The sequence below is a fragment of the Arcobacter lacus genome (assembly GCF_003063295.1).
GTDB lineage: Bacteria > Campylobacterota > Campylobacteria > Campylobacterales > Arcobacteraceae > Aliarcobacter > Aliarcobacter lacus.
On record NZ_MUXF01000001.1, the window covers coordinates 170,686 to 228,356 of the forward strand.

The 57,671-nt window shown below is 26.7% G+C and carries 58 protein-coding genes and 4 tRNA genes (2 of these 62 only partly in view); 36 read left to right on the plus strand and 26 right to left on the minus strand.

The window, feature by feature from the left end; translation table 11 throughout:
- Both hemH and B0175_RS00950 read right to left on the minus strand, forming a co-directional pair.
- On the minus strand, nucleotides 1-296 hold the start of the coding sequence (gene hemH / locus B0175_RS00945) for a ferrochelatase (RefSeq protein ID WP_108526871.1). Its footprint begins 637 nt before the window's first position; only the first 296 of its 933 coding nucleotides appear in the window; it begins with the start codon at nucleotides 294-296; the stop codon falls past the left edge of the window.
- Nucleotides 283-885, minus strand: a complete 603-nt coding sequence (locus B0175_RS00950) for an ATP-binding cassette domain-containing protein (protein WP_108526872.1) — start codon at nucleotides 883-885, stop codon at nucleotides 283-285. The genes hemH and B0175_RS00950 overlap by 14 nt, the downstream gene beginning before the upstream one ends.
- A gap of 190 nt (nucleotides 886-1,075) precedes the next feature.
- Here B0175_RS00950 and B0175_RS00955 point away from each other — a divergent pair, with 190 nt between their 5' ends.
- Nucleotides 1,076-1,372: a c-type cytochrome gene (locus tag B0175_RS00955; protein WP_108526873.1), complete on the plus strand. Its 297-nt coding sequence runs from the start codon at nucleotides 1,076-1,078 to the stop codon at nucleotides 1,370-1,372.
- Between the two features lie 27 nt (nucleotides 1,373-1,399).
- On the opposite strand, the gene ccoS is transcribed toward B0175_RS00955, so the two are convergent.
- Together ccoS and B0175_RS00965 are read right to left on the minus strand one after the other, a co-directional pair.
- Nucleotides 1,400-1,627 carry a cbb3-type cytochrome oxidase assembly protein CcoS gene (ccoS, locus tag B0175_RS00960; RefSeq protein ID WP_108526874.1) on the minus strand — a complete coding sequence of 76 codons (228 nt, stop codon included), beginning with the start codon at nucleotides 1,625-1,627 and terminating at the stop codon, nucleotides 1,400-1,402.
- 16 nt (nucleotides 1,628-1,643) lie between these two features.
- Complete coding sequence (locus B0175_RS00965; protein ID WP_108526875.1) at nucleotides 1,644-4,082, minus strand: heavy metal translocating P-type ATPase; 2,439 nt, start codon at nucleotides 4,080-4,082, stop codon at nucleotides 1,644-1,646.
- A gap of 95 nt (nucleotides 4,083-4,177) precedes the next feature.
- On the opposite strand from B0175_RS00965, the gene B0175_RS00970 reads away from it, so the two are divergent.
- Nucleotides 4,178-5,803, plus strand: coding sequence for an EAL domain-containing response regulator (locus B0175_RS00970; protein ID WP_108526876.1), 1,626 nt, complete (start codon nucleotides 4,178-4,180; stop codon nucleotides 5,801-5,803).
- On the opposite strand, the gene gmk is transcribed toward B0175_RS00970, so the two are convergent.
- Genes gmk through rpsB form a run of 5 tightly spaced genes read right to left on the minus strand, consistent with a single transcriptional unit; the run spans nucleotide 5,804 to nucleotide 9,801 of the window.
- A complete protein-coding gene (gmk, locus tag B0175_RS00975; RefSeq protein ID WP_108526877.1) occupies nucleotides 5,804-6,421 on the minus strand; it encodes a guanylate kinase in 618 nt (205 codons plus the stop codon). It abuts the gene before it with no gap.
- Nucleotides 6,418-7,236: a hypothetical protein gene (locus tag B0175_RS00980; RefSeq protein WP_108526878.1), complete on the minus strand. Its 819-nt coding sequence runs from the start codon at nucleotides 7,234-7,236 to the stop codon at nucleotides 6,418-6,420. Before B0175_RS00980 ends, gmk begins: the two co-directional genes overlap by 4 nt.
- Nucleotides 7,233-7,913, minus strand: a complete 681-nt coding sequence (locus tag B0175_RS00985; RefSeq protein WP_108526879.1) for an ABC transporter ATP-binding protein — start codon at nucleotides 7,911-7,913, stop codon at nucleotides 7,233-7,235. The genes B0175_RS00980 and B0175_RS00985 overlap by 4 nt, the downstream gene beginning before the upstream one ends.
- A 47-nt stretch (nucleotides 7,914-7,960) precedes the next feature.
- Nucleotides 7,961-9,004: a translation elongation factor Ts gene (tsf, locus tag B0175_RS00990; protein WP_108526880.1), complete on the minus strand. Its 1,044-nt coding sequence runs from the start codon at nucleotides 9,002-9,004 to the stop codon at nucleotides 7,961-7,963.
- Nucleotides 9,004-9,801 carry a 30S ribosomal protein S2 gene (gene rpsB / locus B0175_RS00995; RefSeq protein ID WP_004510605.1) on the minus strand — a complete coding sequence of 266 codons (798 nt, stop codon included), beginning with the start codon at nucleotides 9,799-9,801 and terminating at the stop codon, nucleotides 9,004-9,006. The genes tsf and rpsB overlap by 1 nt, the downstream gene beginning before the upstream one ends.
- A gap of 243 nt (nucleotides 9,802-10,044) precedes the next feature.
- On the opposite strand from rpsB, the gene B0175_RS01000 reads away from it, so the two are divergent.
- Together B0175_RS01000 and B0175_RS01005 are read left to right on the plus strand one after the other, a co-directional pair.
- Nucleotides 10,045-10,542, plus strand: coding sequence for a putative metalloprotease CJM1_0395 family protein (locus tag B0175_RS01000; protein ID WP_108526881.1), 498 nt, complete (start codon nucleotides 10,045-10,047; stop codon nucleotides 10,540-10,542).
- Complete coding sequence (locus B0175_RS01005) at nucleotides 10,526-10,765, plus strand: hypothetical protein (protein WP_108526882.1); 240 nt, start codon at nucleotides 10,526-10,528, stop codon at nucleotides 10,763-10,765. The genes B0175_RS01000 and B0175_RS01005 overlap by 17 nt, the downstream gene beginning before the upstream one ends.
- A 2-nt stretch (nucleotides 10,766-10,767) precedes the next feature.
- Here the strand turns inward: B0175_RS01005 and B0175_RS01010 are convergent, their stop codons facing one another.
- Nucleotides 10,768-11,268 carry a DUF523 domain-containing protein gene (locus B0175_RS01010; protein ID WP_108526883.1) on the minus strand — a complete coding sequence of 167 codons (501 nt, stop codon included), beginning with the start codon at nucleotides 11,266-11,268 and terminating at the stop codon, nucleotides 10,768-10,770.
- Nucleotides 11,265-12,050: a tRNA 2-thiocytidine biosynthesis TtcA family protein gene (locus tag B0175_RS01015; protein WP_108526884.1), complete on the minus strand. Its 786-nt coding sequence runs from the start codon at nucleotides 12,048-12,050 to the stop codon at nucleotides 11,265-11,267. The genes B0175_RS01010 and B0175_RS01015 overlap by 4 nt, the downstream gene beginning before the upstream one ends.
- Nucleotides 12,051-12,155: 105 nt before the next feature.
- Between B0175_RS01015 and B0175_RS01020 the strand changes: the two genes are divergently transcribed.
- Nucleotides 12,156-12,353 carry a hypothetical protein gene (locus tag B0175_RS01020; RefSeq protein WP_108526885.1) on the plus strand — a complete coding sequence of 66 codons (198 nt, stop codon included), beginning with the start codon at nucleotides 12,156-12,158 and terminating at the stop codon, nucleotides 12,351-12,353.
- A 16-nt stretch (nucleotides 12,354-12,369) separates the two neighbouring features.
- On the plus strand, nucleotides 12,370-13,269 hold the full coding sequence (locus B0175_RS01025) for a DMT family transporter (protein ID WP_108526886.1): 900 nt from the start codon (nucleotides 12,370-12,372) through the stop codon (nucleotides 13,267-13,269).
- Nucleotides 13,270-13,281: 12 nt separating this feature from the next.
- Here B0175_RS01025 and B0175_RS01030 read toward each other — a convergent pair whose 3' ends face one another.
- Genes B0175_RS01030 through B0175_RS01045 form a run of 4 tightly spaced genes read right to left on the minus strand, consistent with a single transcriptional unit; the run spans nucleotide 13,282 to nucleotide 16,580 of the window.
- On the minus strand, nucleotides 13,282-14,481 hold the full coding sequence (locus B0175_RS01030; protein ID WP_004510597.1) for a DNA recombination protein RmuC: 1,200 nt from the start codon (nucleotides 14,479-14,481) through the stop codon (nucleotides 13,282-13,284).
- Complete coding sequence (locus tag B0175_RS01035) at nucleotides 14,478-15,698, minus strand: M48 family metallopeptidase (protein WP_108526887.1); 1,221 nt, start codon at nucleotides 15,696-15,698, stop codon at nucleotides 14,478-14,480. Before B0175_RS01035 ends, B0175_RS01030 begins: the two co-directional genes overlap by 4 nt.
- Nucleotides 15,699-15,737: 39 nt before the next feature.
- On the minus strand, nucleotides 15,738-16,208 hold the full coding sequence (locus B0175_RS01040) for a phospholipase D-like domain-containing protein (protein WP_108526888.1): 471 nt from the start codon (nucleotides 16,206-16,208) through the stop codon (nucleotides 15,738-15,740).
- Between the two features lie 9 nt (nucleotides 16,209-16,217).
- Entirely contained in the window at nucleotides 16,218-16,580 is a 363-nt protein-coding gene (locus B0175_RS01045; RefSeq protein ID WP_108527062.1) for a YbgC/FadM family acyl-CoA thioesterase, read from the minus strand.
- Between the two features lie 94 nt (nucleotides 16,581-16,674).
- On the opposite strand from B0175_RS01045, the gene B0175_RS01050 reads away from it, so the two are divergent.
- Nucleotides 16,675-17,076 (plus strand): hypothetical protein, encoded by a 402-nt coding sequence (locus B0175_RS01050; protein WP_108526889.1) that lies wholly within the window; start codon nucleotides 16,675-16,677, stop codon nucleotides 17,074-17,076.
- Between the two features lie 60 nt (nucleotides 17,077-17,136).
- On the opposite strand, the gene B0175_RS01055 is transcribed toward B0175_RS01050, so the two are convergent.
- From B0175_RS01055 to B0175_RS01070, 4 genes are all read right to left on the minus strand, one after another.
- A complete protein-coding gene (locus tag B0175_RS01055) occupies nucleotides 17,137-19,680 on the minus strand; it encodes a methyl-accepting chemotaxis protein (protein ID WP_108526890.1) in 2,544 nt (847 codons plus the stop codon).
- Between the two features lie 280 nt (nucleotides 19,681-19,960).
- The gene (locus B0175_RS01060; protein ID WP_108526891.1) at nucleotides 19,961-21,445 is read right to left on the minus strand and encodes an inorganic phosphate transporter; all 1,485 of its coding nucleotides are present in this window, start codon (nucleotides 21,443-21,445) and stop codon (nucleotides 19,961-19,963) included.
- Between the two features lie 68 nt (nucleotides 21,446-21,513).
- Nucleotides 21,514-22,533: an aldo/keto reductase gene (locus tag B0175_RS01065; RefSeq protein WP_108526892.1), complete on the minus strand. Its 1,020-nt coding sequence runs from the start codon at nucleotides 22,531-22,533 to the stop codon at nucleotides 21,514-21,516.
- Between the two features lie 40 nt (nucleotides 22,534-22,573).
- Entirely contained in the window at nucleotides 22,574-23,545 is a 972-nt protein-coding gene (locus B0175_RS01070) for an SLAC1 anion channel family protein (protein ID WP_108526893.1), read from the minus strand.
- A 46-nt stretch (nucleotides 23,546-23,591) separates the two neighbouring features.
- On the opposite strand from B0175_RS01070, the gene B0175_RS01075 reads away from it, so the two are divergent.
- Nucleotides 23,592-23,801 carry a hypothetical protein gene (locus B0175_RS01075; RefSeq protein WP_020847465.1) on the plus strand — a complete coding sequence of 70 codons (210 nt, stop codon included), beginning with the start codon at nucleotides 23,592-23,594 and terminating at the stop codon, nucleotides 23,799-23,801.
- 75 nt (nucleotides 23,802-23,876) lie between these two features.
- On the opposite strand, the gene B0175_RS01080 is transcribed toward B0175_RS01075, so the two are convergent.
- From B0175_RS01080 to ileS, 4 genes are all read right to left on the minus strand, one after another.
- Nucleotides 23,877-25,166, minus strand: a complete 1,290-nt coding sequence (locus B0175_RS01080; protein WP_108526894.1) for a UDP-N-acetylmuramoyl-L-alanyl-D-glutamate--2,6-diaminopimelate ligase — start codon at nucleotides 25,164-25,166, stop codon at nucleotides 23,877-23,879.
- Nucleotides 25,144-25,740, minus strand: coding sequence for a hypothetical protein (locus tag B0175_RS01085; RefSeq protein ID WP_108526895.1), 597 nt, complete (start codon nucleotides 25,738-25,740; stop codon nucleotides 25,144-25,146). Before B0175_RS01085 ends, B0175_RS01080 begins: the two co-directional genes overlap by 23 nt.
- Nucleotides 25,741-25,742: 2 nt before the next feature.
- Nucleotides 25,743-26,021, minus strand: coding sequence for a NifU family protein (locus tag B0175_RS01090; RefSeq protein WP_108526896.1), 279 nt, complete (start codon nucleotides 26,019-26,021; stop codon nucleotides 25,743-25,745).
- 123 nt (nucleotides 26,022-26,144) lie between these two features.
- Entirely contained in the window at nucleotides 26,145-28,874 is a 2,730-nt protein-coding gene (gene ileS, locus B0175_RS01095; RefSeq protein ID WP_108526897.1) for an isoleucine--tRNA ligase, read from the minus strand.
- Nucleotides 28,875-29,139: 265 nt separating this feature from the next.
- On the opposite strand from ileS, the gene B0175_RS01100 reads away from it, so the two are divergent.
- From B0175_RS01100 to B0175_RS01220, 26 genes are all read left to right on the plus strand, one after another.
- Nucleotides 29,140-30,498, plus strand: a complete 1,359-nt coding sequence (locus B0175_RS01100) for an FAD-dependent oxidoreductase (protein WP_108526898.1) — start codon at nucleotides 29,140-29,142, stop codon at nucleotides 30,496-30,498.
- Nucleotides 30,499-30,592: 94 nt separating this feature from the next.
- Nucleotides 30,593-31,099, plus strand: coding sequence for a CinA family protein (locus B0175_RS01105; RefSeq protein ID WP_108526899.1), 507 nt, complete (start codon nucleotides 30,593-30,595; stop codon nucleotides 31,097-31,099).
- Between the two features lie 64 nt (nucleotides 31,100-31,163).
- Nucleotides 31,164-31,239: transfer RNA gene (locus tag B0175_RS01110), tRNA-Lys, on the plus strand.
- Between the two features lie 22 nt (nucleotides 31,240-31,261).
- Nucleotides 31,262-31,336: transfer RNA gene (locus B0175_RS01115), tRNA-Glu, on the plus strand.
- Nucleotides 31,337-31,355: 19 nt separating this feature from the next.
- Nucleotides 31,356-31,431 (plus strand) — tRNA-Val (locus B0175_RS01120).
- Nucleotides 31,432-31,451: 20 nt separating this feature from the next.
- Nucleotides 31,452-31,528 (plus strand) — tRNA-Asp (locus tag B0175_RS01125).
- 75 nt (nucleotides 31,529-31,603) lie between these two features.
- A complete protein-coding gene (locus tag B0175_RS01130; protein WP_108526900.1) occupies nucleotides 31,604-33,187 on the plus strand; it encodes a sensor histidine kinase in 1,584 nt (527 codons plus the stop codon).
- On the plus strand, nucleotides 33,168-33,830 hold the full coding sequence (locus B0175_RS01135; protein WP_108526901.1) for a response regulator transcription factor: 663 nt from the start codon (nucleotides 33,168-33,170) through the stop codon (nucleotides 33,828-33,830). The genes B0175_RS01130 and B0175_RS01135 overlap by 20 nt, the downstream gene beginning before the upstream one ends.
- Nucleotides 33,831-33,905: 75 nt before the next feature.
- Nucleotides 33,906-34,160, plus strand: a complete 255-nt coding sequence (locus B0175_RS01140) for a DUF4212 domain-containing protein (RefSeq protein ID WP_108526902.1) — start codon at nucleotides 33,906-33,908, stop codon at nucleotides 34,158-34,160.
- Nucleotides 34,161-34,165: 5 nt separating this feature from the next.
- Complete coding sequence (locus B0175_RS01145; protein WP_108526903.1) at nucleotides 34,166-35,935, plus strand: VC_2705 family sodium/solute symporter; 1,770 nt, start codon at nucleotides 34,166-34,168, stop codon at nucleotides 35,933-35,935.
- Nucleotides 35,936-35,950: 15 nt separating this feature from the next.
- Nucleotides 35,951-37,771, plus strand: a complete 1,821-nt coding sequence (locus B0175_RS01150) for a DUF294 nucleotidyltransferase-like domain-containing protein (protein ID WP_108526904.1) — start codon at nucleotides 35,951-35,953, stop codon at nucleotides 37,769-37,771.
- Nucleotides 37,771-38,382 carry a 3'-5' exonuclease gene (locus tag B0175_RS01155; protein ID WP_108526905.1) on the plus strand — a complete coding sequence of 204 codons (612 nt, stop codon included), beginning with the start codon at nucleotides 37,771-37,773 and terminating at the stop codon, nucleotides 38,380-38,382. Before B0175_RS01150 ends, B0175_RS01155 begins: the two co-directional genes overlap by 1 nt.
- Nucleotides 38,383-38,521: 139 nt before the next feature.
- The gene (locus tag B0175_RS01160) at nucleotides 38,522-38,839 is read left to right on the plus strand and encodes a DUF485 domain-containing protein (RefSeq protein WP_228156046.1); all 318 of its coding nucleotides are present in this window, start codon (nucleotides 38,522-38,524) and stop codon (nucleotides 38,837-38,839) included.
- A complete protein-coding gene (locus B0175_RS01165; RefSeq protein WP_108526907.1) occupies nucleotides 38,839-40,476 on the plus strand; it encodes a cation acetate symporter in 1,638 nt (545 codons plus the stop codon). Before B0175_RS01160 ends, B0175_RS01165 begins: the two co-directional genes overlap by 1 nt.
- Nucleotides 40,477-40,703: 227 nt before the next feature.
- Entirely contained in the window at nucleotides 40,704-41,018 is a 315-nt protein-coding gene (locus tag B0175_RS01170) for a DUF485 domain-containing protein (RefSeq protein WP_108526908.1), read from the plus strand.
- On the plus strand, nucleotides 41,018-42,685 hold the full coding sequence (locus B0175_RS01175) for a cation acetate symporter (protein WP_108526909.1): 1,668 nt from the start codon (nucleotides 41,018-41,020) through the stop codon (nucleotides 42,683-42,685). Before B0175_RS01170 ends, B0175_RS01175 begins: the two co-directional genes overlap by 1 nt.
- Nucleotides 42,686-42,734: 49 nt before the next feature.
- Complete coding sequence (locus tag B0175_RS01180) at nucleotides 42,735-44,576, plus strand: putative nucleotidyltransferase substrate binding domain-containing protein (protein WP_108526910.1); 1,842 nt, start codon at nucleotides 42,735-42,737, stop codon at nucleotides 44,574-44,576.
- A complete protein-coding gene (locus tag B0175_RS01185; protein WP_108526911.1) occupies nucleotides 44,569-45,180 on the plus strand; it encodes a 3'-5' exonuclease in 612 nt (203 codons plus the stop codon). Before B0175_RS01180 ends, B0175_RS01185 begins: the two co-directional genes overlap by 8 nt.
- A gap of 17 nt (nucleotides 45,181-45,197) precedes the next feature.
- Nucleotides 45,198-46,388 carry an acetate/propionate family kinase gene (locus B0175_RS01190; RefSeq protein ID WP_108526912.1) on the plus strand — a complete coding sequence of 397 codons (1,191 nt, stop codon included), beginning with the start codon at nucleotides 45,198-45,200 and terminating at the stop codon, nucleotides 46,386-46,388.
- Between the two features lie 59 nt (nucleotides 46,389-46,447).
- The gene (locus B0175_RS01195) at nucleotides 46,448-47,386 is read left to right on the plus strand and encodes a cation diffusion facilitator family transporter (protein WP_108526913.1); all 939 of its coding nucleotides are present in this window, start codon (nucleotides 46,448-46,450) and stop codon (nucleotides 47,384-47,386) included.
- Between the two features lie 102 nt (nucleotides 47,387-47,488).
- The gene (locus tag B0175_RS01200; protein WP_108526914.1) at nucleotides 47,489-48,679 is read left to right on the plus strand and encodes an acetate kinase; all 1,191 of its coding nucleotides are present in this window, start codon (nucleotides 47,489-47,491) and stop codon (nucleotides 48,677-48,679) included.
- Nucleotides 48,680-48,920: 241 nt separating this feature from the next.
- Nucleotides 48,921-49,916: a phosphate acetyltransferase gene (gene pta, locus B0175_RS01205; protein WP_108526915.1), complete on the plus strand. Its 996-nt coding sequence runs from the start codon at nucleotides 48,921-48,923 to the stop codon at nucleotides 49,914-49,916.
- A 26-nt stretch (nucleotides 49,917-49,942) separates the two neighbouring features.
- Nucleotides 49,943-51,157 carry an acetate/propionate family kinase gene (locus B0175_RS01210; RefSeq protein ID WP_108526916.1) on the plus strand — a complete coding sequence of 405 codons (1,215 nt, stop codon included), beginning with the start codon at nucleotides 49,943-49,945 and terminating at the stop codon, nucleotides 51,155-51,157.
- A 221-nt stretch (nucleotides 51,158-51,378) separates the two neighbouring features.
- On the plus strand, nucleotides 51,379-52,662 hold the full coding sequence (locus B0175_RS01215; RefSeq protein WP_108526917.1) for a hypothetical protein: 1,284 nt from the start codon (nucleotides 51,379-51,381) through the stop codon (nucleotides 52,660-52,662).
- Nucleotides 52,663-52,665: 3 nt separating this feature from the next.
- Nucleotides 52,666-52,836, plus strand: a complete 171-nt coding sequence (locus B0175_RS11220) for a hypothetical protein (protein WP_210004207.1) — start codon at nucleotides 52,666-52,668, stop codon at nucleotides 52,834-52,836.
- A 180-nt stretch (nucleotides 52,837-53,016) separates the two neighbouring features.
- Complete coding sequence (locus B0175_RS01220) at nucleotides 53,017-53,688, plus strand: lysozyme inhibitor LprI family protein (RefSeq protein ID WP_108526918.1); 672 nt, start codon at nucleotides 53,017-53,019, stop codon at nucleotides 53,686-53,688.
- Between the two features lie 44 nt (nucleotides 53,689-53,732).
- Here the strand turns inward: B0175_RS01220 and sppA are convergent, their stop codons facing one another.
- From sppA to aroQ, 3 genes are read right to left on the minus strand one after another with little or no spacing between them, the layout of a single operon-like run.
- Nucleotides 53,733-54,617, minus strand: coding sequence for a signal peptide peptidase SppA (gene sppA, locus B0175_RS01225; protein ID WP_004510561.1), 885 nt, complete (start codon nucleotides 54,615-54,617; stop codon nucleotides 53,733-53,735).
- Nucleotides 54,610-55,833 (minus strand): aminofutalosine deaminase family hydrolase, encoded by a 1,224-nt coding sequence (gene mqnF / locus B0175_RS01230; RefSeq protein WP_108526919.1) that lies wholly within the window; start codon nucleotides 55,831-55,833, stop codon nucleotides 54,610-54,612. The genes sppA and mqnF overlap by 8 nt, the downstream gene beginning before the upstream one ends.
- 4 nt (nucleotides 55,834-55,837) lie before the next feature.
- The gene (gene aroQ / locus B0175_RS01235; RefSeq protein WP_004510559.1) at nucleotides 55,838-56,332 is read right to left on the minus strand and encodes a type II 3-dehydroquinate dehydratase; all 495 of its coding nucleotides are present in this window, start codon (nucleotides 56,330-56,332) and stop codon (nucleotides 55,838-55,840) included.
- A gap of 77 nt (nucleotides 56,333-56,409) precedes the next feature.
- Here aroQ and B0175_RS01240 point away from each other — a divergent pair, with 77 nt between their 5' ends.
- Together B0175_RS01240 and folK are read left to right on the plus strand one after the other, a co-directional pair.
- Entirely contained in the window at nucleotides 56,410-57,435 is a 1,026-nt protein-coding gene (locus B0175_RS01240; RefSeq protein WP_108526920.1) for a M24 family metallopeptidase, read from the plus strand.
- A 31-nt stretch (nucleotides 57,436-57,466) separates the two neighbouring features.
- On the plus strand, nucleotides 57,467-57,671 hold the 5' portion of the coding sequence (gene folK, locus B0175_RS01245) for a 2-amino-4-hydroxy-6-hydroxymethyldihydropteridine diphosphokinase (protein WP_004510556.1). It continues 281 nt past the right edge of the window; 205 of the gene's 486 nt are visible here — the first part of the coding sequence; its start codon is at nucleotides 57,467-57,469; its stop codon lies off the right edge, out of view.

Sequence of the window (57,671 nt, forward strand, 5' to 3'; positions counted from 1 at the left end):
GTATATCTCATAACTTGATAAGTTTTATAATTTTCTATTTTATCATTACATTTATTTATTAGTTGTTCTGTTAAAGGATTTATTGGTGAAAAGTTTCCAATTTTTTCATAGTTCTTCCACGCATTATCCAATCTTGAATTAGTAATAAATGTAGCTACCATTTTTCGAATAAAAGCATTTTTGATTGTCAGAATATTTTCATCATTAAACATATTTGTCAAAAACATCTTTAATTCACCTTTATTTCTTGCTCCACCCATATTTAATAGCACTAAAGCTTTTTTATTTTCTTGCATCAGTTTCCAACCTTATAATTTTATCACTACACCATTTTGCCATATCTAAATCATGAGTTATTAACAAAATAGCACAATTTTCTAAAAGAGTAATCAATAATTTCATAACATCATAAGCTATAATATTGTCTAAAGCAGATGTTGGTTCATCTATCAAAAGTAAATCTGGTTTCATTAATATTGCTCTTAAAATAGAACATCTTTGAAGTTGTCCTCCACTTAACTGATATGGATATTTTTCTAAAATTTCATTTGTTAAGTTAAGTTTTTTTAATAAGCTTTGAAGTTCTGTTGTAAAATCTCTTTTCACAACATCTTTAATTTGTTCAATAATTTTATATGTTGGATGAAAAGAGTTAAATGGATCTTGAAATATCATAGAAATTGTTGATTTTTCTATTATTCCATTTATCGGTTTTAAACTTCCAATTATTAACTCAAAAAGTGTAGTTTTTCCACTTCCACTTTTTCCGAATATAGTTACAAGTTCACCTTTTTTTAGCTCTAATAAAAAATTTTTATAAATAGGATTTTCTTTTTTGTAATAAAAAGTTAAATCTTTTATATTTAAAACTAAATCTCTATGCAAATTTTACCTCTAATATTAAAAATATTACTATATAAAAAATATGCTTTATTTTCTGTTTTATGGAACTTTTTTTAACTTCACAAATTTTGCACAATTTTAAGTGAAAATTTCACAATTAAGAAAAAATTATTAAGCTTAAAAATATAAAAAAAAAGCTAGAATTTTTCTCTTAATTTTAAAGGAGAAAAAAATGAAAAAAATTGTTCTTACAACTTTAGCAGTTGCTGCTTTTGCTTTTGCAGATGCTCCAGCTTCTTATGCAACATGTAAAGCATGTCACGGTGTAAAAGGGGAAATCAACGTAACTACTCAAAGTAAAAATCACGTTCCAGCTAACTTGACAAAAGCTGAAATTGAAAAAGCTTTACATGGTTATAAAGATGGATCTTATGCTGGTGCGGGACCTATGAAAGCTTTAATGAAAGGTCAAGTTGCTAAATTATCTGATGCAGATATCAAAGCTTTAGCTGACTATATGGGTAAATAATTTTATCCTTTAAAAGAGTAGAAAATTCTACTCTTTTTTTTGTTTCTCTTCTTTTGCTTCTTTTTCCTCTTTTATTTTTTGTTCTTTTCTAATAGCATCATTTAAATCATCAACGCTATCATATAAAGGATTATTCAACATTCTATTAGCATCATCAAATTGACCAGTTTTTGCAGCCCAAACAAATAATAAAAGAAGTCCAGCAGATATTATTATCCCAACTATTAACATAAATAAAAGTGTGTCATTTATCATAAAATATTATTTTCCTTTATTTCATTTTGATTCTAAGAGAGTTTAATACTACTATTAAAGAACTTAAACTCATTGAAAGTGCAGCAATAAGTGGTATTACAAAACCCGCCATTGCTAAAGGTACAGTCGTTGCATTATAAAGTAATGAAAAGCCTAAATTTTGTTTGATATGTTTATATGTTTTATTTGAAATAACAAAAGCATCTTTTAAAGATTTTAAAGTTGAATTTAGTAAAACTACATCAGAAACTGCTAAAGATATATCAGCAGAATTTCCCATAGCAATAGCTACATCACTACTACTTAAAGCTACACTATCATTTACACCATCACCAACCATAACAACAACTTTATTTTGTTTTTTTAACTCTTTTATAAAATCTGCTTTTGAAACTGGAGTTTGGTGAGAAAAATATTTTGTTATATTTAACTCTTTTGCAATTCTTGAAGCAACTTGTTCATTATCACCTGTTAGCATTATTACTTCAATATTTTTATTTTGTAGATAATTTATTAACTCTTTTGAACCTTCTCTTAGTTCATCTTCGAGTTCAAATGTAGCAATTACTCTTTTATTGATAGCAAACAAATATACAGTTCTTGAAGAATCAAATTTATAATAAATCCCAAATTCTCTAAGAAGTTCTACATTTCCACCAAGAATTTCAAACTCTTTATTTTCAACATTTTTATATGTTGCACTCATTCCTTTTGCTTCAATATTTTTTACATTTTCAAGTTTTTTTAACTCTAAATTATAGTTTTTTTCTAAATATCTTTTAATAGAAAGACTTACTGGATGAGTTGAACTATCTATTAGTGAATACAAAAGATTTAATTTATGAATATTATCATCTAAGATTCTTGCTTTTACGACATTTAATTCACCTTTTGTTAAAGTTCCCGTTTTATCAAAAACTACACTAGAAGCAACAGCTAAAGTTTCTATAAACTTTGCTTCTTTGAAAAGTAACCCTTTTTTAGCAAGTTCTGAAATACCAACTAAACTTGCCATTGGAGTTGCAAGAGCCAATGCACAAGGACAAGCAATAACAATAACCGAAACAGCAACTATAAATGATCTTTCAAATTGATTTGTTCCTTCATAAATAAAACCTAAGTCTAAACCAAAAAAATACCAAACTAAAAAAGTAGCAAATGCAAGAGACAAAATAGTAGCACTAAATCCTCTTGAAATTTTATTTGCTTTAATCTGAATAGAAGGTTTTGAATTTAAAGAGTCTTCAAGTAAAGAAACTATAGAAGAAAAAGTTGAATTTTTAAAGTTTTTTGTTACTTCAAAATGTATCAAAGAATCTAAATTTATAGTTCCACTAAAAACTGCATCTCCAACTTTTTTATATACAGGAATTGATTCTCCTGTAATTGTTGATTCATCAAAAGAACCATTTCCAGAGATTATTTTTCCATCAACAGGAACTTTATCTCCTGCTTTTATTTCTACAATATCACCAATATTTACACTATTTAAAGCTACAACTTTTTTTTCATTTCCATTTATAATAACTGCTTCTAAAGGCAAAGTTGATTTTATTTTATCTAAAGTATCAACAGCTGATTTTTTACCAATAACTTCTAAATATTTTCCAACTAAAACAAAAGTAATAATCATCGCAACAGAATCAAAATAACTATCTCCTTTTGCTCCAAGCAAAATAGTCAAAGAGTAAATATAACTCAATGTTGCTCCAGTAGAAACAGCTAAATCCATAGTTACCATTTTATTTTTTAGTCCGTAATATGCACCTTTATAAAAAACCCATCCACTATAAAATAAAACAGGTGTTGAAAGAATAAACTCTCCCAAATGAATCATTTGCATAACTTCAGGAGTAATCCCTGTAAAAAATCCTGTGTATTTTGCAACGCTTAACATCATAATATTCATAGTACAAACAACCGCAACCATAATACGTACAAAATAGTCTTGTTTTGCTTTTGAAGCTGCAATATCAGCAACACTTGAATCATACGCATAAGCGTTATATCCAATAGATCTAATTTTTAAAATAATTTGTGATAACTTTAAAATATCATCATCCCAAGTGATTCTTGCTTTGTTTGTTGTAAAATTGATATTTGCTTCAACTATACCTTTTGTATCATAAAGAATTTTTTCATTTAGCCAAACACAAGCTGCACAATGAATTCCTTCGATGATTAAATCAATTTGATTAAAGCCTTCTTTTGTTTTAGTCACATAATTATCATAAAAATTTAAAGAATCAAATTTAGTAATACTTTCATTAAAAACTTCGATTGGTGGAGCTATTGTTTTATTTCCTAGTTTGTCATAAAAAGAGTCTAAACCATCACTTTTTAATAAATGATAAACTCCTTGGCATCCTTTACAACAAAAATTTAAATCATTATCTTTTATCATTATATTTTCATCAAATTCTAAATGACAATGATTACATCTAATTTTTGACAAGATAGCTCCTAAAATTGTGATTATTCTGATAGATTTTTACTTAAATATCAAGTTATTTTTTGTATTATATCTTAATAAATTTGCAGGGATACTTAATGATAAATAATATTTCTATATTGAAAAATATGTCTATTTTATATGTTGAAGATGAAAAGGATTTGAGAGAAGTTACTCATGAGATTCTAAAATCTTTCACAAAAAACCAGTATATTGCCGAAAATGGGCAAGAAGGTTTGGAGTTATTTAAAAAATATGAAAAGAATATTGACTTAATAGTTACAGATATAAATATGCCTATTTTAAATGGTTTAGAAATGGCAAAAGAGATAAAAAATATAAATCCTAATATCCCTATCATAATCACAACTGCATTTTCAAATAAAGAATATCTACTTGAAAGTATAGATATTGGAATTGATAAATATGTTTTAAAACCTATAGATATTGCAAAACTTCTACAAGCGATGTCTCAATCAATAATCTATTATGAATTAAAAGAGTTATTTATAGATAAACTAACAAATCTTCCAAATAGAAATAAACTAAAAAAAGATTTAAATGAAACAGATGATGTTTTAATGGCATTCTTTGATATTGATGGATTTTTAACATTAAACGATTTATTTGGTGAAGATATTGGAGATGGAATTTTAGTTGAATTATCTTATAAATTAAGAGATCATTTTCCAGCAAATGAATACTCTGTTTATAAATTAGATGTTGATAAATTTGTTGTTGTTGCAGTAAATAGTGGGAAAAGCGTAGAAGAATTTTATGAGAATACAAAATATTTTATTAATAATATTGAAAATCAACCATTTTTAGTAAATGAAAATGAAATTGACATAAATCTTACAGTTGGAGTTTCTCATGCCAACGGATCTTTAGCTTATAAATATGCACAAAGAACTATAACTTATGCAAGAACAAAACTAAGAAAGATTATGATTTATGATGATTCATTTAATATTCATCAATCATTTGAAAACAATATAAAATGGTTAAAACAATTAAAACTGGGGTTTAAAGAAAATAGATTCCAAGCCTATTTTCAACCAATAGTAGATACTCAAACTAAAGAAGTTTATAAATACGAAGCATTAATTAGATACATAGATGAAAATGGGAACGAAGTTGGTCCTTATAATTTTCTTGACATTGCAAAAAAAACTAGACAATATCCAAATATTATAAAGGTTATTTTAAAAGATTCTTTAAAGTTAATTATTGAAAAAAACAAAAGAGTATCTCTTAATATCTCTTATGCTGATATCTCAAATAGAAAAACCACTAATTATATATATGAGTATTTAAATAACCAAAAAGAAGAGCATACAAAACTTTTAAGTTTTGAGATTTTAGAATCAGAAGAAATTGTTGATTTCGAAGAAGTTTCAAAATTTATTTCTGAAGTTAAGAAATTCCAATGTACTGTTGGAATTGATGATTTTGGTTCTGGATATTCAAATTTCCATTTGTTATCAAAATTAAAAATAAGTTTTATAAAGATTGATGGTTCATTAATTCAAAATATTCATAACTCTAAAGACTTGGAAATTATTGTTAAAACTATTTCAAATATTGCAAAAGAATTCAATGTTAAAACAGTAGCTGAATTTGTAGCGAATGAAGAGATTTATAATAAAGTAAAAGAGTTAAATATAGATTATTCTCAAGGTTTTTACTTTGATAAACCTATAAGCTATGATAGTATTAAATAGTTAATCTAACCAATTTAATACTATTTTTTCTTTATCGAAAAGTTTAGCTTTTGTTCTTGCAATGTTTGCAATAGAAACTAACTCACTTGCAGCATTATCTAAGTTATTGTTTATTATAAAATAGTCGTATTCATCAAAAAATTCAATCTCTTTTTTTGCATTTTTTAATCTTTTTTCAATAACTTCTAAACTATCACTATTTCTATTATTTAGTCTTTCTTCTAAAATCTTTAAAGATGGAGTTGTAATAAATACTGATGTCACACAATCATTCATTTTCTTTCTTACCAAATGGTGTCCTTGAACATCTATATCAAATATTACTAATTTCCCTTCATTTAAAGCTTTAATTATTGGTTTTAAAGATGTTCCATAATAGTTATCATGAACTTTTGCATATTCTAAGAAATTACCTTTTTTTATATCTTCTTCAAACTCTTCTTTTGAAACAAAAAAATAATCAACACCATTTACTTCACCAATTCTTGGCTCTCTTGTTGTTGTAGAGATTGAAAAATAATAATCAGAAATATTTTTATAAACTTCTTTTAGTAAAGTTGATTTTCCACAACCACTTGGTCCTGAAATGATTAAAATTGCGCCTTTTTTATCATTCATTTATTTTCCCTTAAACTTACTCTTAAATCTATAGTTTGTCCACTAGCAATTTTATCGATAACCGTTTGATCAAATTTTTCTAATAAAGGTCTTAATTCATCAATTCCATATTTACTCAATATTAAATTGTAAGTTTTCATTGGTTCATTATTTAAATCAAATTCATACTCTTTAACTTCTTCTAACGCATCATCTATTATTGAAGATATGTCTTTCCAATCATGTTTTTCTAAAGTTATATCATTATAAATTTCATCTTCATGTAAAATATCATTTATTTTACTTAATTCGCCAGAATCTAAAACTCCACCCATATTTAATTTAGATAGACTTACAATACTTTCATCATCCTCTTCAAAAGAATCATTACTTGAAATGTCTTTTTTAACAGAAATGTTTTCGTCTAAATCTTCTTCTAAGTAATTAATCACTGGTAATATATCAATATCATCTTCAGGAGCATATTCAAAAACTTCCTCTTTATATGGTTGTTTTTGTGTTAAATCTTCTTTTACATATTCAATTTGTTCATTGAGTAAAGTTTCTAATTTTGTAGGTAAAAATGGTCTAGGAATAATAAAATCTCTTAATCTTTCCATTGGTAATTCTTCAGAAGAGATAGCACCAATTCTTTTTGAAAAATCTTTTATTTTATTAAATTTAGAATCAACAAAATTTTGATCAATTACAATTAAATCATAATTTTTATTTACTTTATTGTTTTTTTGAATTGTTAAATCAATTTTCATTTTTTTGCAAACTAAAGTAAATATATGTTCTATAATTGGTGTTTCACAAACTAATAGTAAGTTCATCTAATATCCTTTAGTTCTAAATTATCCAATTTATAAACCTTATCACATCTCAAAGCTAATTCATTTTCATGAGTAACCAAAATCAATCCTGCATTATTCTTTTTTATATAATTAAATAAAGTGTTCATAACAATATTTGCTGTCTCTTTATCTAAATTTCCAGTTGGCTCATCTGCAAAGATTATTTTTGGTTTTTTTGTTAAAACTCTTGCTATTGATAATCTTTGTTGTTGACCACCACTTAGTTCTCCAACACCTTGGTTTATAACATGCTCAATATTTAACTCTTTTAAAAGATTTTTATCTATTTTTTCACCACTTAAAAATTCAGCAATTTCAAGATTTTCATTTGCACTAAAACCTCGAAATAAATAATGAGCTTGAAAAATTATTCCAAAATCATCTCTTCTTATTTTTAATAAATCATTTTGTGATAAAGAATATATATCTTTTCTTTGAAAAACAACATTACCATTTGTTGGCTTTAAAAGGGAAGATAATATATTTAAAAGTGTAGATTTTCCACTTCCACTAGTTCCAATTATTGCAATTGATTCTTGTTTTTGAAGTGATAAGTTGATATTTTTAAAAAGTTCATAATCAAACTTATGAGATAAATTTTTAGCTTCTAATAAAAGGCTTCCAATGAGTCCATTTTTATTTTCTAATTCGCTCATTGCAATTCCTTTTATTTTTATATAGCAGTTTTTTAGCTAACTATAAATTATTTACCCATTTGTTTTGCAACTTCTGCTGCAAAATCTTCTTCTTTTTTCTCAATACCTTCACCAAGTTCAAATCTAATGTACTCAGTAATTACAATTGATGAATCAACTTCAGCAATAGCTTGCTCAACAGTTTTTTTATCATCCATAACGTAAGGTTGAGATAATAATGCAAATCTTCCATCTAATTGTGTGTTATCTGCAATAAATCTTTCGATTTGTCCAGGAATAATATTTGCCCAAATTTTTTCAGGTTTACCTTGAGCTTTTAATTCATCTTCAAATCTAGCTTTTGCAGCTGCAATTGCTTCATCTGTTAATTGAGATTTAGAAACAAATTCAGGAATTCTTTTTTGAGGTTTTCCTAATCTTCTTAATTCATCATTTTCAGCTTCAATTTCTGCTTTAATAGCTTTGTTTTCAGATTCAACGAATGCTGGATCTAAATCTTTGTATGAAATAACAGTTGGTTTCATAGCAGATGCATGCATAGCAACATTTCTTAATAATGCAGCAGCTTTATCTTTAACTGCATCATTACAAGTAGCAGCTAAAACAACTCCTACTCTTCCTGTTGCATGAACATATCCATTTACAACTTGTCCAGAAACTAATGCAAGTTTTCTAGCAACTAAGTTTTCACCGATTGTTGCAATTTTTTCATTTAAATAAGTTTGGAACTCTTCTCCATTAATTTTTGAAGCTGCTAAAGTTTGTGCATCAGCAATTCCATTATTTAAAGCATGAGATGTAATCTCTTTTGTTAAATTAACAAAGTTTTCATTTTTAGCAACGAAATCTGTTTGTGAATTTAATTCTAATAAAGTAGCTTTTGTATTGTCACTATTTACTAAAACAGCAATTAGTCCTTCAGCAGCAACATTTCCAGCTTTTTTTGCAGCTTTTCCAAGTCCAGCTTCTCTTAAAGCTTGAACTGCTTTATCTAAATCACCATTTGTTTCATTTAGTGCATTTTTACAATCCATCATTCCTGCACCAGTCATTTCTCTTAATTCTTTAATTAGTTGTGGAGTAACTGCCATTACGCGTTTTCTCCTTCTTCAGCGAAATTAAATTCTTCACCTTCTGCCACTGCTTCAGCAATTAATTCTTCTTTTTCTTCAGCAGAAATTGGCTCAACTTCTACACCAGTTTCATCAGCTAATGCAGCTTTACCTTCATTCATAGCTGCAGCCATTTCGTTGCAGAATAAGTGAATTGATCTAATAGCATCATCATTTCCTGGTATTGGTAAATCTACAACATCAGGATCACAATTTGTATCTAAAGGAGCAACAACTGTAATTCCTAATCTTCTAGCTTCTTGAATAGCAATTTTTTCTTTAACAGCATCAAGTACGAACATCATATCTGGTAATTTGTTCATTTCTTTGATACCACCAAGGTATAATTCTAATTTTTCTTCTTTTCTAGTAAGCATTAAAGCTTCTTTTTTAGTTAAAAGATCTAATTGACCTTCTTCTCTCATTTTTTTAATAATTTCTAATTTTCTAATTGATTTTTTGATTGTTCCGAAGTTAGTTAACATTCCACCTAACCATCTGTGGTTAACATATGGCATTCCACAAGAAATAGCAGCTTTTTTAATAGTTTCGCTAGCTTGTTTTTTAGTTCCTACGAAAATCATTGTTTGACCTTCAGCAGCTCTGTCTCTAACAACGTTATATGTATATCTGAAATATCTTAACGTTTTTTGTAAATCTATAATATAGATATTTTTTCTAACACCGAAAATGAATTTTTTCATTTTTGGATTCCATCTTCTTGTTTGGTGTCCGAAATGTACACCACACTCTAATAGGTCTTTCATAGTAACCATGTAATTCTCCTTGAATTATTTTTTTGTATTTTTTGTATGGGTTTAGCCTCTGTGTCCCTTAATAACTACTGTTACAACCCAACCAAGGATTGACACATGTGAGGTTCTAATATAAAATTAGAATGGAGATTATAGCGAAATTTTTTTAATATTTGTTTAATTAATTATTTGAAAAAACTTAACTAATAAAAAATATCTTTAAATAAATTTATGTTAATATAAGGAAAGCAATAGGAGGTTTTTATGGAAATAAGTGACAATATTTCAACTCTTTCTTCTATTTATCAAGAATTAGCTTTAAAAAAAAGTGAATTGTCTAATATAGACAAAAAAGAATCTCAAAAGTCAAGTTTTGAGAAAAATGATGAAGTTGTTTTAGGTGAAAATTACGATGAAAATGACTATCAAAGAGTTTTAAATAAATTTAAAAATAAAGATAGTGAAGTAAAAACTCATGAACAAACTCATGCTTCAGGTGCAACAACAACTAGTGCAATAAACTATAATTATCAAGTTGGACCAGATGGAAAGCTCTATGCAATAGGAGGAAGTGTTAGATTTGATACTTCAATTCCAAAAGATCCGCAAAGTGCAAAGGTAAAAATGGATCAGTTGCAAAGTGCTTCAAGTTCTGTTAGTTCTTTAAGTGGAGCTGATGCAAGTATTGCTCAAACTGCAAGTTTAAATAAAATGTTATTAGAAAGTATAAAAGAAGGATTTAGTTATGACAATCAACAATAATTTAAATGCCATGGTAGCTTCTGAATTACAATTTCAAGATATGGCTACAAATATAGCAACTGTTGCAAATACAGTTGCAGAACCAGAATTTCAAGAAGTAACTGCTGATTTAATAGATTCCATTGTAGGACAAATTCCTGAAATTATTTCATATAGTGCAAATGCACAAAATATTGAATTGCAAGCTGAGACATTAGATACACTTTTAAATATAAAAGCTTAAATTTATAAAGATTTATTTTTCTTTATAAATTTTGCTAACTCTTTTAGTTCATTTTCATTAAAAACTTTTATTCCATTTTCTTCTAATAATCTTGCTGTAAGTCCTTGTCCCTCAACTAAATTAGAAGAAAAAGTTCCATCATAAATCTCTTTATTACCACAAGATGGTGACTTTGATTTTAAAAGTGCCACTAAAATATTTTCATTTTTACATGTATCTAAAGCTTTTTTTGCACCTAATAAAAAATTTATTGTTACATCATTTTGTTCATTATCTAGAATTTTAAATGGTTTTTCATTTTTTACAATCTCAGCAGGATTTCTTGGAATTCCTAATCCTCCTGCAACTTCTGGACAAAAAGAATAAATTTCATTTTCGCATAAAATATCCATAAAAAGCTCTTTTAATGAAAATGAAAATTTAGGATTAAATGCCACTGATGAATTTAGTCCATCATATCTTACATCTTCACCTAAAAGACAAGATGAAACTAATATCTTCATATATTTTCATCTTCTTGTAAATCTAATTTTATATCTTTTAAATCTTTATAGAAAAATGTTGGTAATTGAATATTGCTAAAAGCAGCTTTCATAGATATAAAAATCTTTGGATTTTCTTCTTCAAGTTTTGCTAATAGTTCTTTTGTAGTTGCTCTTGCATGTGGCATTTTTACATCAAATCTAAGTCCTGGACAAGCTTCATCACCAATAACTCTTATTTCATTTGTATTTGCAAATGCTCTTAGTTGTCTTTCTCTACAAAAAATCAACGGTCTGATAACTTCTAATCCATTTTCTGCTTTATAAATTGGTGGCATTGTTCTCATCGTACCATTATAAAAAAAGTTCATAAAAAATGACTCCATTGCATCATCTAAATGATGTCCAAGTGCAACTTTATTATATCCTTGTTCAAGCGCAGTTGAGTATAAATAACCTCTTCTCATTCTTGAAAAAAATGAACAAAAAGATGAATTTTTTCTTATTTTTTCTCCTGCAAGTTCAAAAATTTGAGTATCAATTATCTCATGTTCTATGCCATGTTCTTTGCAATGATTACTCAAAAATTCTACTTGTTCTCCCATTCCATAAGTAACTGTTACAGCTTTAAATTCAAAATTATATGGAACTACTTTTTTTAATCTATTTAATGAATGAATCAAAGTTAAAGAGTCTTTTCCACCAGAAAAACCAACTAATACTTTATCACCCTCTTTTATCAATCCATATTCTGCATTTGTTCTACCAACTATTGTAGATATTTTTTTACTCAATTCAACCAATACATTTTCCTAATTATTTTTTCGGATTATATCAAAAAAGTTTTAATAAACTATTTTAGATAAAGAATATATAATTTCAAAAAATCAATGAATAAAAGACATAAAATGACAATTGAAGAGCAACAAATATTTTTTGACAAAATAAAAGAGACTATTTTACCAATAGCCATAAATATGCAAGATGAACAAATAAAAAAAATAATTGAAACTGTCGAAAAATCAAACGATGAATTGCCTAATGGTTTTGGAGCAATGCTATTCGAACAAATTATTATTCACAAATACAATAGAACAATTATATAAAGTAAATTTTTAAATAATGAATAAAAATATATTTTATATATTAATGATTCTTGCCATGATTTCATGGGGAGCTTCTTGGATAAGTACAAAAGTTCTCACAAACTATGTTAATGCTTATGAATTAGTATTTCTTAGAATGGGAATTTGTTTTATTACTATGATTCCTATTATTTATTTTTTAAAATTATCTTTTAAAGTTAATTTAAAATCTTCTATTCTAATTTTAATAGCTTCACTACTTTTAGTTTTATATAGTATTTCTATGTTTTGGGGAGTTGAACATGGAACAGGAAGTTTTGGAGGAGCACTTGTTCCAACACTAATCCCAATAAATACTTTTATATTATTAGCAATCATACACAAAAAAACTATAAGTTTAAAACACTCTTTTGCTTTAGTTTTAGGTGCTTTTGGTGTTTTAAACATGCTAAATGTTTGGAATTTTAATTTAACTGAAATACTCTCAAAAGATAATGTATATTTTATTTTAGCTTCACTTTTATGGGCAATTTTAACCATTGTAACAGCAAAAGCTACAAAAATAAATGCTTTTGTTTTTACTTTTTATACTTATGTAATTTCAACTTTAGTGCTTTACATATTTTATGTTGATAACTCTTTATTTGGAAGAATTTATGACTATGATTTTATATTTTGGTTCAATATCTTTGTAATTACCATTTTAAGTACAACATTTGGAACATCAATATACTTCATAGGAGCCACGAAATTAGGTACTAAAGAAGTGTCATCTTTTGTATTTTTAGTTCCAGCTTCAGCTATGGCAACAGGAAGTATATTCTTAGGAGAAAAGATTACTTTAAATATGATTATTGGAACAATCTTTGCAATAATTGCAATTTATATCTTAAATAATTTAAACTTATTTCAGATATTTAAAAAGCAGAAATCTTAAAATCTCTGCTTTTTATTCTTCAACACTTAAATATCTATTTGGTAACTGTTTTTTAGGTTTTACACCAAGTTCTAAAAACTCTTCTGTTCTTCTTATTAAATTACCATTTCCACTACTTAACTTATTCATAGCTCCATCATAAGCTTTTTGAGTTCTAGTAATATTTGTTCCAATATCTTCAATATCACCTACAAAAGCAACAAACTTATCATATAAATCAGCTGCTTTTTTTGAAATCAATTGAGCATTTTCATTTTGATGTTCATTTCGCCAAATATTTTCAATAGTTCTAAGTGTCACATATAAAGTTGAAGGAGAAACTAACATGATATTATTATCAAATGCCAATTTAAAAAGATTATCATCACTTGAAGTAGCAAGCAAAAATGCTCCTTCAATAGGAATAAACATTAAAACAAAATCTAAAGTTCTAACGCCATCAATATTTTCATAACTTTTTGAACTCAAATCTTTTATATGTGAAGTTATAGATTTAACTAACTCTTTTGAGGCTTGTTGTTTTTCATCTTCATTTTCAGCTTTACTATAATTTATATAAGCATTTAATGATACTTTAGAATCTATAACTATATCTTTATTTGAAGGTAAATGAACTATTACATCAGGTCTTAACCTTTTTCCTTCAGCTGATGTAAAAGAACCTTGAATTGTATACTCTTTTCCTTCTCTAAGTCCAGTTTGATCCAAAATAGAAGACAAAATCATCTCTCCCCAATCACCTTGAGTTTTATTTTGTCCTTTTAAAGCTTTTGTTAGATTTATAGCATCATTTGAGATTTGATTATTTAGCTCTTTTAGATTTTTTATCTCTGTTAAAAGAGAACTTCTTTGTTTTGTTTCATCATTATAAATATCATTTACTCTTTTAGAAAAAGAGTCTAACTGCTCTTTAAATGAACTCAAAACAAAAGTTAGATTTGTAGTAGATTTTTTCTCTTTTTCATCAAAAAGTTTATTTGCTAGATTTTCAAACTCTAATTTCATTTGTTGTTTATTGTTTTCTAAAAAATTTATTTTTTCTTTTAGATTCTCTTTTTCTACTTTTGATAACTCTTCTAATGTTGATATTTTAAGTAAATATGAATTTATAATATTTTGATATTTTTGCTTTAATGTAAAAATAATCGCAAAAAATATCACAAATATTATTAAAAAAATAGCTATTAAAACAAGATAGTCAATAGTTATCATTTTTTAAACTCTTTTGTATGGACATCATATCCCAACTCTTTAAATCTCTCAATTAGTGGAGGATGTGAGTAATAGAAAAAAATGTACAAAGGATGAGATAAAGGAAATGATTTATTTTCATTTGCGAGTTTTAATAAAGCAGTTACTAAATCCTCTTTTGTTGCTAAGTTTGAACCAAAACTATCAGCTTTATATTCATTGTGTCTTGAAATAAGAGAGATTAATGGCATTAAGAAAAATGATAAAATAGGAGAAAATATCAAAAATACAGTTATTATTGCATAAGGTTCATTTTGTAAATTCAGTCCTAAAAATAGTTCATCACTTAAATTTCCAAAAATAGCAAAAAATACAAACATCACAAATCCCATAATCCCGATATTTTTTAAAATGTCACCATTTTTAAAATGTCCTAACTCATGCCCTAAAACAGCAAGTAATTCATTATGAGTTAATTTTTCAACTAAAGTATCAAATAAAACAACTCTTTTTGTGCTTCCTAATCCACCAAAATAAGCATTTAATCTATTATCTCTTTTACTCGCATCAACACTAAAAACTCCACTACTTTTAAAACCTACTTCATCTAAAAGTTTTTCTATTTTTTCTTCAAGTTCTTTATCTTTTAGTTTTTCAAATTTATCAAACATTTTGTCACGAATCACTGGATAAAGCATATTTATAAGTATGATTACAGCAAAAATAAATACAAATCCAAAAATCCACCAAGAAGGAAAGTTATTGATAATAAATGAAATTCCAGCAATAACAGCTGAACCAAAAACTAAAAACAAAACTCCAGTTTTTATAGTATCTTTTATAAAAAGTGCTGGTGTAATATTTGAAAATTCATATTTTTTATTTAGTTTAAAAGTTGAATAAAGTTCAAATGGTAAAGTCAAAATCCAATTTATAATGATAAATAAATCTACAAAAACAATAGCTTTTAACCAATATGAATCAATTTGAACTAAAGAATCTAAATATGATAAACCAAAACCAATCCATAAAATAAATAAAACAAAATCATAAAATGTTGAAGTAAGCGCAAGTTTTTCTTTTTCAATTGCATAATTTGCAGCTTCAAGATATTTATTTGAATCTAAAATAATAGCTTTTAAATTTCTTGCATCTTTTATAAAACCTATTTGCATAAATGAAGTATAAATATTGAATGCAAAGTAAATACAAAATGCTATAACAAATATTTCTAACACTAAAAATCCTTTATATTTTTATTAAAAATGTTATTCTAGTCAAATTTTGCTCACAAACTCTTTTAATTTTAAAATAAGCTTTTTATCATCAGTTATATAAATTAAATCGTAATTTTCTTCAAAAGACTCTTTTGTCCAATTTGTACTTCCAATTATTGCAGTTTTTGAATCAATCAAAACAACTTTTAGATGCATTTTATTTTTATCTTTATTTACAACAGTTTTTATACCATTTTCTTTTAATAAATCTAGTATTTCATCATCTTTTTTTGTCTTTTTTTGATCAAATAATACTGTAATTCTTACACCATGTTTTGAAGCTTCAATCAAATCATTTGCAAACTTTTTATATGAAAAATTGTACATTCCTATAAATATTTCTGAATTAGCTTCTTGTATGAGTTCACTTATTTTACTTTCTGCATCATCAGACTCTTTAGGAAGTAAATAAACTTCACTCGAATATAAATTTATAATAAATAAAAAAGATATTACTATTATTTTTAACATATTTTTTCCTTACTCTAAAATTTCAAAAATCTCTAAAGGAATTTTTGCTGGTTTAAAGTTTTTTAAAAAAGCTAGTTTAAAAGTAGCTTTAAAAATCACCTCATCATTTCGCAATATCTCTTGATACATTACAATAGAAGCTGATTTTTTCTCAACCAGTTTTGTTTTAACTTCTAATAAATCAGCAAAAACAGCTGGTTTTATCCAATCAATTGTTGCACTTCTTACAACAAAAAACTCATTATTGTTGTGAGGACTTAAACCTTTTTGAAAAAAAAGTTCACTTCTTGCTCGTTCGCAAAAATTTAAATAATTTGAATGATAAACAACTCCACCACAATCAGTAGATTCATAATAAACCCTTGTTTGCACCAAAAAACTCCACCTATTTAATATTTTAATTTATTTTACACTCTTATATGTTAAAATTCATTTTCAAAATTGTATATAATTAAAGGTGTTTTTTGTGTCTATTTTTGCTTTACAATCAATAGCAGGTGGTTTTTTAGATGAAGATTTACAACATTTTAATAAAAAATTTGATGACTGGTGTATTTATTTTAATACATATGAAGATGCTATAAATATAGCAAAAACGCTCGAAGATCCAGAAAAAATTGATGTTGTTGAAATTACACCATTAAGTTATCCAAAATATTTTTTTCCAAATCTTCAAGGTACTATTTATGTAACAAGACAAATTGAAGATAAAATCATTTGTGTTGTAGAACCATCTATAGGTTCAAGTTTTAGAATCGCAATATGTGATTTAAAAACAAAAAATGTGAGACTAACTCAAACTCATTATAAAAATATTCCAAGTATTGAAAATGCCTTTGCTAATTTTAAAGAGATAATTTTATCTTAATCTGCTTTTCAAACTAACTTTAATAATCAATTAAAATTTAGAAAAGAGAAAAGAAACTCTTTACTCTTTTTCGCAGTTAATCTCTCTAACTTTATTTAATAAATCAAAAACTATTTCTATATTATCTTCGATATCTTTTGTAACTGGAAAAATTTCTTTATTTTCAGCTTTTGAAGCATATAAGTCACAAGTTTTTTGAACAAGTTTATGAACATTTTCATGAGCAACTTTTAAATCTTGCCACTCTTTTGATTTTGCAAATTTTTTGTCTTCATTTGAATCAATCCATTTTCCAAGATTACATTCATGACAAGTTTTAACTGTAAATTTAAAACCTTCTTTTGCTTGAGAAAAATTCATATTTTTGAAGTTTATATGATCTGATTTTAATTTATTTATATCAATAATCATAGTTGTATCACAAATTCTTTTGTGAGCACTTCTATCAAAACTTGTTTGTTTTATTGTATCATCAAGATGGATTACAAGCTGTGAAGTTTTATTTGCCATTTCACTAATAGTTGAAGCTAAATTAGCGTTTTGTTGTGTTGCTCTATCTAAAGAATTTACCGTATCATTTATTTGTGCCATTGCTAGTTGCTGCTCTTTCGAAGCAGTTGCAACATCTTCAATTAACTTAATTGTAATATCAATATTCTCATTTAATTCATTATATCCTTCTATCATTTCAGAAGTAATATTTTTTCCTTCATTTGCTTTTAAAGTTGCATTTCCAACTATTGTTTTTATTTCATGTGCTGCTTCTGCACTTCTGCTTGCTAAGTTTCGTACTTCTTGTGCAACAACTGCAAATCCTTTTCCTGCTTCACCTGCAGTTGCTGCTTCTACTGCTGCATTTAAAGAAAGAATATTTGTTTGGAATGCTATATTATCTATAACACCTATTGCTTCATTGATTAGATTTACTTGGTTATTTATTTCATCCATTGAAGTTGCTGTTTTTAGAGCTAACTCTTTCCCAACATTTGTTGATTTTGTTACATTTTGTGCATACATAGCCATTTTAGAAGCATTTTCTGTACTTCTTGTAACAGTTGCTGATATTTCCTCAATTGCAGCAGCTGTTTCTTCTAATGATGCAGCTTGAATATTTGAAGAGTTACTCAATTTTTTTGAAGCATCAGCTAATTCTGTTGAACTTGTGTTTAATTCTATATTAGATTTTTCAATTAAACACATAATTTCATTGATTGAAGATTGAGTAACTTTTGCTCCACTTAATAAAGAAGCCATAACACCAGTAACTCCTTGTATATTAGGAATATTATAATCAAATTTCGCATTTGATAAAGCAACTAAAACATCACTTAAAACTAAAAGATTTTTTTGAGTTGTTGTTATCATATTATTTATTTCAGATATTAAAGAATTAACTCTTTTTGAATTTGCTTTTTGTTTAATAGTGTCATTGAATAATCCTGCATTTACTTTTTCTATAACAGTTTGTGCTTCTTCTATTACTTTTTGATCTTGAATCAATCCTTTTTCAATAGAATCTAAATAATTATTAAAACTATCTACTAAGTCTCCAATTTCATCTTTTGAAGTTACTTCAATTTTTGTAGTTTCAGAAGAATTGTTCGATATATTTTCAATTGATTTTTTAAGATTAAAAATTGGTTTTAAAATATTATTTTTCATATTTAATAATGAAATTACCATAATTAGCACAACAGCGAAAACTAAAATTACTAAAGCTACCCAAATAATGCTAGAAGCATGTTCAATGGCATTGTTTACATAACTTATTGGCTCGGCAACAAGGGCAATACCAAGTTTTCTACCTTCAAAATCTGTAATATCATTGAAAGTATAAAAATATTTGCTAGATTCAAAATGCTTGTCAGTTAATAATTTATTAAAATCTATTTTTTTAGCATCTTCTAAAAAATCTTTATTGATAAATTTTTGAGAAATAAGATATTTGTCTAATTTATTTTCATCTTTTACATTTTCTACAGATAAAGATAAATCCATAAGTAGTAAAAATGCTCTTTTTTCTTCGTCAAAAGAAATAGCAACAGAATTCAATCCTTGCATAAACTCTAAAGAACCAACTGGAATTTTATTTGAATCAAAAACAGGAACAACTGCCCTTAAACTAAGCCCTTCTTTTCCTATTTCAAATCCATTAACCGCAATATGTTCTTTATTTACTTTTACTACACTATTTCTAAAAGAACTTAAATCATCTCCAAATTTATCAACTTGCCAAGATCTTAAAAAAGAGTGATTATCTTTTGTATGAAGATGAATTTGAATATTTTTAAAAGGTGTTGACTCTTTCATATTAGAAGATAAGTTTGCTAAAGTACTAATGGCTAATTCTCTATTTTTTGTAGCCAAACTCTCTTTTATAGAAGAATCATTTGCAACAGATATTGCATTTGAAATTCCTACTTCTAATTTTGCTTTAATTCTTTGTTCACTTAGAGATTTTAAGTTTACAACTACGTCATTATGGACTTCATCAATTAAATCATTTTTATATTTATTCAATATAAAATAACCTATAATTAAAACTAATAATGTAACTATTAAGTTTATCAAAGTAAATTTTTTACTAATATTCAAGTCCTTCATCTCAATCCTTTTATATAAATAGCGTATATTCTATTTAAAATCATATTAAGAAAAATTAAATATTAAAAAATAAATTATATCATTGGATATAAAACTATTGTTTTTTTCTAATATAAATCGAGTATTTCGAAGTTTAATAGTATAAAATAAAAAACTACACAATCTAAAAATTTACTTATATTTTTAAAGTATTTTTTTATATTAATTTTGTAAAAAAGTTAAAGATTAAGAAGTTAATATAATTGAGAGATTATATCTCTCAATTTTTTATATAAAATAATCAGATTTTTGTAATATAACTTAAAGCTACGTAAATAGCAGCTCCCATTATAGCTGTAACAGGTAAGGTAAAAATCCATGCAATTAAAATTGTGTTAATAGTCTTTTTTTGTACTCCACCATCTGGTTCAGCAACCATAGTTCCAGCAACAGCACTAGAAACAATATGAGTTGTACTAACAGGAGCATGAGCAAAGTTTGCTAATAAAATAGTTATCATTGCCATTGCTTGAGATACTGTACCTTGCATATGATTGATTGGTTTAGAGCCAATTTTTTCTCCAATAGTATGCACTACTCTTTTGTAACCTATCATTGTTCCAATTCCTAACATTAAAGCAACTGCAAAAATTACCCAAAATGGAACATATTCAGTAGAAATAATCATTTGTTTTCTTTGATCTGCTATATAATCAGATTTATCTTTATCTATTAATTTATAAGCTCTTTCAACTTGTCCAAAGAAGTTATCAGAACATAAAACAGCTGTATGAATTTTCCATCTATCTTCTTTTGAAAGTTCCGAGTATGATTTTAATCCATCTAATTTTTTAGAAATTTCTAGTGTTGTGTTATACACTTGATTAACATTGCACTCTGCAATTTTATTTTCTATTTTTAGTGCACTAATAAGTAATTTTTCATCTAAAAGTTTTGTAAGAGTATCATTATTATCTGCATAGAATTTTGCTAAATTTGCAGCGCCATCTCTGGTTTGCATAATTTTGTATTGATGAGCTTCCATATTTAAAGCATAATAAGTTGGTAAAATACCAATAAGAATAATCATAATAAGACCAATTCCTTTTTGACCATCATTAGAACCATGAGCAAAACTAACTCCTGCGCCTGTTGCTATAATTCCAGTTCTCATCCAGAAATTTGGTTTCTTTTTTTTATCTCCAGTTGGTGTTTTATAAAACTTTGGATTTTTAACAAGTTTTCTTGATAGTTTCATAATCAAAAAAGCAAAACCAAAACCTAATAAAGGAGAAACAGCTAATGCTGTTAAAATACCATAAACAACTTTCCAATTTACACTTTGAGAGAAAGTAAATCCATTCATCATACCAAAAGCGATACTAACACCTACGATTGAACCTATTAAAGAGTGTGAACTAGAAACTGGTAAACCAAAATACCATGTTCCTAAATTCCAAACAACAGCAGATATAAGTAATGAGAAAACCATTACTAAAGTAGCATTTTGATTTGAAGAAACCATTATATCAAGCGGTAACAAATGCACAATAACATAAGCAACACCAATTCCCCCTAAAACAACTCCTATAAAGTTCATAATTCCAGCCATGATAACAGAGTATCCTGCTTTCATAGAATTAGTATATATAATCATTGCAACAGCATTTGCAGTATCATGAAAACCATTAATCATCTCATAAAATAATGCGATACTTAATGACAAAAGTAGTAAAACTATTGCAAAGTTATCAATATTATTTAAAGCATCCCACAAGACAGACATTTATGTATTCCTTATATTTAGTTTTAGCTAAAAAGTTTGTTATTATATTCTAGTTTTACTTTAATCTATTATCCCATTGGATATAAAATCTCTTTTTGTATTGTTTCAATTTTTGATAGAAGTTCATCATCTATTTTAAAAGCAAAAGCTTTTAAGCTATCATCTAGTTGAGATAATACTCTAGCTCCAATTATAGTTGATGCTACAAAATCGAAGTGTTTTGAATATGAGATAGCTAAAGTTACTGGTGAAACATTATATTCTTTTGCTAATTCAAAATATTTTGCTGTTGCTTTTAGTGTTTTATCATTTACAAACCTATCAGCCATAAGTCTAACTCTTTTGCTTTCATTGTTTAAATAACTTGTAAATCTTGCATCTTGAGGATAAAAGTTTCCATTATATTTTCCACTTAAAACTCCTCCTGCCATCGGAGAATATGGTAAAAGTGAAATATTTTCTTTTCGGCAAACAGTTGCTAATTCATCAAAAAATCTTGGATTTAATAAAGAAAAATTATTTTGAATTGATTCAAATCTTGATAAATTTTTATTTTTTGAAGTTTCATTTGCTTTTGTAAGTCCATAAGCACTATCATTTGAAGTTCCTATATATCTTACTTTTCCTTCTTTAACTAATTCATCAAAAGCTTTTAGTGATTCTTCAATAGGCACGATAGTATCTGGCCAATGCATCTGATAAAGATCTATATAATCAGTTTGAAGTCTTTTTAAACTTCCTTCAATTGCTTTTTTTATATGAAAAGAGTCAATGGCCGTAAGTCCATGTCTTACAGGTGGAACAAACCAACCAGAAGCTGCACCAGCGACTTTAGTTGCTAAGATGACAGAATCTCTTTGTTTTGTTTTTAACCATTTTCCTACTATATTTTCAGTAATTCCAACTGTATTTGCTTTGGGAGGTACTGGATAAATCTCAGCTGTATCAAAAAAATTTATTCCATTTTCATAAGCTTTATCCATAATATTAAAAGCTTCTTTTTCATCTGTTGTTGAACCAAATGTCATAGTTCCTAAACAAATACTTGAAACTCTTAATCCACTTTTTCCAATATATCTAAATTCCATAATAAATCCTTTTTACATTTTTAAAAAAGCTTATTATACCTTATTCCATTATACAAATTTCTTTTTTCTTCATATGTTTTATAGTGGCAATTGCAACTAAAAGAACAATTATTGTAGTAATAAAAGTTAAAACATAAGCAAAGATTGCATAAATACCATTTTTTGTTAATTCATACATTAAAACAGTACTTAAAGTAACTGCTGCCATTGGAAATGTAAATGCCCACCATGAAATAAAGAATTTTATTTTTACAAAATTTTTATACATAACAAAAACTAAAATTGTGAAAAATATTCCTAAATTAAATAAAATTTGAGCAAAAAAGTCTAAACTTCCAGTCAATTTTATGTAAGAGATAAATCCAATAGCAGGAGGCGCTATTAAAATAAAAAGTGTTGGCATAAATTTTGGAGCAAATTGATTATGAAAAATAATTCTATTCAAAATAATAGCAAACAAAATTATCCAAAAAAATATTCCTATTGAAAAATAAAAATATAATATTGTATTATCAACTATTCCAACACCAGCAATGGGAACTATCAAGTTTCCAACAATAGGAATAAACCAAGCTGGATTTGAGTGTTGTATTTCAAGATTGTTATTTATCCAAAATCTGATTGTATAGTAAGTAAAAAATATATGGAAAAGTGCACCTATAATAAAAAATATTTCTGAAATTTCTATAGAAAAAACTCTAAAATCTATTGATAAAATAAGCATAGAAATAGAAAAAGCTGCAAAAAAATTGACTCTTATTGGGTGAGAAAACTCTTTTTTTACTTCTTCTTTAAATCTAATAATTTTTAATATATAAAAAAATAAAACTAAAAAAAACAGACAAACAGTAACAACTAGTATTGCCATAGCAACAGATATTGGAAAGAAAAAAACCGAAGTCATTCGTTCATAAACTAAAGTTAAACCACCTAATCCCATAATCACTGCAAACATCATTATAGGGAAAAATTGCAATCTATTTGAAGGAATTGCTTTTATATGCTCTTGCATTATTAAATCCTAGTAAGATATAATTTATAAAATTTTGGAGTTTATTTTGGCAAAAAGTAAAATAATAGTAGATTTGAGTAAAGAAAATCTTTTTTTTGAAGAAAAAAATCAAACAATAAAACTACTAAATTTTAGATTAGATAATATGAGTTTAGATATAGCAATTTATGAAAAAGATAAACTTATTAAAAATAGTTCTATGGTTTTTGCACATCTTCCTAAAAAACTCAAAGCAAAATTAAATCCAAAGAAATAATTATATCTCATAAAATATAAATTTTGTTTTATTTTAAATAAGTAAATATTATAAATTAATTAAAATTAAAACTTATTATATTTTAGAACTTAATATTTTTAAAACTTCATCTTTATCAGAGAATTCAAATTTTTTATCACCAATTATTTGCGTTGCTTCATCACCTTTTCCAAGAACTAAAACAACACTTTTTTCATTTGCTAAAGATATAGCTTTTTTCAAAGCTTCTTTTCTATCGATTAAAACTTCAACATTTGATTTATCGTTTATTCCAGCTAAAATATCTTCAATTATCATTTTTGGTTCTTCAAATCTTGGATTATCGCTAGTTACAATAATATGTTTTGAATATTTTTTTGCAACTTCTCCCATAAGTGGTCGTTTTGCACTATCTCTATTTCCACCTGCACCAAAAACACAAATAATATCTTTATTTGGGAAGCTTTTTAAAACTTCATCCATTCCATCAGGAGTATGTGCAAAATCCACAATTACGAGTGGATTTAAACTAATTATTTCCATTCGTCCACTAACACAAGAAAAGTTTTTTAATGTTTGACAAATATCTTCAAGAGATTTTTGTGTTGTAATATGAACAGCAGCAATACTTGCCATAAGATTATAAATATTAAAAATTCCCATCATCATAGAAGTAAAACTATAAGTTTTTTCTTTATAAAAAAACTCAACTTTCATGCCATGTTCAAACTCATATTTACTTACTTTATAATCAGAAAGATTTTTTAAAGAATATGTAAAAGCATTTGTAAAATTATATTTCATAACATTATCATCTATATTTACTAGCTTTACAGACTCATCACTTAAAAACGAATTTTTAACTCTTATATATTCTTCAATAGTTTTATGATAATCAAGATGGTCTCTTGTAATATTTGTATGAATTTTTAAAGCAAAAGTTAAACCTTCAATTCTATTTTGTTCTATTGCATGAGAGCTTACTTCCATAACAAAAAATTGACAACCATTTTGAATAGCTTTTTGAATATGTACAAAATTTCCAAGTTGAATTGGAGTTGTCAAAGAATAATCTTCGACTTGTGTTTCATTTATAAAAAATCCACGAGTTCCTTGAAGTGCAACTTTAAAGCCCAAACTTAAAAGTATTTTGTAAATTGTTGTTGCAGTTGTTGTTTTACCATTTGTTCCAGTTATTCCAATGATTTTTATAGAACTCATGTCTAAATGATTTTTTAACTCACTTGAGTTTAAAAACTCAATACAACCATTTTCTTTGGCATTTTGTATATATTTTTCATTATATTTTGAAACAACAAAAATTGAATTTTTATCAGCTTCACCTGAATTGTCTGTATATGTTTTATCGTTTATGATTAGTTTCAAGTTTTTTCTCTTCTAATTTTTTATATAGTTTTTCTATCTCTTTATCATAAGTAAAATATTCATTAAAACCATCAAGATAAGAGTATGCTGTACTATTAAAATCGTTATCTATCAACTTTGTTACAAAATCATAAAAATCATCTTTATTTTCAATTGCAACTTTTGTTGAAAACATAATATCTTCAAAAGCAATTCTAAAAGAACCTCTAACTTCTATTAATTTTTTAAAATCTTCATATCTTATTGCATCTAGAGATTCAACTGTTGAAGTGCTTAAATCTTTTAAAATTTCCATCATTTTGTCAATATCACCATCATAAGCATTAATTATATCTTCTACATATCTTATTGCTTCATCTAAACTATCATCTTTAATTACTGTAAAATAATCATACAAAGATAAAGCTTTTGATACATCTTCGCTAGCAATATCACAAAAAAGTGCATAAATAGGATATTCTTTGTTATCTGGAAAATTTGATGATAACTGTGAATATAAAAATAAAGCATCTTTAAATTTTTTTTGTAAAAATAAAGAGTTTGCATCATTTAATAATCTATCTTCATTTATCATTATTATAATTCCTCTAAATTATTTTCCATACCTTGTGGTACATTTATAATTTCTAAATCAGGATGAATTGCAGCTTTTAATTCTTTTTCTACAATATACTTTAAAGTACTTCCACTTGCACTACAGCCAACACATGCACCTTGTAACTGTACAAAAACTTTTGCATTTTTTATAGCTAAAAGTTTTATAGCTCCACCATCACGTGCTAGCATTGGTGAAATTTTATTTTCAATTATAGAACTTACTGGATTTTGTAAATCTTCATCAGAAAATGGCATCATTTATTTTTTACCTCTTTTTCTTTTCTTTTTACAAAATATATTCCAATAGCAGTAACTATCAATATTACTGCTATTGTTTGAAATATAAAAGAGAGTGTTACTTCTTCTTGAAACATTTTTTTCCTATTTTACTACTTCTTCACATCTATTACAAAGTGATTCTTCTTTAGTTGCTGTAAATTTCCAGCATCTTGGACATTTATGAGCAGTTGCTTTATAAACTTCAAATTCTTTTCCATCAACTTCAAATTTACCTAAAACTTCACTACTTTGTTTTGTTGTAAAGACACTACTTACCAAAAACCAATCACTTGATTCAACTTCATCTAAAGCCAAAATATTTTCACTGTTTGTATATAAAGATAATTCTAAAGTAGATTTTATAATTTTTTCTTTACTTAAAGCATCTTTAATTTCAGAAAATTTCTCTTTTGCTTCTATCAAATTTTCTTCATTTATAGAAGATTCAACTTGTGGTAAATCAAATTTTTTGTAATCAAAAATATCTTCACAACCATCTTTTATAAATGCTGGTGCAAACTCTAATAATTCATCCATTGTATATGTTAAAATACAAGCTAAAGTTGAAATAAGTTTTTTTGCAATCAGTGCCATTGCACTTTGACTTGCAAGCCTATGAATATCTTTTTTATCATCACAATATAATCTATCTTTACAAACATCAAGATAAATCCCAGATAAATCAACAACTAAGAAGTTATTTAATTTATTTAAACCTTTTGAAAATTCATAAACATTAAATGCAGCTTCAATTTCATCAAATACTTTTTTAGCTTTATTTAAAATCCATTTATCTAATGGTCCCATTTTAGAAACATCAATAATCTCTTCTAAATCATCAATATTTGCAAGTAAGAATCTTGCTGTGTTTCTTATTTTTCTATATAACTCACCATTTTGTTTTAAGATATTATCAGAGATTTTTAAATCACTTTGATAATCACTCATTGCAACCCAAAGTCTTAAAATTTCACTTCCATACTCTTTTATAACTTTATCAGGAGCAACAACATTTCCTTTTGATTTAGACATTTTTTCACCTTTTTCATCAACAGTGAAGCCGTGAGTCAAAATCGATTTATAAGGAGCAATTTCACTTGAAGCTAAAGTTGTTAAAAGTGAAGATTGGAACCAACCTCTATGTTGATCACTTCCTTCAAGATACATATCCGCAGGGAAAGTTCCAGCATCATAATTTCTACTTCTTAAAACTGCATTTTGAGTTGAACCACTATCAAACCAAACATCTAAAATATCTAAAGTTTTTTCCAAATCATCAGGATTTAATCCACTTCCTGGATATAGTAAATCAGAAATCTCTAAATCATACCAAGCATCACAACCATATTGCTCGAAAATCATTGCTGTATAATTTAAAACTTTTTCATCAAAAATGATTTCATCAGTCTTTTTATTTCTAAAAAATGCAATTGGAACTCCCCAATCTCTTTGTCTTGAAATACACCAATCAGGTCTTCCTTCTAACATCGCTTTTAATCTATTTCTTCCCCACTCTGGATAGAATTTTAGATTTTCTACAACTTCTAAAGCATTTTCTCTTAATGTATTATTTTTATTTCCATATTTATCATCAATTGAGATAAACCATTGTTTTGTTGCTCTAAAAATAATTGGTGTATGAGTTCTCCAACAGTGTGGATAAGAGTGTCTAATATCTACTCTTTTTAATAAAGCACTTCCTAATTCTTCTAAAATTAACTCATTTGCTTTAAATACATTTAATCCTAAATATTTATCTGTATCTCTAAATAATTTTTCTCTTACTATTGTCTCATCATATTTACCATAAGCATCAACTGGCATAATCACATCTAAGTTATATCTTAATCCAACTTTATAGTCATCTTCTCCATGTCCAGGTGCAGTATGAACTGCTCCAGTTCCTGAATCCATCATAACATGGTCACCTAAAACAATTTTAGAAGTTCTTCCATTTAATGGATTAATTGCAAATGTATTTTCTAAATCTTTTGGATTTATAGTTTCAACTACTTCACCACTTATAACTCCACTTTCTATTAAAGAGTTATATAATTTTTTTGCTACAACAAATTTATCAGAAGTTTTTACATACTCTTCTTCACCATTTAAAGAAATTCCCGTATTTGCAGGAAGTGTCCAAGGAGTAGTTGTCCAGATAATTATACTTGCATCGATATTTTCGTGTTTAAATGCAACAAATATTGATGGAGATGTTTTATCTTCATACTCAACTTCTGCTTCAGCAAGTGCAGTTTGTGCAGCCCAAGACCAATAAACTGGTTTACTTCTTTGAATTAAAAGACCTTGTTTTGCAATTGCACATAACTCTCTATAAATATTTGCTTCAAATTTAAAATCCATTGTTAAATATGGATTTTCCCAATCAGCAATTACACCTAATTTTTTGAATTCATCTTTTTGAATTTCAACAAATTTAGTTGCATGATCACGACAAAGTTGTCTTAATTTTGATTTTGGAAGTTCTTTTTTCTTTTCACTTCCTATTTTTTCTTCTACTTTTTGTTCAATTGGTAATCCATGACAATCCCAACCTGGAACATATCTAATTGATTTTCCTTCAAAATAATGAAATTTGTTAATAATATCTTTTAAAATTTTATTTAAAGCATGACCAATATGAATATTTCCATTTGCATAAGGAGGTCCATCATGTAGAGTAAATGATGGAGCCCCTACTCTATTTTTTTTCATTTTCTCGTAAACTTTTTTGTCATCCCATTGCTTATATTTTACAGGTTCATTTTGAGGAAGATTTCCTCTCATTGGAAAATCTGTTTTTGGAAGCAATAAACTATCTTTATAATCCATTATTACACCTTCATTTTCAAATATTATAGTTTTAATTAGAACCTAGATTATATCTAAATATATTTTAAAAATTATCTTTTGTTAAATTTAGCACAAAATTATGTTTAATTACGTAAATTTTAATTTAACAACAAATTATATTTTTTCCATACATAAAAATTTAAAAAAATAAAATAATTACTAACTACTATTTATCTAAAATAAAAAATTTATATGTTAGAATCCCTAAATTTTTATGACAAAAATATAGGAGAAGGAAAGCAAGATGAATGAGAAACACTATGAAGTAGTAATTGTTGGTGGGGGTATCTCTGGAGCAGCTTTATTTTTTGAATTAGCAAAATACTCTGATGTAAACTCAATTTGTTTACTTGAGAAATATGAGGACTTAGCTACATTAAACTCAAAAGGTACAAGTAACTCTCAAACAATTCACGTAGGTGATATCGAAACAAACTATACATTTGAGAAAGCAAAAATCACAAAAAGAACTGCAAAAATGATTGAAAAATTCAATCTTATGTATGATTTACAAGATAAAATTATGTTTAAACACCAAAAAATGGCTTTAGGTGTTGGAGAAAAAGAAGTTCAATTTATTACTGATAGATATAATAAATTTAAAGAAATTTTCCCTTATTTAGAATTATGGGATAAAGAAGCTTTAAGAGAAAAAGAACCTTTATTAGTTTATGCAGATAAAGAAAGAACAAAAGATAGACCAGAACCAATTGTAGCTATGGGAACAAATGATCAATATACAACAGTTGATTTTGGAGCAATGACTAAAGAATTAGTAAAAGCTGGACAAAATGCAGATTCATCTAAAACGACTGATGTTTTCTTTAACTCTGAAGTAGAAGAAATTGAACAAGTTGGTAAAAAATTCAAACTTACAACTGTTCATGGTACAGTTTATACTGCTGATTTCGTTGTTGTTGATGCTGGAGCCCACTCATTATTCTTAGCTCACAAAATGGGTTATGGAAAACATATGGGTTCTTTATCAATGGCAGGATCATTCTATATTACAAGTGGACATTTCTTAAATGGTAAAGTTTATATGGTACAAAATGATAAATTACCATTCGCTGCACTTCATGGAGATCCAGATATTTTATGTGAAGGTAAAACTAGATTTGGGCCAACTGCACTTGCATTATTAGTTTTAGAGAGATATAAAGGTGGAAAATCATTTTTTCAATGCTTAAAAACTATGAATTTTGATGGAAGCATTATGAAAATTTTCTGGGACTTATTAAAAGATTCAGATATTAGAAATTATGTATTCAAAAACTTTTTATTTGAAGTTCCTGGAATTAATAAAGGTTTATTTGTTAAAGATGCAAGAAAAATTGTTCCATCTTTAAGCGTAGAAGATATTGAATATGCAAAAGGATTTGGAGGAGTTAGACCACAAGTACTTAATAAAGATGAGAAAAAATTAATGCTTGGAGAAGCTTCAATTACTGAGCTTGAAGGTATCATCTTTAATATGACTCCATCACCAGGTGCTACATCTTGTTTAGGAAATGCAGAAAGAGATATTAAAAAAGTGTGCCAATATTTAGGTAAAACTTTCTATGAAGATAAATTCTTAAGCGATTTTACTGACGACAAATAATAAAAAATAGAAGAATATTTTTCTTCTATTTTTCTTTCCTCAACTTTAATCAATTTATTACTAAAATACATTATTCTTAAAAAAAGGATTAGTTGTGTTTAAAAAAATATTTAATAAAAAAGATATGATTGAACTTCAAGACATTCTAAGAAATAATAAAAAAACAATAACGACAGCAGAATCTTGCACAGGTGGATTAGTTGCAAGTATGATTACAAAAGTTTCTGGTTCTTCTGATATTTTTAATGGAAGTATTGTCTCTTATTCAAATAAGATAAAAAATCAAGAATTGAATGTAAATAATGAAACATTAGAAAAGTTTGGAGCAGTAAGCACTGAAGTTGTAAATGAGATGCTAGATGGTGCTATAAAAAAATTTGAAGCAGATTTTGCTATTGCAATATCAGGAATTGCAGGACCAACAGGAGCAACAAAGAACAAACCAGTAGGAACAGTTGTAATTGGTATTTCAGATGCAAATAATGTAAAAATTATTGATACTTTTTACTTTAAAGGTACAAGAGAAGAGGTTCAAATACAAGCAGCAAAAACTGCTTTGAAAAAAATTTTGAAATTTGTAAAAAAAACTCTTGACAATTAATTGATTTTCCAATATAATTCCAGTCCATTTTGAGTTTAACACTTAAAAATGTTTGTTGTTTTGTGACCCGTTAGCTCAGCTGGTAGAGCATCTCACTTTTAATGAGGGGGCCAATGGTTCGAATCCATTACGGGTCACCACTTTTTATTGTTGCATAGTCTTGGCCCCTTCATCTAACGGTTAGGATTCATGGTTTTCATCCATGCCACAGGGGTTCGAATCCCCTAGGGGTCACCAAGCCAAAATATGCAACTTCGGTCGATTAGCTCAGTTGGTAGAGCGCTACCCTTACAAGGTAGATGTCATAAGTTCGAGTCTTATATCGACCACCACTTTTTATTATTTCCCAAGTGCGGCCGTAGTTTAGTTGGTTAGAATGCCTGCCTGTCACGCAGGAGGTCGCGAGTTCGAGTCTCGTCGGCCGCGCCACTTGGAAATATCACTTTCAAAGTTTATTATTACTAAAATCTAGCTATCATTTAACTTCAATTTTAAAGGTTTAAAATGTTAAAAGCAAAGAGTTTATATCACCTAATAGTTTATAGTATCTTATTTATAATAGTTTTGATATCTTTTTTTACTTTTATAATTATAAATAATGCACATGAAGAACTACAAGAGAAAATACATACCCTAAAAGAAGATTACACAACTAATCAAAAAGCTCTAATAAGAAATCATATTGACTATATGATAAAATTTATAGATTATTACTACAAAGAAAATATAAATACAAAAGATTTAGAAACAATAAAAAAAGAAGTAATTATTGCAATTAAAGAATTAAATTTAAGCAATAATCCAAATGAGTACATTTTCATTTATGATTTTGATGGTAATTTACTTCAAAATTCTGTTGAAAAAACAAACATTGGTAAGAATTTTATAAACTTTACAGATCAAAATGGTAAAAAAGTTATAGAAGAACTTATAAATATCTCTAAAAATAAAGATGGAGGATTTATAAACTATTTTTGGTCAAAACCCGAAATTCATAAAGAAGCAAATAAAATATCTTATGTAAAATCTTATGATAAATGGAACTGGACAATAGGAAAAGGTGTTTATTTAGATGAGATAGATAAACTTATAAAATTAAAAGAAGATGATTATAATCAAAAAATATCAAATTACACACTTCAAGTAACTTCTCTTACGATTTTACTTATATTTTACTCAATATTTATTTATAAAAATGCAACTATTTTAATAGTAAATGATGTAAAAGAAATAGGGAAATACTTCAAAGAATCACAAAAAAATGATGAACCTCTAAATCAAAACAACATCATTTTTGGTGAATTTAAAGTCATAGCAAATTATGCAACAGATGCAATGAATAATATAAAATTAAAAACAACTATGCTTGAAGATTTAAATAAAAATTTAGAAGATAAAGTAAAAGAAAAAACTAAAGAATTAACAGATTTAGTTGATTCTCAAAAAAGTTTTATCAAAAATTCTGTACATGAAATAAATACTCCATTAAGTATTATTAGAACAAATATAGATTTACTAAAAATGAAAATACCAAATAATAACTATATTACAAATATTGAATCTGGTTCAAAAACTATTCAATATATCTATGATGATTTATCATATTTAATAAAAAAAGATAGAGTTGTTTATGAAAAAGAGTATCTAGATTTTACTTCTATATTAAAAGAGAGATTAGAATTCTTTGATGAAATCATCAAATCAAATTCTTTATATCTTATTCAAAATTTAGAAGATGATTTATATATAAAATTCAATATGACTGAGCTTCAAAGAATTATTGATAATAATTTATCAAATGCAGTAAAATACTCTTTTTCAAAATCTCCCATATTTGTAAAACTTTATTATTTAAATGATGATGAAATAGAGTTTAGTATTGCAACTAATTCAAAAAAGATAGAAAATCTTGACAAAATTTTTGAGGATTATTATAGAGAAAATTCTTCTCGAGGTGGTTTTGGATTAGGACTAAAAATTGTAAAAGAAATATGTGATAAAAATTTAGTTATAATCAATATCGACTCAAATGAAAAAGAGACAAAATTTACTTATAGGTTTAAAATAAATGAAAATACTACTTCTTGAAGATGAGTTAATGTTAAATAATGCTATTAGTGAGTATTTAAGAAATATTGGTCACATGGTTGAAAGTTTTCAAGATGGTCAAGATGTATTAAATAATGTTGATACAACTTTTGACTTACTAATTTTAGACATAAATGTTCCAACAATTGATGGTTTTGGAGTTTTAGCTCACTTAAATAGTAAAAAAATTCATATACCAACTATATTTATTTCTGCATTGGTTGATATTGAAGATATCACAAAAGCTTACAATTTAGGATGTAGAGAATACATAAAAAAACCTTTTCATTTAGGTGAACTTGGAATTAAAATAAACCAGATTTTGAAAAAAGAACAAAATAACACTTCACATATTAGATTTTCAGAAAACTACTCTTATTCAAAAGATAAACAAACTCTTTATTTTAATGGAGAACCACAAAATCTTACAAAAAAACAATTGGAAATTATCCATATTTTAGCTCTAAATATAAATATGATTGTAGATTTCGAAAGATTTAGAGTTGATGTTTGGGATGCTGAAAATATTGATAATCCTACAATTAGAGCTGAAATTTCAAGATTAAAAAAAGCACTAAAAGAAGACTTTATTAAAAATATTCGTGGACTTGGTTATAAAATAGATAGATATTATTCTGTATAATTAATTTATTTGCAAATGCTATTTTTTTGCTATTAAACATCACTATAATTGCCCTAAATTTTACAAAGGCAAAAAGTGAATCAAAAAAAAGCAAAAGAGTATTGGAAAGAAAATGTCTTTTTAATTATTAAATTGCTTATTGTTTGGTTTGTAATCTCTTTTGGCTGTGGTATCTTATTTGTAGAACAACTCAATCTTATCGAAATAAACGGTGTTAAACTTGGTTTCTTTATGGCACAACAAGGTGCTATTTATCTTTTTATTATCTTAATTATTATTTATATAAGAAAAATGTCTCAAATAGATAAAAAATATGATGTAAGTGAATAGATTTTATGGAATTACAATCGTTAATTTACCTATTTGGAACTATAACTTTTGCAATTTATGTTGGTCTTGCGTTGTGGACGAAAGCTAGTTCAACAAAAGATTTTTATATTGCAAACAATAAAGTTCATCCAATTTTTATTGGTGTTTCTATCGCAACAGAGTGGATTGGAGCAGCTTCATTTATATCAATTGCAGGAACAATTTCATATTTAGGATACAATGGAACACCTTATATACTTGGATTTACAGGTGGATTTGTTTTACTTACCCTTTTAATAGTTCCCTATTTGAGAAAGTTTGGAAAATTTACAATTCCTGATTTTATTGCTCAAAGATATTACTCAAATAAAGCTAGATTACTTACAATTATTATAATTGTTTTAGCCTCATTTATTTATATTTCAGCACAAATGAAAGGTTTAGGAATAATTTTTTCAAGATTTTTTCAAGTAGATATGTACATTGGTTTATTGAGTGCTATTGGTATTTTATTTTTATATGCAATTTTTACGGGTATGAGAACAAACAATTATACACAAATAGCTCAATATATTATTATACTTTTTGCATATACATTTTGTGCAATATTTTTATCATTGCAATTAACTAACAGCTTCTTACCTCAATTAGCAATATTTTCACCTATAAACTTTGATTTTATTACTCCTCTTCAAACAATAAAAGAAGGAACACCTTTTTTAATTGCTTTAGATAAAATATTAGTAGATTTTGGATTTGATAGTTACTCTAAATCTCTTGATTTAATAAATGTATTTATGATAACTATGGCTTTAATGTTAGGTACAGCAACTCTTCCTCATTTATTAATAAAGTTTTTTACACTTTCTACAGTAAAAGATACTAGGAAATCTGCTCTTTGGGCATTAATATTTGTAGCTTTGATATTTACAACTATTTCATCAGTTGCATCTTTTTCAAAAATTAATCTTTTAAAAAATGTTCAAAATGTTGAATATGAAGCATTTATTCAAGGTGAAATAAAAAATAATGATACTTCAATAAACAATGGGAAATGGCTTCAAATATGGCAAAATAGTGGTTTTATATCTTGGAATGACAAAAATGAAGATAAAAAAATACAAATAGATGGAACAAAAAATAATGAATTATTTATAAATCCTGATATTGTAACTTTAGTAAATGCAGAAATTGCAAACTTGCCAAACTGGATAATTGCACTTTTAATTTCTGGAGCCTTAGCAGCAATCTTAGCTACAACAACAGGTTTGCTTCTGATAATTACAACAACAATTTCTTATGACTTATGGGATGAATTTATATATAAAAACAATTATAAATATCCACATAAAAATAAAACAAAAAGATTATCAATTATTTTAATAGTTTTTATTCTTGTTGCTTTCGCTACATTTTTTACAATACCTTTTTATTCAATTGTTCAAACTGTTACAATTTCATTTACTTTAATTGCAGCTACGATTTTTCCAGCAGTTGTGCTTGGAATATTTGATAAAAGGATGAATAAAGAAGGTGCATTCTTTGGAATTTTAACTGCTTTTATATTCACTTTTTGTTATATTGTGTACTTCTTATTTATTGATAATTCAATAGAAAATATGAGAAATTATTTGTTTGGAATCACTCCAGAAGGGATTGGAACAATTGGAGCAATATTAAATTTTATAGTTGCATTAATTGTATCAAGATTAACACCACTTCCTCCCAAAAGTGTACAAAAATTAATTCAGAAAATTAGGATTCCTACAAATATAAAAAACAAAATAGAACTTTAAAAAAGAAGGTATAAAATGAGCATACAAGATCAAGAAAGTTTTTTATCAAACATTCATCCGTTTGAAGTTCTAACTCCAAGCCAAATGGCTATGTGTGTTCAACATATGGATATTGCATATTATCCCAAAGATACAATTTTAATCAGCCCAGAAAAAATTCCTGAACACTTTTTTATAATTATAAAAGGTTCAGTATATGAATACTCAAATGAAAATATTGTTGTAATGGATTATCAAAATGAGGACTCTTTTGATTCAAACTCATTAATTTATGGAAAATGTGAACATACATTTAAAGTAAATGAAGAACTTATCTGTTATGAAATAGAAAAAAAGACTTTTCTAAGTCTAATTGAAAAAAATCAAGAATTCAAAGATTTCTTTTTGAAAGATTTAGTAAATAAAATTCAAAGTTTAAAAGACAAAGAATATACTTCACAACTTTCATCTTTTATGATTGCAAAAGTTGGAGACACTTTAATCCATGAAGCCTGTATGGTAGATGAAAATACAAAATTAATTGATGCTATAGAAAAATCTATGCAATTTAAAACTTCAACAATTATTGTAAAAAAATCTGATGGAGAATATGGAATAATTACAGATTCTTTACTAAAAGTTAAAGTTTTATTGCAAGGAAGGGATTTGACAATTCCTGTACGTGATATTGCTATTTTTCCACTTTTAACAATTCAAAAAGATGATTACTTGTTTGAAGCATTAACAATTTTAATAAAAAGAAATATTAAAAGAATTGGCGTTACAAATAGTAATGGTGAAATGATTGGTATTTTAGAACAAATAGATATTCTTTCTCACTTTGCAAATCACACCTATGTTATAGAATCAAAAATAAAAAATGCGAATAAAGTTGAAGATTTAAAAATAGCTAGCAATGAATTTTTGAATATTATCAAAAGTTTACAAGCAAAAGGCGTAAAAATATATCATATTTCAAACTTAATTGGACAGTTAAATACAAAAGTTTATCAAAAGCTTTATAGTTTAGTTCTTCCTGAAGAATTACAAAAAAATGCTTGTTTAATTGTTATGGGAAGTGAAGGAAGAAATGAACAAATTGTTAAAACTGATCAAGACAATGCTCTTGTAGTAAAAAATGGTATTGATGTTGAACAATATAGACCTTATATGCAACAATTAACTGAACATCTAATTGATTTAGGATATCCACCTTGTGATGGAAATATTATGGTTTCAAATCCTTATTGGTGCAAAACAGAAGATGAATATAAAAGTGATATTATAAAATGGCTAAATTCTCCTGATATGAAAAATTATCTTGATTTAGCAATTTTTATAGATGCTTTTGCAGTTGCAGGAGATAAAGAATTACTAATCAATTTAAAAGATTATTTATATGGTAAAGTTCAAAATAAAGATATTTTTATGGCATATTTTGCAAAAGCTACGATTACTTTTGATACTCCAACAACATTTTCAAACTTTATGGCAAAAGATGATTTAATTAATATAAAAAAAGCTGCAATTTTTCCAATAGTTCAAGGAATTAGAAGTTTAGCTTTAAGAGAAAAAATAAAAGAAACAACAACAATAAAAAGAATAAAAATACTTGAAGCAAAAAATATTTTAGAAAAAACTAAAGCTGCTGAATTAATAGAAGCATTTGAAATAGCAAGTACTATAAGATTGAAAAATCAACTAGATTGTATTCAAGAAGGAATTGCTTTAACAAATGAAATAGATACAAATAATTTAGGGAAAATTGAAAGAGATTTATTAAAAGAATCTTTTAAAATTGTTGTTGAATTCAAGAAATTTATAAATTACATATTTAAACTGGATAAAATATACTAATGCTAAAAAACTTTTTAAGAAATTGGAATAGAAAACAACTAAAAAATAAAAGATATGATTTTTTATTTGATACTCCAGCACAAAATGAATTTGTAAGTCTAGATTGTGAAACAACAGGATTAAATCCTAAAAAAGACGAAATATTATCTATTGGAGCAGTTTTAATAAGAGATAATAAAATATTGATGAGAAAAACATTTAATATTTTTTTAAAACCTTCAAAAGATATAAATATCGAATCTATAAAAGTGCATCACTTAAGACAAATAGATTTAGAAAATGCACTTGAACCAGAAATTGCTATTTATCAATTATTAGACTTTATTGGTTCAAGACCAATTGTTGGTTATTATATAGAATTTGATATGGCTATTATTTCTAAATATACAAAAAAATATCTTGGTATTAAACTTCCAAATGAACCAATAGAAGTCTCTGGAATATATTATGATAGTAGAAAATCTACAAGTAACTATGGATTTATAGATTTAAAATTTGATACTATTATGAAAAATTTAAATATACCTGTTTTAGGTAAGCATGATGCATTAAATGATGCTATTATGACTTCTATGATCTTTCTAAAATTAAAACAATTTATAAAACAATAATATAATTATAAAACATAATATCCCTAAAAATCGCTTCTTTTATAAAAAGTTTAAAGTTTTTTTTAAACTTTTTTGAAATGCTATGCTTTTGCAACTAAAATATTTTACTATTTCAATGAATCTTATTTTAGGAGAAAAAATGGATAACAAATTAGTAGAAAGGATTAAAGCTAATCCTAAATACCATGAACTTGTTTCAAAAAGAAGTTCTTTTGCTGTTAAACTAGCAGTTTTCATGTTAGTAATTTACTATGGTTTCGTTTTAACTATTGCATTTGACAAAGAGTTTTTTGCAACAAAAGTTTCAGCTGATAGTGTTATGACTGTTGCTTTCCCGATTGCAACTGTAATCATTATAATTGCATTTATTTCAACACTTATTTATGTTGTTAAAGCAAATGGTGAGTTTGAAAGCTTAACTAATGATATCAAAAATGATGTAAAGGATATTTTATAATGTTAAAAATACTTACTTTATTAGGTTTATCTTCATTAGCACTATTTGCGGCTGATGGTGAAAGTAGTGTAAATGTAGCTGCTGTTATTATGTTCTTCGTATTTATCGCAGGTACTATGGGTATTACAAAATGGGCTGCTAGTAAAACTAAATCTGCTTCAGATTTTTATACAGCAGGTGGAGGAATAAGTGGATTCCAAAATGGTCTAGCAATTGCTGGAGATTATATGTCAGCTGCTTCATTCTTAGGTATTTCAGGAATGATTTTCTTACACGGATTTGATGGTATGATTTATGCTATTGGATTCTTAGTTGGTTGGCCAATTATCCTATTCTTAATGGCTGAAAAATTAAGAAATTTAGGTAAATTCAACTTTACAGATATTGCTGCATATAGACTAGATGAGCAAAAAATCAGAATTTTAGCTGCATTTGGTTCTTTAACAGTTGTAACTTTCTATTTAATTGCACAAATGGTTGGAGCTGGAAAACTAATTGAAGTTTTATTCCATATTCCATATGGTTGGGCTGTTATTTTAGTTGGAGCATTAATGATTGTTTATGTAACATTTGGTGGAATGCTTGCTACTACTTGGGTACAAATTATTAAAGCTGTATTACTTCTATCTGGAGTTACATTTATTGCAATAATGGTTCTTTCTCATTATGGTTTCTCGTTTACAAATTTAGCAACAGAAGCTGTTAATGTTCATACTAAAGGTGCAGATATTTTAAAACCAGGACCTTTCGTTAAAGATCCAATCTCAGCTATTTCTTTAGGGTTAGCATTAATGTTAGGAACTGCAGGATTACCACACATTTTAATGAGATTCTTTACAGTTGGAAATGCAAAAGAAGCTAGAAAATCTGTTGTTTATGCAACTGGATTTATTGGTTATTTCTACTTAATTATTGGTGTTGTTGGTTTAGGTGCTATCGTTTTCTTAAATAGTCCAGAGGGTGCTATATTCTTTGAATCTACTGGTAAATTAATCGGTGGAAATAATATGGCTGCTGTTCACTTATCTGAAGCTGTTGGTGGTTCAATCTTCTTAGGATTTATTGCAGCTGTTTCATTTGCTACAATTTTAGCGGTTGTGGCAGGACTTACATTAGCTGCTTCTAACTCTATTGCACATGATTTATATGCAATCGTTATTAGAAAAGGTCAAGCAACAGATGAAGAAGAAATGAAAGTTTCAAAAAGAACAGTTATTGTAATTGGTATAGTTGCTATTCTTTTAGGATTTGCATTTGAAAACCAAAATATTGCATTCATGGTTGGTTTAGCATTTGCTATTGCAGCATCAGCTAACTTCCCTATATTGTTCTTATCAATTTATTGGTCTAAACTTACAACAAGAGGTGCATTCATTGGTGGATTTATCGGTCTATTAACTGCAGTTATTCTAGTTGTTTTAAGTAAAACTGTATGGGTTGATATCTTTGGATTTGAAAGTGCTATTTTCCCTTATACTCAACCTGCATTATTCTCTATAGTTGCAGCATTTGTTGGTATTTGGTTCTTCTCTATCACTGATAGCTCAGCTAGAGCAGAAGAAGATAAATCTGGATTCGAAGCTCAACAAATTAGAGCAGAAACTGGAATTGGTGCTGATGGAGCTGTTTCACACTAATCTTAAGTACTAAAGAGAGAACTCTCTTTAGTATTTTTATTTCTTTAAAATTAACTTAATAATTATAATTAAATATAATAATTAAAATATTATTTCTTTGTTACATTTCTACCATTTTTATATTTTTTTAATTCTATTTTTTTGTTTTAATAAATACAAATTTAAATTTAGTTTGTATAATCAAATTATCTTTTTATTTAAATTTAAATAAAAACTAAGGAGAAAAAATGAATGAAAAATTAATCGAAAGGATTGAATCTAACCCGAAATATATTGAGTTAGTTTCAAAAAGAAATAATCTAGCACTCAAACTTGGTTTTTTTGTGTTAATAATGTTTTATGGTTATATATCAATCGTTGCATTTGACAAAGAGTTATTTGCTACAAAAATTGGAGATGGTGTAACAACTATAGCTATTCCTATTGCTTTTGCAATATTAATAATAAGTTTTTTAACAACTCTAATTTATGTAAAAAAAGCAAATACAGAATTTGAAGATTTAACAAATCAAATTAAAAAAGATGTAAAGGATTTATTATAATGTTAAAAGTTTTAGCACTACTATCTATATTTGTTATATCAGTTTTTGCAGCTGGTGATGCAACTTTTGAGGGGAAAAGAGATTTAAATATTCCTGCAATTATTATGTTTTTTGTATTTATTGCTGGAACTTTAGGAATTACTTATTGGGCAGCAAGAAAAACTAAATCTGCTTCAGATTTTTATACAGCTGGTGGAGGAATAAGTGGTTTCCAAAATGGTTTAGCAATCGCAGGTGATTATATGTCTGCCGCTGCATTTTTAGGAGTATCTGGACTTATTTATATGAGTGGATATGATGGTGTTATTTATGCTGTTTCATTTTTAGTTGGTTGGCCTGTAATTTTATTTTTTATGGCTGAAAAATTAAGAAATTTAGGTAAATTTACTTTTGCAGATATTGCTGCTTATAGATTAGGACAAAAAGAGATAAGAACTTTAGCGGCATTTGGTTCACTTTCTGTTGTTGTTTTATACTTAATTGCACAAATGGTAGGAGCAGGTAAACTTATCCAAATTTTATTTGGAATGGAATATGAATATGCTGTATTTATGGTTGGGGCGCTGATGATTATTTATGTAACATTTGGTGGAATGCTTGCAACTACTTGGGTACAAATTATCAAAGCTATTTTACTGTTATCTGGTGTTTCATTTATGGCTGTTATGATTTTATATCATTTTGACTTCTCTTTTGAGTCTTTAGCTGTTCAAGCTGTTGAACATCATAAGAATGGTGAAGCTATTTTAAAACCAGGTGGATTTTTATCAGACCCAATTTCAGCAATTTCTTTAGGGATGGCTTTAATGCTTGGAACTGCTGGTCTTCCTCACGTTTTAATGAGATTTTTTACAGTTGGAAATGCAAAAGAAGCTAGAAAATCTGTTGTTTATGCAACTGGATTTGTGGCATATTTTTGGATTATTATTACTATTGTTGGATTTGGAGCGATTGCTTTTTTAAATACAGCAGAAGGTGCTCAATATTTTGATGGTGCAAAAGCATATCTTGATGGTGGAAAATTATTTGGTGGAAGTAATATGGCTTCTGTTCACTTATCTCATATGTTAGGTGGAAATGCTTTCTTAGGATTTATCTCTGCGGTTGCATTTGCTACTATTTTAGCAGTTGTTTCAGGATTAACACTTGCAGGAGCAAGTGCTATTTCACATGATATTTATGCAAATGTTATAAATCCTAATGCAAGTGATGAACAAGTTGTGAAAATATCTAAAATCACAGTTATTATTGTCGGAATTGTTGGTGTTACTTTAGGTATTGCATTTGAATCACAAAATATTGCATATATGGTTGGTCTTGCTTTTGGTATTGCAGCAAGTGCTAATTTTCCTATTTTATTTTTATCAATTTATTGGAGCCAATTAACTACAAGAGGCGCATTTATTGGTGGATTTATGGGATTAATTACTGCTGTTGTACTTGTAATTTTAGGACCAAATGTTTGGGTTCAAATTTTAGGAAATGAAAAAGCAATATTCCCTTATGCTCACCCTGCACTATTTTCTGTAACAGTAGCATTTGTTTCTATTTGGTTTTTTTCTAAAATTGATAACTCTGAAAGAGCTTTAAAAGAAAGAGCTTTATTTAGAGGACAAAATATAAGAGCTAACACAGGTATTGGTGCAGCAGGAGCTGTTTCACATTAATATTTATCAAAGGATCTTTATCCTTTGATTTTTTTTAAAAAGGACATTTATGAGTATCTTAGAACAAAAAACTTTTATCTCTTCAATTCATCCATTTGAGAATTTAACTGCTAACGAACTTGATGATTTTGCTGAAAATCTTGATATTGTCTATTTTAAAGAAAATGAAGTTATTCAAGCTCAAGAAAGTTCTCCTAAATTTTTATACTTTATTTTAAAAGGTTTAATACAAGAAAAACAAGATGATGAAGTCTTAAGTGTTTATTCAAAAAATGAAATCTTTGATTCTATTTCACTGATTGAAAACTTCTCCAAAAATAGTTTTGTAACAGCAGAAGAAACTATTTGCTACATTTTACCAAGAGAAATTTTTTTAAAGATACTTCACGAAAATATTACATTAGAAAAATACTTTTTTCAATCAATTTCTGAAAAATTAAACAACAATATCTTGCATGAAAAAAACAGAGAAATGGCAAATATCATGATTGCAAAAGTTAAAGATGCAAGAATACATAAAGCTGTTATTATCGATACTGAAAAGACAATTTTTGAAGCTGCATCAATAATAAAAAAAGAGAAAATCCCAACTATTTTATTAAAAGATGAAAATGACGAAATGTACATAGTTACAGATTCTGATTTTAGACAAAAAGTTATTTTAAATAGAATGGACTTTGATGATAAAGTAGTAAAAATAGCTACAAAAGGTCTTATTTATATAGATGAAAATGATTTTTTATTTAATGCTCAACTTATGATGGCAAAACATGGATTAAAAAGAGTTGTAGTAAAAAATGAGAAAAATGAAATTATCGGAATACTTGATCAAATCTCTTTATCTTCATTCTTTGCTACAAATATTTTTTCTGTATCAAATCAAATAGTAAAAGCTGAAACAATCGAAGAGTTAAAAGAAGCATCTTTATCTTTTATAAAAATTATTAAATCTCTGAATGCTAAAGGTGTAAAAATCGATTTTATTTCAAGATTAATAAATCAATTAAATAAAAAACTTTTAGATAAATTGTACAGAATATTAGCACCAAAAGAGTTAGTTGAAAAATCTTGTTTAGTTGTAATGGGTAGTGAAGGAAGAGGTGAACAAATCTTAAGAACTGACCAAGATAACGCTTTAATAATTTCAGATGATTGCACAATAAGCGATGAAGAGTTAAAAAACTTCACACAAAACTTCACAGAAACTTTGGTTGATTTTGGTTTTCCTAGATGTGAAGGAAATATTATGATTTCAAATCCTTATTGGTGTAGAAAAATATCTGATTTTAAAGATTTAATTTTTACTTGGGTAAATGAACCAAGTGGTGATAACTTTATGAATATTGCAATTTTTTATGATGCTCTTTGTGTATCTGGAGACATAAAAATGATAAAAGAGCTAAAAGAATATCTATTTAAAGTATCTTCTAATTCTCAGACTTTTTACGCACATTTTGCAAAAGTAATATCAAGTTTTGATGTTCCTTTAGGATTTTTTGATGGTTTTGTTTTTAATAATAAAGATGAAAAACACAAAGATGAAATTGATATAAAAAGAGGTGGAATATTTATTCTTGTTCAAGGAATAAGATCTTTAAGTTTAGAAAATAAAGTTTTAAATACTAACACAATAAAAAGAATAAATAAACTTGTGGAGTTAGGTATTCTTGAAAATGAAATGGCAAGAGAATTAATCATGGCTTTTAATTTTTTATTAAATTTGAAGCTAAAATCAAATTTAGCAAAACTAGACAAAAATTTAACTATCGATAATTATATAAATCCAAATAGTTTAAATAAAATGGAAAAAGAGTTATTAAAAGATTCTTTTAAAATTATAAATAAATTAAAGAAAAATTTAGAATTTCATTTCAAGTTAAACTATGTTTAGAAATATAAAAAATTATTTTAATAAAAAAAATCTAAGAGATAAAAAATATTTATATCTCTTTGAAGATTCACGAAAAAAGGACGAATATGTTTGTTTTGACTGCGAAACAACTGGGCTTAATCCCAAAAAGGATGATATTATCTCCATAGGTGCAGTAATTATAAAAGATAATATGATTATTTCTAGTAAAAAATTTATTAGATATGTAAAACCAAAAACTAAACTTCAAGCAGAAGCTATAAAAGTTCATCATATAAGAGAATGTGATTTAAATAATGCAAATGATATAGATTTAGTTATTGAAGAATTTTTGGAATTTATAGGTAATAGAACTTTAGTTGGATATTTTTTAGAGTTTGATATCTCTATGATAAACAAATATCTTAAACCAAAACTTGGAATAACTCTTCCAAATAAAACTCTTGAAGTATCCGAAATTTATCACGATTATAAAATAGAGATAATTCCTCAAGGGCATATAGATTTAAGATTTAACTCAATTATGGAAGAGTTACAAATTCCAAGTCTAGGGAAACATGATGCGTATAATGATGCATTAATGACTGCTATGATTTTTTTAAAACTAAAAAATACAGTGAAATGAATTAAGGAAAAATAATAATGTTAGTATTTGTATTAAATGCAGGTTCATCCTCATTAAAATATCAATTAATAAATGCAAAAAATGGTGAATTAAAAGCAAGTGGTATAGTTGAAAGAATTGGAATTGATGGTATTTTAAAACAAATAGTTAGTGAAAATAGAAAATTAACAATTGAAGCCTGTATACCAACACATAAAGAAGCAATTGAACTTATTTTAGAAACTTTAACACACGATGATACAAAAATAATTAATTCTATTGATGAAATTCAAGCAATAGGACATAGAGTTGCCCATGGTGGAGAATATTTTAAAAAATCAACTCTTGTTACAGAAAAAGTTATAAAAAAAATTGAAGAGCTAATTCCTTTAGCTCCATTACATAATCCTGCTAACATCTTAGGAATGAAGATTTGTATGCAGTTACTTCCAAAAGTTCCAAATGTAGCTGTATTTGATACTGCATTTCATCAAACAATGCCAGAAGTTCACTTCTTATTTCCCGTACCTCATGAAGATTATACTGAACATCATTTAAGAAAATATGGATTTCATGGAACAAGCCACTTTTTTGTTTCTCAACAAGCTATAAAGCTTTTAGGAAATAAAAAAGATTCAAAAATCATAGTTTGTCATTTAGGAAATGGTTCTTCTGTTTGTGCTGTAAGAGATGGAAAATCAATTAATACTTCTATGGGATTAACTCCACTTGGAGGTTTAATGATGGGAACAAGAAGTGGTGATATAGATCCAGGAATTATTCCATATTTAATGGATAAAAAAGGTATGAATACTCATCAAATCATCGATTATTTAAATAAAAAATCAGGAATTTTAGGAGTTTCTGGTATTAGTTCAGATTTAAGAGAAATTATAAGTGCAGCAAATGATGGAGATCAAAGAGCACAAGTTACAATAGATATGATGTGTAATAGAGTAAAAAAATATGTATGTTCTTATGCTGGATTACTTGGAGGAGTTGATGCTATTTGTTTTACTGCTGGAATTGGAGAAAATTCTGACATAGTAAGAGAAAAAGTCTGTCATAACTTAGAGTTTATGGGAATAGAAATTGATAAAGAAAAAAATCAATTAAAAAATCACCAAACTAGAGAAATTAGTAAAAATAATTCAAAAACAAAAATTTTTGTTATCCCTACAAATGAAGAGTTAGTAATCGCACAAGATACTTTTAATCTTGTAAAATAATTTTTTTTATGTGTTATAATATGAAGTAGTTGTAATCTATAATATTTAAGAGTACTTTTATGAATTTATATTTAAAAAATGAACAAAACCTACTTCGTATCTCTATATTTAGCACAATATTACTTGCAGGTATTGGAATAATATTTGGTTTACTTGCAAGATCTTCAACAATAATTTTTGATAGTATTTATGCAATGATAGATGCAGTAATGACAACTCTTGCTTTAATTGTAGCAAGATTAATTACTTCATCTACTTCTAAAGATTTTATTCATAATAAACTGGAAAAACATTTTACTATGGGCTTTTGGCACCTTGAACCTATTGTTTTAGGAGTAAATGGTATATTACTTATTGGAGCTGCAACTTATGCTTTCATAAATGCACTTGATAGCTTCTTACATGGAGGTAGAGAAATACTATTTGGATATGCAATAGTTATTACTTTAATATCTATTGTAGTTGAACTTAGTTTAGGAATTTTCATAAAAAAAGCAAATAAATCAATCAAATCTGAGTTTTTAACTCTTGATTCAATAAGTTGGTTAATTTCAGCTTCTATGTCTTTAGGATTTCTTTTTGCTTTTAGTTTTGGATATATTATAAAAGATACTAATTTACAGTGGATAACTCCGTATATTGACCCTTTTATTTTAATTGTTGTTTGTATATTCATAATACCAATGCCATTAAAAACAGTAAAAAAAGCACTTTCTGACATTTTACTTGTAACTCCACTAGAATTAAAAGAACAAGTTGATAAAATAGCAGAAAATATTGTAAAAAAATATAGTTTTGATTCTTTTAGAGCCTATGTTGCTAGAGTTGGAAGAGGAAGACAAATAGAACTATATTTTATAGTCCCAAAAAGTTGGCCAGCTAAAAAACTTGAAGAGTGGGATTTATTAAGAGATGAAATCGAAAAAGAGCTAGGGAACGAAGATCCTGACCTTTGGTTGACTATTGTATTTACAACTGATTTTGAATGGGCTGAGTAGTATTATATAAAAATTTTAAGTTTTAATAAGATATTATTTTAAATAATTAAATTTATTTCTTAAATCTTATTTAAGTTTAAATCAAAAATATAAGGAAAATATATGTTAGTATTTGTATTAAATGCAGGTTCATCTTCACTAAAATATCAATTAATAAATGCAAAAACACATGAATTAAAAGCAAGTGGATTAGTTGAAAGAATTGGTATAGATGGTATTTTAAAACATGAAATTGGTGAAAATAAAAAGCTAACTTTTGAAACACCTATCCCAACTCATAAAGAGGCTATTGAATTAGTTTTAAGAATTTTAACAAATGATGAAACAAAAGTAATAAACTCTATTGATGAAATTCAAGCAATAGGACATAGAGTTGTTCACGGTGGAGAATATTTCAAAGGTTCAATAATTGTTGATGATGACGTTCTTAGCAAAATTGAAGAACTAATTCCTTTAGCTCCTTTACATAATCCAGCTCACCTTTTAGGAATTAAAATTTGTATGCAATTACTTCCAAAAGTTCCAAATGTTACAACATTTGATACAGCATTTCACCAAACAATGCCAATTGAAAACTTCTTATATGCTGTACCTTATGGTGATTATACAGAACATCATTTAAGAAAATATGGATTCCATGGAACAAGTCATTACTACGTTTCAAACGAAGCTGTAAAACTTTTAAATAAAAAAGATTCAAAAATTATCGTTTGTCACTTAGGAAATGGTTCTTCTGTTTGTGCAGTAAGAGATGGAAAATCTGTTAATACTTCTATGGGATTAACTCCACTTGAAGGTTTAGTAATGGGTACAAGATGTGGAGATATCGATGCTAGTGTTATTCCATACTTAATGGAGAAAAAATCTTTAAACACTCACCAAATTATTGATTATTTAAATAAAAAATCAGGAATTTTAGGAGTTTCTGGTATTAGTTCAGATTTAAGAGAAGTTATAAAAGCTGCAAACGATGGAGATAATAGATCAAAAATAGCTATTATTATGTTATGTGATAGAATCAAAAAATATCTTTGTTCTTATGCTGGAATAATGCATGGTGTTGACGCTATTTGTTTCACTGCTGGAATTGGTGAAAACTCTGACTTAATAAGAGAAAAAGTTTGTGAAGGTTTAGAATTCATGGGTATCGAACTAGATATTGAAAAAAATAAAGTTAGAGAAAAAGGTATTAGAGAAATAAATACAAAATCATCAAAAACTAAAATTTTTGTAATTCCTACAAATGAAGAGTTAGTAATCGCTCAAGATACTTATAGACTTGTAAAAAAATAGTTCAAAGTGTTACAAATAATAAAAATTTAAAAAATTGAGTATTATGTATAATTTTTGTACATAATACCATTTTTACTTACATTTTTAAAATACAAAAGCTTTATTTTGCTACTTTAAAAAAAATCCATCTTCATAAATCATATATTTTTTTCTAATTTACCATAATTTTTTGCTATACAAATGCTATGTTTTTCAATTATAATCCTCTTCGAAAGTTTAAATTGGAAAGGATAACTTATAAATGGGTTTAATTGAAACTATTAAAGAAAAAGCAAAATTAAAATTAAGAACTATCGTTCTTCCTGAACCGGAAGATGAAAGAGTTTTAAAAGCTACTGAGCAAGTTTTAAAAGATAAAACTGCAAACGTTGTTTTAATTGGAAATGCTGATACTATAAAAGCAGATGCTGCTAAACATGGTGCAAATATTGATGGAGCAACAATAGTTGATCCAAAAAAATTTGATAATATCAATAAATATATTGATGAGTTAGTTGAATTAAGAAAAAATAAAAACCTTTCAAGAGATGAAGCAACTGAAATTATGTTAAATGAACCAAGATTTTTTGGTTGTATGATGGTAAGACTTGGTGATGCTGATGGTTTAGTTGCGGGTTCAAATTCTCCAACAGCTGATGTATTAAAAGCTGCTATTCAAGTTATCAAAACGGCACCTGGAATAAATACTGTTTCATCTACATTCATTATGGAAACAGCTGATGGTAAATTTGGAGATAATGGATTAATTTTATTTGCAGATTGTGCTGTTATTCCAGAACCAAATGCAGAACAATTAGCTGATATTGCTTGTGCTACTGCTGCTACTGCTGCTAGTGTTGTTGGATTAGATCCAAGAGTTGCTATGTTATCTTTTTCTACAAAAGGAAGTGCTGCACACCCACTAGTAGATAAAGTACAATTTGCTTGTGATATTTTAAATGAAAGAAATGTTAATTTCTCATTTGATGGAGAGCTTCAAGCTGATGCTGCTATTGTTGAATCTATTGGTGCAAAAAAAGCTCCTGGTTCAAAAGTTGCAGGAAAAGCAAATATTTTAGTATTCCCTGATTTACAATCTGGAAATATTGGATATAAACTTGTTCAAAGATTTGCAGGAGCAGAAGCTCATGGACCAATTGTACAAGGATTAAATAAACCTGTAAACGATCTTTCAAGAGGTTGTTCGGTTGAAGATATTGCAAATTTAGTTGCAATTACTGCTACACAAATTAAATAACTATTTACTAAACTAAGGAGAGAAAAATGTTAGTATTCGTTTTAAATGCGGGGAGTTCATCATTAAAATACCAATTAATGAATCCAGTTATTAAAAAAGTTCTTGCAACAGGATTATGTGAAAGAATCGGGATTGATGGTGTTTTAAAACATGAATATGGTGAAAATGGACAAAAATTAACTTTAAATGTTCCAATGCCAACTCACAAAGAAGCTATCGAAGCTGTTTTAACAACTTTAACTGCTGGTGAAGGAAAAGTTATTAATTCAATAAATGATATTGATGCAATCGGACATAGAACAGTTCATGGTGGAGAAGAATTTTCAGGTTCAGTAATGATTACTCCAGAAGTAATTGATACTATGAAAAAATTATCACCATTAGCACCTTTACATAATCCTGCAAATATCTTAGGTATTGAAATTTGCCAACAATTAATGCCAGGGAAACCAAATGTTGGTGTATTTGATACAGCATTCCACCAAACTATGCCTGATTATGCTTATATGTATGCTTTACCATATGAAATGTACACTAAACATGGTATTAGAAAATATGGTTTCCATGGAACAAGTCACTTTTTTGTTTCAAATGAAGCTAGAGGAATGTTAGATAAAAAATATAATACTAGAATTATTGTTTGTCACTTAGGTAATGGTTCTTCTGTTAGTGCTGTTTTAAATGGAAGATGTATTGACACTTCTATGGGACTTACTCCTATTCAAGGTCTAATGATGGGAACAAGAAGTGGAGATGTAGGAGCAGGAGCATTACAATATATGATGAGCCAAGAAAATCTTACTATTGACCAAGCTATAGATATCATGAATAAAAAATCTGGTATTTTAGGAATTTCTGGAAAATCTTCTGATTTAAGAGAAGTTTTACAAGGTATGCAAGATGGTGATGAAAGATGTAGATTAGCAGTTGATATGGTTGCTTATAACATCAAAAAATATGTAGGTTCTTATGTTGCAGCACTTGATGGTATCGATGCTCTTTGCTTTACAGGTGGAATTGGTGAAAATGCAGCACTAATTAGAGAAAAAGTTTGTGCAGGACTTGACTCTATGGGACTTGTAATCGACCCAGTTAAAAATAATAAAAGATCAAATGTTGCAAGAGATATTGCTACAAATGGCTCTGCTTCAAGAATCTTTGTTATTCCTACAAATGAAGAATATGTTATTGCAAATGATACTTATAAAATCGTTTCAGGACAAGCTAATACTTGCCAATAAATTAAAAGGTGAATTTTCTTCACCTTTTAAACTTCTTTTTTTTACTTCAAATTACTACAAATCAATCCTTACAAAGAAATAGAGATTATCATTTTAAAAACTTTTACTTTTTTCTATCAAAAAATAAAATTGTGACGCAAACTGTGACAAGTTTTTGATATAGTTATATATCAAAGTGATAATTGATTTCAAAGTAAGATTTTATAAAGGAGAAATATAGAATGAAAACTTATATTAAAATATTTTTTTTACCGCTTTTAATAGTATTTACTTTTAGTGGGTGTAGTGCTAAGTTACCACAATATGAATTAAAAGAAACATATTCAGAAAAACAAGTATTAGTTTATGATAAAACTATTAGTTTAGCTACAAAAGCATATATATCTAAAATGAAATTTTCTCCAACAAATAAAGATGAATTAGTTATGTCATTATTAGATACTTACTATCAAACACATCATACTGACCACTTTATCGTTATGGATTTAAAAAGTGGAAAAGTAAAAAAAGACATGAAACTTGATAACAATAGATATATATATTCTAAAAGATTTACTTTTTCAGATGATGGGAAAAAACTGTATTTAAGAGATGTTTATGAAAACGGTAGCCCTAAAGATATATGTAAAAGTAATAAAGAAAAATGTCAAGAAAGTTTTAGATTATGGGCAATATATGATAAGTTTACTATATTAGACTTAGATACAGGAGAGTTATCTCCTTATTATAGTTATAACTGTAGAGAATTAATACCAAAAAATTTAAACAATGTAGAAGATGGTATAGAAGCTGATTGTTCTGTAAATAAAAGTGTTTATTTTAGAATAGACTTACTAAAAAGCAATTTTATAGATTATAAATATAAAGATGAAAAAGGATTTGGGGCTGGTATTGCTGTACTTGATAAAGATAGTTTTAAACCAAAAAAGATTATTACTGCAGATAATAAACTAGATACAGAATTTAATGTAGAAATTATAAGCGAAGATGGACAATATGTGCTTTTTGAAAAAATTATTATGGATAGTAAAAGATATAAAACAAATAAAAAATATGTAGTATATGATTTAAAAAATGATAAAGCTATTCATAGTTTTGATGCTCCATTTCCTATAAATGGAAGAGCAGAAGCATTTATAGATAAAGATACTTTAGTTTTTATGTATAGTAGTGATTTTACTGTAATTAGAAATACTCAGTATTCCAAAAAACATTTAGGTATTATAAATCTAGCTACAAATGAAAAAAAGGTATTTTCTGATTGTGGGGGTAGTATTAATAGTGGAGGGAAATGCCTTATAACTGAGGATGTTTATAACTTAAACGATAGATATATGATGTGGAGAAATTATTCAAATTATTATGTTTTTGATAAAAAAGATATGAAAATAGTTCAAGAGTTTAAAGGAGCAGCTAGTTTTACAGTGAGTAGAGATTTTAAAAAAGTTGCTTTTTATACAATTAATAATGATTTATATTTATACGATATATCACAAGGAGAGTAGATTATGGCAAAGATTTTAGATATTGCAAAATTTGCAAATGATGCTTATGAAATTGAAACTAAATTAGGTACAAATACGGACTTTACAAGAATATATTCGGAAAATAATGTTTCAAATGGTTTTCAAGCTTCTGCTTATTTTAATTCTAAAATAAATGAGTTAGTTGTAGCTTAAGCTGGTACAAATTTTACTAGTATAAAAGATTTAAAAGCTGATTTTGGAATATTTATTTCTGTAACAGATCAATAATAGATTGGATATGGTGTAAAAATTGGGAATAGAATAGGTATTACATTAATATCTATTGGTGTAATAATATATATAGTTAAGTATATTTTATAAGGAGTGAGATTTATGAAACAAATATCTATAATTTTAATATTTTTTGTTAATTTAATATATGCGCAAAATATAGAATTTTATAGTCCAAGTTTTGATTGTAAGAATGTAAAAAAAGATAGTATTGAATATAAGATTTGTATTGATGAAATACTATCTTTGCAAGACTCAATTTTGACAAATATATATAATTCTTTAATTAAACTAAGAAAGCTAAATATAAATAAATTAAAATATGAACAAAAAATTTGGTTAATAAATAGAAATCAATGTAAAGATTATAAATGTATAAAAATGTCTTATGAAGAGAGAATAAAACAGCTCAATTATATTTATGAACTATTTATTAAAAACGATTTTCTTGCACTGGAAAGAATAAATATATCTAATCCAGATGAAGAACAAAATAATATTACTTTAAAATATAGTTTTATTTGTAAACCTAATAAAGATTTACCAATAATTGCAAGAGATAAAGACTTTTATTTTATAGAAGAGTTAAGTAATTATCAAGATAGAAATTTTGTTTTTTTTGTAAAAAATACTTTTATTGATGAAATATCAAATGAGCAAATATTAAAAGGAACTCTTATATTCGATGGTGGAGAGACTTATCAACCAACTGCAATAGAATTTTTTATATATAGCAAAAATTGGGATTGTAAATTAGAAACTTCTAAATATTAAGAAGATAAATTCTAATAGAAAAAAATCTATTAGAATTTTTTGTATCAATAAGCTTTCAATCCAGTTACGAAATTCATACTTATTTGAGAAACAGCTTCACTTACAAGTTTATCCATAAATTTCTCAAATTTATCCTCTTTTTTCCAAACAGGATTTTCAACTTTTGATAACTCTGCCAAAGTTTTTTGAGCAACTGTGATATTTGCAACCTCATCTACTAAACCTACATCTTTTGCTTGTTTTGAAGTGAAGATTTTTGCATCAGCAAATGAAGTATAATTTTTTATATCAAGATTTCTTGCAGTTGCAACATCAGTTATAAACATATTATAAGTATCATCTATCACACTTTGAAGTTGTTTTTCTTCAAACTCTGTCCATTTTCGTGTTGGAGTTCCTGATTCTTTATATTTTCCAGCTTTTACTGTTTGTGTTTGGATTCCGATTTTATCCATAAGCTCTTTAGTATTTACTCCTTGCATAATAACACCAATAGAACCAACCATACTTCCAGGATTTGCGATAATTTTATCTGCCCAAATAGAAGCGTAGTAACTTCCACTTGCTATTACTCCACTTGCATAAACAACTACTGGTTTAATCTGCTTTAACTCTTTTATAGCGTAAGCTACTTCAACTGAAGGAGCAACTGCCCCACCAGGACTATCAACAACAAATAAAACGCCTTTTATATTTGTATCAGTTTTTGCTTTTTCTATATTTTCCAAAGTTTTAGATACATCTATTATTGGACCAACTAACTCTATTTTTTGCAAATTTGCAGTACTTTTAGTAGTTATTCTTTCTTCATCAGAATTAAAAAACACCACATAAATAATAGTTAGAAAAACTATTGTCTTAAAATATTTAGTTATAAAATCCAATATTGCTATAACTGGTGAAAACAGTTTTCTAAAAAACTCAAACATACTCTCCTCCTATAATTACATCATCAACAAATTTTGTATGTAGTATTATTTGCATACAAATATCATTTATATCTTCTATTTTATTTGGTAATTTGAAACTTATCATATCAGCATCAAAACTCTCTTTTAATACACCTTTATTTAGTCCCAATGCCCTACTTCCATTAAAAGTTGCAGCTTTTAAAAGTGTTTTTGAAAACTCTACAACATTTTTATCATAATGAGCCATCAAAGCATTTCTTAACTCATCAAACATAGACAAAGAGTTATTTGAACTAAGACCATCAGTTCCAATAGTAAAAGGAATATCTTTTAATTTATCTAAATCTAGTTTTGTATTATTTAAAAGCCTATTTGAAGTAACACAATGATTTATACTTGCACCCAAATCTTTTATTTTTTCTAAATCATCATCACTTGCTTCAACGCAATGAGTAAAAGATAAATTTTTAACTTTTGAAAACAGACCTAAAAATTCCATAGGTTTTGAAGTAGCTTTTTCTTGATTTAAAAAGTTTTTAAAAAATTCCAAAAATGAACCTTCATCTTTATGCAACCACTCAAACTCTTCTTGTGATTCTAAAAAGTGAGAACTAACAGCTAAGTTTTCATCTCTTGCTACATTTAAAGCTTCTCTTACTAAAAAAGGATGAACAGAATATGGAGAGTGTATTGCAATTGCAGGAATAAAGTTTTTTGATGCAAATTTTTTTGCATTATTTAATCTACTTCTAAAATCAGCAAAAAGTGTATCAACCATATCAGCTTTTGAACCAATAACCTCACAAAAGAAAACTGTATTAATTGGAGATTTTATACAAGCTTCCATATCAAATGAATATGATGAAATTGCTCCAATTGTTGTAGTTCCAGTCTTTTTTATTTTATTTAATTTTGTTGAGATTAGTTCATTTGTAGCTTTATTTATCAAATCTTCTCTATGTTTTATAACTGAATTTAACCATGAATAAAAATTACCATATTTAAGTGTTGTTGTATTTGCACTAAATTCCAAGTGAATATGAGAGTTTACAAGTCCTGGCATCAATATAGAGTTTTCTTCGAGTTCTTTTATCTCTAAATTGGGATATTTATTTTTTATTTCAAAAAGAGTATTGATTTCTACAATTTTATCACTAAAAACAACAGCACCATCTTTTATGATTCTGTTATTTTCATCGCAAGTTACTACATAAGAAGCACTTATTGCTTTCATAAAATTATTTGTTTTCTTCTGTTTGAGCTTGAATTTGCGCATTTCTAGCTTGTGCAATAGCTTTTAATTCATTTATCATTTGCATTAAAGCGATTAATCCCATATGATAACCAAATGCACCAAATCCAGAAATAACTCCTGTACTTGCACCTGCAGTAATTGATTTTTGTCTAAACTCTTCTCTTTTATAAATATTTGAAATATGTACTTCAACAACTGGCATATTAACTGCACTTAAAGCATCTTTTATAGCAATTGAAGTATGAGAATAAGCCGCTGGATTTATCATAATTCCATCAACTGTTCCTAAACATTCTTGAACTCTATCTACGATTTCACCCTCAAAATTTGATTGGAAAAATTCTAATTCAACTCCATTTTGTTCTGCTGCTGTTTGAAGTTGTTGATGAATTTGTTCTAAACTCATATTTCCATAAATATGTTGTTCTCTAATTCCTAACATATTTAAGTTTGGTCCTTGAATTACCGCAATTTTCATAATTATATTCCTTTTATAAATTTTTGGTAAGATTATAATTAAATTATTGTTAAACAATCCATAAAAAGGGAATTTTAGTGAAAAATTTTATTTTAAAAAATGAGAATGCTATATATTTTGAGTGTAAATTTTCTTGCGACAATGTAATTTTTATAAACCTAGAAAAAGATAAATATTTTATTACAGATGCAAGATATACAACAGAAGCAAAAGAGTATGCAAAAAAATGTGAAGTTATTGAATCTTCAAATCTAATAGAAACAGCAAAAGAGATTTTAAAAAAGAATAAAGTTAAAAAAATCGTATTTGATCCAAATGATTTTAGTTTTGCTTCATATACAAAATTAACTGAAAATTTAAAAACGCAGTTTATACAAAAAGAGAACTTTTCAAAACTAAAAAGAATCATAAAAAGTGATAAAGAGATAACTTTACTTAAAAAGGCAGCTGTTGCTGGACGTGAAGGTTTCAAAGAACTTGCAAAATATATAAGAAAAAATGGTTTTAATCAGACTGAGCAATTTTTATATTTTAAAGCTTTTGAAAAGATGAGCCAAACTGGAAAACTAGATATTTCTTTTGAGCCAATAGTTGCAATAAATGAAAATGCGGCAAAACCTCACGCACTTCCAACTTCAAAAAAATTAAAACTTCATGATTTATTATTGGTTGATGCAGGAATAAAATATAAAAGATATTGTTCAGATAGAACTTGTACAAGTCATGTTGATTTTGAAAATTTCAATTTTAAAAGAGAGCAAAAGTTTAAAAATCCTAAACATCAAAAAGTCTATGATATTGTTTTAAAAGCTCAACTAAATGCTATTACAAATGCTAGAAGTGGTATGAAAGCAAGTGAAATTGACAAATTAACTAGAGATGTTATAGAAAAAGCTGGTTTTGGAAAATATTTTATTCACAGTACTGGTCATGGTGTTGGTCTTGATATTCACGAGTTTCCAAATATAAATTCAAAATCTGATGTAATAATTGAAGATAATATGGTATTTACAATAGAACCTGGGATTTATCTTCCAAATGAATTTGGAGTTAGAATAGAAGATACAGTTGTAATGCGAAATGGTAAAGCTGTAATACTTTAAAATCAAAAGATTATATAAAAAAGAGAAAAATTTGAAAAAGAAATTGAGCCCAACTTTAACACTTTTTTATTATTCTAATTTTCCTAAAAAATTCAATAATTCTTCAAAAAAGAAATATTGTGTAACAATCGGTATTGGTGGAAATATTGGAAATACAAAAAAAATATTTGATAAATTAATCTTATGTTTAAAAAAAGATGTAAGATTTACTTTACTTATGACTTCACCACTTCTTA

Excerpts from the sequence above, each read along its gene's own strand:
- pta (WP_108526915.1), top strand. The coding sequence starts at position 48,921 with ATGGGTTTAATTGAAACTATTAAAGAAAAAGCAAAATTAAAATTAAGA.
- B0175_RS01020 (WP_108526885.1), top strand. The coding sequence starts at position 12,156 with ATGACAATTGAAGAGCAACAAATATTTTTTGACAAAATAAAAGAGACT.
- B0175_RS01215 (WP_108526917.1), top strand. The coding sequence starts at position 51,379 with ATGAAAACTTATATTAAAATATTTTTTTTACCGCTTTTAATAGTATTT.
- B0175_RS01000 (WP_108526881.1), top strand. The coding sequence starts at position 10,045 with ATGGAAATAAGTGACAATATTTCAACTCTTTCTTCTATTTATCAAGAA.
- B0175_RS01010 (WP_108526883.1), bottom strand. The coding sequence starts at position 11,268 with ATGAAGATATTAGTTTCATCTTGTCTTTTAGGTGAAGATGTAAGATAT.
- B0175_RS01220 (WP_108526918.1), top strand. The coding sequence starts at position 53,017 with ATGAAACAAATATCTATAATTTTAATATTTTTTGTTAATTTAATATAT.
- B0175_RS01070 (WP_108526893.1), bottom strand. The coding sequence starts at position 23,545 with ATGCAAGAGCATATAAAAGCAATTCCTTCAAATAGATTGCAATTTTTC.
- B0175_RS00985 (WP_108526879.1), bottom strand. The coding sequence starts at position 7,913 with ATGAGCGAATTAGAAAATAAAAATGGACTCATTGGAAGCCTTTTATTA.
- B0175_RS01135 (WP_108526901.1), top strand. The coding sequence starts at position 33,168 with ATGAAAATACTACTTCTTGAAGATGAGTTAATGTTAAATAATGCTATT.
- B0175_RS00970 (WP_108526876.1), top strand. The coding sequence starts at position 4,178 with ATGATAAATAATATTTCTATATTGAAAAATATGTCTATTTTATATGTT.
- B0175_RS00980 (WP_108526878.1), bottom strand. The coding sequence starts at position 7,236 with ATGAACTTACTATTAGTTTGTGAAACACCAATTATAGAACATATATTT.
- ccoS (WP_108526874.1), bottom strand. The coding sequence starts at position 1,627 with ATGATAAATGACACACTTTTATTTATGTTAATAGTTGGGATAATAATA.
- B0175_RS01175 (WP_108526909.1), top strand. The coding sequence starts at position 41,018 with ATGTTAAAAGTTTTAGCACTACTATCTATATTTGTTATATCAGTTTTT.
- rpsB (WP_004510605.1), bottom strand. The coding sequence starts at position 9,801 with ATGGTTACTATGAAAGACCTATTAGAGTGTGGTGTACATTTCGGACAC.
- B0175_RS01170 (WP_108526908.1), top strand. The coding sequence starts at position 40,704 with ATGAATGAAAAATTAATCGAAAGGATTGAATCTAACCCGAAATATATT.
- B0175_RS01060 (WP_108526891.1), bottom strand. The coding sequence starts at position 21,445 with ATGTCTGTCTTGTGGGATGCTTTAAATAATATTGATAACTTTGCAATA.
- B0175_RS01180 (WP_108526910.1), top strand. The coding sequence starts at position 42,735 with ATGAGTATCTTAGAACAAAAAACTTTTATCTCTTCAATTCATCCATTT.
- B0175_RS01145 (WP_108526903.1), top strand. The coding sequence starts at position 34,166 with ATGGAATTACAATCGTTAATTTACCTATTTGGAACTATAACTTTTGCA.
- gmk (WP_108526877.1), bottom strand. The coding sequence starts at position 6,421 with ATGAATGATAAAAAAGGCGCAATTTTAATCATTTCAGGACCAAGTGGT.
- sppA (WP_004510561.1), bottom strand. The coding sequence starts at position 54,617 with ATGTTTGAGTTTTTTAGAAAACTGTTTTCACCAGTTATAGCAATATTG.
- B0175_RS01085 (WP_108526895.1), bottom strand. The coding sequence starts at position 25,740 with ATGATAAATGAAGATAGATTATTAAATGATGCAAACTCTTTATTTTTA.
- B0175_RS01200 (WP_108526914.1), top strand. The coding sequence starts at position 47,489 with ATGTTAGTATTTGTATTAAATGCAGGTTCATCTTCACTAAAATATCAA.
- B0175_RS01130 (WP_108526900.1), top strand. The coding sequence starts at position 31,604 with ATGTTAAAAGCAAAGAGTTTATATCACCTAATAGTTTATAGTATCTTA.
- B0175_RS01065 (WP_108526892.1), bottom strand. The coding sequence starts at position 22,533 with ATGGAATTTAGATATATTGGAAAAAGTGGATTAAGAGTTTCAAGTATT.
- B0175_RS01185 (WP_108526911.1), top strand. The coding sequence starts at position 44,569 with ATGTTTAGAAATATAAAAAATTATTTTAATAAAAAAAATCTAAGAGAT.
- B0175_RS01195 (WP_108526913.1), top strand. The coding sequence starts at position 46,448 with ATGAATTTATATTTAAAAAATGAACAAAACCTACTTCGTATCTCTATA.
- B0175_RS01210 (WP_108526916.1), top strand. The coding sequence starts at position 49,943 with ATGTTAGTATTCGTTTTAAATGCGGGGAGTTCATCATTAAAATACCAA.
- B0175_RS01155 (WP_108526905.1), top strand. The coding sequence starts at position 37,771 with ATGCTAAAAAACTTTTTAAGAAATTGGAATAGAAAACAACTAAAAAAT.
- B0175_RS11220 (WP_210004207.1), top strand. The coding sequence starts at position 52,666 with ATGGCAAAGATTTTAGATATTGCAAAATTTGCAAATGATGCTTATGAA.
- tsf (WP_108526880.1), bottom strand. The coding sequence starts at position 9,004 with ATGGCAGTTACTCCACAACTAATTAAAGAATTAAGAGAAATGACTGGT.
- B0175_RS00955 (WP_108526873.1), top strand. The coding sequence starts at position 1,076 with ATGAAAAAAATTGTTCTTACAACTTTAGCAGTTGCTGCTTTTGCTTTT.
- B0175_RS01030 (WP_004510597.1), bottom strand. The coding sequence starts at position 14,481 with ATGATAACTATTGACTATCTTGTTTTAATAGCTATTTTTTTAATAATA.
- ileS (WP_108526897.1), bottom strand. The coding sequence starts at position 28,874 with ATGGATTATAAAGATAGTTTATTGCTTCCAAAAACAGATTTTCCAATG.
- B0175_RS01100 (WP_108526898.1), top strand. The coding sequence starts at position 29,140 with ATGAATGAGAAACACTATGAAGTAGTAATTGTTGGTGGGGGTATCTCT.
- B0175_RS01040 (WP_108526888.1), bottom strand. The coding sequence starts at position 16,208 with ATGTTAAAAATAATAGTAATATCTTTTTTATTTATTATAAATTTATAT.
- B0175_RS01190 (WP_108526912.1), top strand. The coding sequence starts at position 45,198 with ATGTTAGTATTTGTATTAAATGCAGGTTCATCCTCATTAAAATATCAA.
- B0175_RS01090 (WP_108526896.1), bottom strand. The coding sequence starts at position 26,021 with ATGATGCCATTTTCTGATGAAGATTTACAAAATCCAGTAAGTTCTATA.
- B0175_RS01025 (WP_108526886.1), top strand. The coding sequence starts at position 12,370 with ATGAATAAAAATATATTTTATATATTAATGATTCTTGCCATGATTTCA.
- B0175_RS01160 (WP_228156046.1), top strand. The coding sequence starts at position 38,522 with ATGGATAACAAATTAGTAGAAAGGATTAAAGCTAATCCTAAATACCAT.
- aroQ (WP_004510559.1), bottom strand. The coding sequence starts at position 56,332 with ATGAAAATTGCGGTAATTCAAGGACCAAACTTAAATATGTTAGGAATT.
- B0175_RS01150 (WP_108526904.1), top strand. The coding sequence starts at position 35,951 with ATGAGCATACAAGATCAAGAAAGTTTTTTATCAAACATTCATCCGTTT.
- B0175_RS01005 (WP_108526882.1), top strand. The coding sequence starts at position 10,526 with ATGACAATCAACAATAATTTAAATGCCATGGTAGCTTCTGAATTACAA.
- mqnF (WP_108526919.1), bottom strand. The coding sequence starts at position 55,833 with ATGAAAGCAATAAGTGCTTCTTATGTAGTAACTTGCGATGAAAATAAC.
- B0175_RS01165 (WP_108526907.1), top strand. The coding sequence starts at position 38,839 with ATGTTAAAAATACTTACTTTATTAGGTTTATCTTCATTAGCACTATTT.
- B0175_RS01055 (WP_108526890.1), bottom strand. The coding sequence starts at position 19,680 with ATGAAGGACTTGAATATTAGTAAAAAATTTACTTTGATAAACTTAATA.